The sequence below is a fragment of the Streptomyces sp. NPDC045026 genome, from assembly GCF_056432625.1.
On the sequence record NZ_JBWKIS010000019.1, the window covers coordinates 115,344 to 173,014 of the forward strand.

A 57,671-nucleotide genomic window follows, 5' to 3' on the forward strand; every position below is an offset into this window, starting at 1 on the left:
GTGAGCCCGGTGGGCCCGGTCACCGTCAGCCGCGCCGTGAACACGCCGTTCTCCGTGTACGTGTACTTCGGGTTCGCGTCGGTCGAGTCGGTCGTGCCGTCCCCGTCGAAGTCCCAGGCGTACGTGACCGGTTTGCCGTCCGGCAGGCCCGAGCCCGCGCTGGAGAACGTGACGGCGAGGGGAGCCGAGCCGCTGTCCGGCGCCGCCGCGGTCCGCGCGTCCGGGAGGCGGCTGTCGGCTACGTAGTCGATCCGGTAGATGCCGGCGCCCTCGTTGCTGCCGCCGCGGCCCGTACCGCTGCCGAGCCCGAAGTCGATGACGTACAGCGCCCCGTCGGGACCGAAGTCCGCGTCGAAGGGCTGGTTCCATTTCATGTCGCCGAACACGGAGTTGATGGACTGCAGGTCACCGGCCTCGGCGGGCGCGAATCGCGGATCCGTGAACGTCTGGTCCTTCTCCTGGATCGAGAAGGTCTTGAACCACTGCCTGGTCAGCTCGTAGTTGAACCACTTCCCGTCGAAGTATTCAGGGAACTTGGTCTTGTTGGGGTTCGCAGGGTCGTAGGCGTAGACGGGACCGCTCATCGGGCCACCGCCCCCGGTACCGAGCTCCGGGAACTGCTCCGACGCGGAGTACGCGTACCAGACCGTCGCCGCCTGCGCGGGCGGCAGGTCGCGCAGGCCGGTGTTGTTCGGCGAGTCGTTCACGAGGTGGCCGCAGTCGAACTTCGCCCCGGACTTCCCCGTCCCGAAGTCGTAGTCGTTGAACGGCGTGTTGTCGCCGATGCAGTACGGCCAGCCGTAGTTCCCCGCCTTGGTGATGCGGTTGAACTCCACGGTGCCCTCGGGCCCGCGGTCGGCCACCGCGTCGCGCGCGTCGGGACCGTAGTCACCCATGAGCAGCGCCCCACTGACCGGATCGGTCGTGATCCGGAACGGGTTGCGCATGCCCATCGCGTAGATCTCCGGGCGCGTCCTGTCGGTGCCGGGCGCGAACAGGTTCCCCTCGGGAACACCGTACGTCCCGTCGGCCTTCGGAGTGATCCGCAGCACCTTGCCGCGCAGGTCGTTCGTGTTGCCCGCGGTGCCCTGCGCGTCCCAGGCGCGACGGCCCTCGCGCTCGTCGATCGGGTTGAACCCGTCCGACGCGAAGGGGTCGGTGTTGTCGCCCGTCGCGATGTAGAGGTCACCCTTGTTGTCGAAGGCGATGGAGCCCGCCATATGCGAGTTGGCGCGCCCCTCGCCCCGCCAGGTCGGCAGAGTGAGCAGACGCTTCTCAGACGCGGGGTCGACCTTGCCGCCCGACTCGGTGAACCGCGACAGATTGATCCGCTTCTCGGTCTTGTCGGAGTTCAGCAGATAGATCCAGTGGTTGTCCCGGAACTTCGGATCGAGCGCGAGCCCCAGCAGACCGTCCGACTGGCTCGTCATCTCGGGTGTGTAGGCGAGGTCGAGCGCCGTGGTGACCTTCAGCGTCGCCTGATCGATGATCTTCAGCTTGCCGGTCCGCTGGATGAAGAACACGCGCCGGTCCGGCGCGACGGCCAGCTCGAAGGGGTCCGCGAGGTCGGCTGTGGCGAGCGGGGTGCGCTGGAAGCTGCCGGTCCTGGTCGCCGAGCAGTCACCCGGCTTGTCGCCGGCCGCCCACTGGATGCCGCCGAGTATGTGCTGGAGGAAACCGGCTTCCTCGAACGCCGACTTGGCGTGGCCGCCCGCGGTGAACCAGGAGCGGCCGCCGTCGTAGTTCTGGCACCACGACCACGGATGGTCGACGCCCTCGTCGAGGCCGGTGACCCCGTCGCGCACCTTGATCTGCGCGAGCGTGTGCACCTTCCCGGTGGGGTTGGTGCGCCAGTTGTACCACTCCTCCGTCCGCTCCCAGAGCTCCGGAAGCCCCTTCGTGGACGGGTGCGCGTGGTCAAGGACCTTGATCCGGCCCGTCTGTACGGCGGGATGCTGGTCGAAGATGGCTCCGACGAGCCCCTCGTACCAGCCCCAGTCCCGCTCGCTGGCCGACGCGGCGTGCAGTCCGACCCAGCCGCCGCCCCCGCGGACGTACTTCTGCAGGGCCGCGCGCTGGGCGGCGTCGAGCAGATCGCCCTTCTCCGGCGTCGAGTTGGTGTTGTTGAAGACGATCGCCTTGAAGCGGGCGAGGTTCTCGTCGGTGAACGCGGCGGCGTCGTCGGTCGCCTCGACCTCGAAGCCGTTCTCACTGCCGAGCTTCTTGATCGCGTCGATGCCCGCCGGGATCGAGTCGTGGGCGAAGTTCGTCACCTTGGAGAAGACGAGTACGCGGTACGAGGCGGCGGCCTCTGCGCGCGGCGGAGCCGCCAGGCCGAGACCGACGACGAGGGCGACCAGCGCGAGGAGGACGGTCCAGGGGGAGCATGGGCGGTGGCGTCGCGTATAAGGGCTGCGTGAGCCGCGTGAGCTGCGTGAGCCGCGAGGGCTGTGTGAGCTGTGTGGGCTGTGTGAGCTGTGTGGGTTTCGCGGGTTCCGCGCGGTGGGCGCGGGAGGTCCGTGTCTCCCGGACGGTACGGGTGTGGCGGAACTCGTAGAACTCATGGCGCTCCCTGGGCTGTTGGCCGGTGGCCGACTCGGGCGTGCGGTGAGTGCTGCGGGAATGCCGGAGCGCCTGGAAGCCGAAGCTTAGAAAGCGCTTTCCCGATGGCGTCGTTCAGCGTAGGTTCCGGGTGGAGAGGGGTCAATGGGTCGGAACGGGCCGGGGGATGTGGTGGGGGTGGTGGGGGTTGCGGGTTTCGCGGGGGAGCCGGTGCCGGTTCGCGCGCCAACCGCCGGACCGGCAGGCGGGTAGGCGGGCAGGCCGGCGGACCGGCGGACCGGCAGGCGGTTAGGCGGGCGGACCGGCATGCGGGCAGGCCGCGCATGTGCTCCGACCGGCGCGCCGGGCGCGCTCGAATCGGCGGACCGGTCGCCCGCGCACGCGCTCCGACCGGCGGTTGTCAGTGGCCTTGGCTACGGTTTCCTCCATGCAAGACGCCGACGACGTACGTTCCATCGCACTCGCCCTGCCGGAGGTGACGGAGAAGATCGCCTGGAGCATGCCGACGTTCCGGGTCGCGGGGAAGATGTTCGCCACGATGCCCGAGGAGGAGACCTCCATCGCTGTGCGCTGCCCGAAGGTGGAGCGCGACGAGTTGGTTCTCGCGGAGCCGAAGAAGTTCTGGATCGCCGACCACGAGGCGAGCTTCGCATGGGTGCGGGTGAGGCTCGCCGCGCTCGACGACGGCGAGGAGCTGCGCGACATCCTCACGGACTCCTGGCGCCAGGCCGCCCCCGGCCGACTCCTGGACACCCACCCCGAGTTGGGACCTCCGGAGCCGACGGACTGAAATTCCCGGAGCGATGTCAGTGCTGCGTGGCATGATCCGGCAGGGGTAGGGGACGCGGAGCCGCTGGGGCCGCCGCGCCGCCGGGGAGGGTACGGGCAGGCATGGGCGGAATGTCGACGGAAGGGCCACGGGGGTCGAGGCAAGAGCCACAGGGGTCGAAGGGGGAGGGGCAAGGAACGGGGGGTTCGTCCGGAGGACCGGAGCCTGGTCCCGGTGAACCGGCGCGGGAGCGCGCCGGGATCTGGTCGAGGGACTTCGGGCTGTTCTTCTCGGCGCGTGCTGTGGCCAAGCTGGGGGACACCATGCTGCCGGTGGCGCTCGCCGCGGGCTTGCTCCAGCACGGGTACGGCGCGGGCGCCGTCGGCCTCGCGATGGCCGCCTCCGTCGCCTGTTTCGCGGGACTCGTCATCTTCGGCGGCGTCTTCGCGGACCGGTTCAGCACGCGGCTGTTGATGATCGGCGCCGACGTCACGCGCCTCGTCACGCAGTCCCTCGCCTCAGTCATGTTCTTCTCCGGGCACGTGGTGCTGTGGGAGATCTGCGTCATCGGCGCGGTCAACGGCGCGGCGTCCGCCCTCTTCCAGCCCGGCGTCGCCAGCACCGTCCCGCGCCTCGCCGCCGATGTACAGGCGGCGAACGGCGCGATACGCGTGGCCGAGTCCGTGGCACAGCTCGCGGGCCCGGCCGTCGCCGGCATGCTCGTCGCGTTCGCCTCACCGGGCGTCGTCTTCGCGGCCCACGCGGGCACATACGGGCTGAGCGCCCTGTGCCTGCTCCTGCTCCGGCTGCCTCCGGCGCAGCCCGGCACCGAGGCGATCCGCGGCAGCGGGTTCCGGGCCGATCTCGTCGAAGGCTGGCGGGAGTTCAGGTCCCGCACCTGGCTCTGGGCTGTCATCGCCATCTGGTGCGTACTGATGATCGCCGCCTGGGGCCCGGCCGTCCCGCTCATCGCCACGCAGGTGGTCCAGGAACACGGTCCGCGCGCCTACGGTCTGGTCAACTCGGCGCTCGGCCTCGGCACCGTAATCGGCGGCGTGTTCGCCCTGCGGCTGCGCCCCCGCCGGATGCTGCGCGCCGGCTCAGTAGCCCTGTTCGGATTCAGCCTCTTCCCGGCGACGGTGGGCGCCGGGTTCAGCGTGGAGTGGATGGCGGCGGGTGCGGTGGTCGCGGGCGCGGGCATGTCGTTCTGGGGTGTCATGTGGGCGACCAGCATCCAGACCCAGGTCCCGCGCGACGTCCTCAATCGCATACACGCCTACGACGTCGCGGGCTCCCTCGCGATGACCCCGGTCGGCCAGGCACTAGCGGGACCCGCCGCCGGCGTCTTCGGCACCCGCCACGTACTGCTCGCCGGCGGCGTGACGACCGTACTCGTCGCGGCGGCCCTGCTCTCCGTCCCCGCGATCAGAGGCCTGACGCGGGTGGACAGCACCGTGCCCGGCCGGAGCCCGGGCCTCGGCAAGGCCCCCACGAGCCGCGAGCCCGCCCGCCCAGGAAGGGCTTGATACGGGTCGACGGCACCGGCACCGGCCGGGGCGTGGGCCGGGGCCGGGGCCTGGGCCAAGGCCACCTCTACTGGTCGCGAGGCCGCCCGCCCGGGAAGGGCCTGATACGAGGGTTGGACGGCACCGTGCCCGGCCGGAGCCCGGCCGGAGCCTGGGCGGGCCTCGGCAAGGCCTCCGCTAACCGCGAGCCCGCCCGCCCACGAAGCCGCTGATCCGCTCCCTCAGCGAGGCGGGGTCGAGTCCGTGCGCGGCCACATGCTCCTCGATCCGTCCGTACCGGCGCAGCTCGCGGCGGCCCACACCCAGCCCCAGCACCCGGTGCGGCAGGTCACTGAGCGCGTCGTTCGCCGCCGCCGTCGACGTACCCGCCAGGTACGGCTCGACGATCACCACGTCGGCGACGTCGGCCGAGCCCGCGGCAAGGCGCAGCGCTTCGGAGTCGAAGGGCCGGACCGTCGTCGCGTAGAGCACGGTCACGTCGAGGCCCTCCGTAGCGGAGAGGACCGCGTCGAGCATCGGTCCGACCGCGACCACGACGCCGCGCCGGCCTTCGCGGACGGTCAGGAAACGCTCCCCGTCGACGGGGAGCGCCTCCCTGTTCGACTGCACCGAGAGGCGGATGTACACCCGGTCGTCACCGGCGCCTACCGCGTGCCGCAGGAGCGTCTCCGCCTCGTCCGGGTGCCCCGGCACATGCACCGTCCAACCGTCGAGGGTGTCGAGCAGAGCCACATCGCCCGGCGCCATGTGCGTGACGCCGCCAGATGGCCAGTCGAAGGAGGCGGCGGCGCTCACCAGGACCCCGCCCACGTCCTGATGCCCGAGGTCCAGCTTCACCTGCTCGAAGGGGCGCTCCACCAGGAAACTCGCGAACGTGTGCATGACGGGCCGCAGCCCGGTCAGAGCGAGCCCCGCGCCCGTCCCGATGAGCAGCTGCTCCCTGATACCCACGTTGATCACCCGGTCCGGGTGCCTGTGCTCCGCCTCCACGAAGCGGTCCCTGCCGATCTCCGCGAGGATGACGGCGACCCGGGGGTCCTCGTCGAGCAGCCGGGAGACGACGGGGGCGAATCGATCACGCATGGTTTCCATGACGCGGGTGTCCTTCCAGGGAAGAGGAGACAGAACAGCAAGAGAGACGGAAGAAGGAACAGAAGAAGAGGGGTCGGCTGAAGTGGGGTCGGCAGAAGTGGGGTCGGCGCGACTCAGGCGTTCTTGGGCTCCACGCGGGCGACCACCACGTGCGGCTTTCCCGGGTGCGGCGCGGTGAAGGCCTCGTACAGTGCCGCGTGATCGCGACCATCGACGGCCGTTGCTGACCAGCCGGCCGCCTCGAAGCGGGCGGCGATGCCACCGGGCCTGGCGTGGCTGGCCGAGGAATTGTCGACGACGACGGTGTGCAACCGGTCGAGGGCGGCGGGTCCGGCGTAGGCGATGGCTTCGTGGTTACTGCCCTCGTCCAGTTCGGCGTCCCCGATCAGCGTCCAGACCGCCGGTGCCGTGAGGCCCTGCGCACGGAGTCCGAGCGCGGTTCCGACGGCGATCGGTAGCCCGTGTCCCAGGGACCCGCTGCCGATCTCCACGCCGGGGATGAGCACCCGGTCCGGATGGTGCCCCAGCGGGGAGTCGTACGACCCGAAGCCGGGCAGCCATCCCTCCGGCACGAAGCCCTTCGCCGCGAGTACCGCGTAGTACGCCATGGGGCCGTGGCCCTTCGACAGCAGGAACCGGTCACGTTCCGGATCCCGCACGCCGTCGGGCGTCACCCGCAGCACCCGGTCGTAGAGCACCCACAGGACATCGAGGGTGGAGGTCGCCGCGGGGCCGTGCTTCTCGTCGCCGGTCATGCGTCCCATGAGGGCCGGAAGGTCTGCGTAGCTGTAGGAGCCCGCCGCTGTACGTGTCGCTGTCGTTGTCATGACACGAGCGTGCAACCTCAAGTTCGCTTGAGGTCAAGGGTGATCTGTCGAGCGCCGGCCGTCGGGAAAGGAGTGCGCGACCACGGCTCCGAGTGCGGTATGGTTTCCGTGCACGTTCGGCCAGGGGAAAGCCCAGGTCAGACGAGCACCGGGACGTGGCGCAGCTTGGTAGCGCACTTGACTGGGGGTCAAGGGGTCGCAGGTTCAAATCCTGTCGTCCCGACAGTTCGAACGTATCGAACGTCGCAGGTGAAGGGCCGTTTTCATAACGGCCCTTTTTCTGTTTCCGGATCCGCTCCCTGGGAGCGGTGGGAGGGAGCGCGCTCGCTCCCAGTCCCCTTAACGGATTGCTCCCACTCGGGCCGCTGGCCACATATTCGATTCCTTGCCCGCACGTTCACACCCGTGTCCGTTTTGTGACTGCTGGCTCCCCGTCGTTCGGGGGGTCTTATGGGTATGGGCTAGCGCTCTTCGAGCAGGTCACACTCGCTCCCGGTGGGAGCGGGGCTGGGAGCGGCGTCCCCATAGCGGAAACCGACGGTATGGGGCCATGCGAAATCTTGGCCCCATGTCCGATTTCAGGGACCCCATATGCCAGATTTCTGTCCCGGCCGTTGTGCGCGGCATCGAGACGTTGAACGCGGTTGGGAGATTGCTGCGACGGTGGGAGCGGGTGCGCGGATTGGGCTCGGACGTGTGGGGAAACGTTTCCGGCCGGGTGCGCTTGTCGCGTCGGTTGGGGTGTCGAGAGGGTAGACGCCGTCCTCGAAGTGCCGGAAGCCGATGCTCTGCCACAGGGCAGCGATCTTCCTCTTGGCCTCGGCGGCGTAGGCGTCGGTGACGGCATCTCGACCGCTTCCTGGAATTCCACGCTGTATGAGTCGTTCCCGTCGAAGACGGTCTCGGCGACATGAAGCCGGTCGGACGACCAGTCGTCGGCGGCCATGAGGGGGCTGAAGCCGGTGTCCTTGCGCGGAACAGCGTCAGTTCTCCGATGCGGGAGCCGTCCTCGTCGCCTTCGCCCGGCTTGTGGACGGACAGCGTCCATTGTTTCAGGGCGTCCGTACTCTCATCGGACTGGGCGAGGCGCCGGTGCGTACACCAGGTTGAGCAGCCCGGGGTTGCTGGGCAGGTCGACAGCAGGACGGCGGCGGTCGGTCATGACTGCCCCAACGACTTGGGGGAGGTGCCCCGGCGCTCGTACGGCGGCGGTGCCGCGACGGCAAAGGGGCAGCACGATGAGGACTGAGTCAGTGATTTCCAACCTGTTCGCCGCGAGCGTGGTGCTCGGCTGGTCATGCACCTTCAGTGTCAAGCCGCTCCGCGGACTGGAGCAGGTACTCGGGCAGTTTTGAACTGGCCGCCAACACCTCGATGCCGATGAGGCGGCCCTGCTCGTCGAAGTCGAGGTTGATCATGCCGTCGACGTCCACTGGATCGCAGGGATACATGCGCGCGGATATCACGCGGGCCTGCGGTTCGGTGAGGTAGACGTACGCTGCGTTGACGGTCTTGTCGTAGGTGACTCTGACGTCTGTCACGGTGAGCGATCTCCCTTGCTGTCGTGGATGGTGGCGCTGTCTCAGGCTGCCGTGGCGAGGTGCAAGGCCAGGACGGCCTTGACGATGTCGGTGATGCGGATGGTGCTGCAACGGAGTTTGCGCAGGAGCCGCCAACTCTTCAGGGTGGCGTTGGCCTGCTCTCCGACGGCTCGGATCCGGGCGTGGGAGGAGTTCACCGCCCGCTTCCCGGCTGGGAGCGTGCTCCAGCGGCCCCGGTAAGGCACCCGGATCGTCCCCCGAGCTCCCTGATATCCCTTGTCGGCCCACGTCCGGATGCCGGCTTGGGTGAGAGCTTCGATGATGCCGTGAGTGCGTGCGGCTTTGATGTCGTGGACGGCACCCGGCAGGGCAGGTGAGGCCCAGAGCAGGCGTCCGAACGCGTCGGCGATGACCTGGACGTTCATGCCGTGGCGCTTGTGCTTTCCAGAGTAGTAGGGGCGGTCGGCGGCAATGCGGTCGATGTGCAGCAGGGTGCCGTCCAGGATCACGAATGCCTTGTTGGCGGCGACGGTCATGGCCTGCTGGAGGGTGGGGGCAAGGGCGGCCAGGACCTCAACCGCCTCGACTATGTACCGGCAGACGGTGGCCAGCCCGATCCCGAAGCCGTCCGCGAGCTGGGCGTACGTGTGCCCGCAGCGCAGATGGGCCAGCGCGAGCAGAGCCTGTCGGTCCGCGGTCAAGCGGCGCCAGCGCGTGCCGCGCTCACGCCGCCGGGCTTTCAGCAGGTCGGACAGGTAGCGCAGGGTCGAGTTGGACAGATCGATCCCCGATGGGTAGACAAGCACGTGAAGCTCCGGGCGGACAGGTTGATCTTGGTCGACAATCCGTTTACCAGGAGCTTCACCTTTTCCTCAACGCGGCCTTCAGCCAACCGACGTGCTACGCAACCAGGTTGGAAAAGCCTCAGTGAATTGACCTTGGATCGCGGGACAGAGAGGGGGCCGACACCTCATTCTGGGCATGTCGCGTCCTGCGATCTTCGGCGACCTGTGCCGCCTGAAACCCCGGGAGTTGGTGCGCGTGTCCTTCCCCGTACCTCTGGACGACTGAATCGATGTCCTTGACGGTGTCGTCGATCACCTGCCGCACGTCGGTTATGACGAGCGCACCGTCATCCGCCTGGACGTCGTGGACAACGGTGACAGGCAGATCACCGCACACGGCAAGGCCCTGTTCGGGACACGACCTGGTGAGAGTCTTCGGCTGTTCGGGGCCTGGGACGTCCATCCGCGCCATAGGCGGCAGTTCAGAGTGGAACGTTGCGAGCGGACCATGCCAGCCGATGAGCGGGCCATCCGGATCTATCTCGCCTCCGGAATGATCCGGGGGATCGGGCCGGTACTCGCCTCCACGATCGTCGATGCCTTCGGGGTGGAAACCCTGAAGGCATTGATGCCGACCCTGGTGCGCTTGTGTGCGTGTATGGGATCGGCGAGATCCGGATGAGGCGGATCACGGCGGCGCATAGAGGTAGATCGTAGGACTCCTGGGACACAGCGCCAATGGCTCCGACATCATCGGGGCATGCAGCAACTCGAGGCGCAGGAAGTGTCCCTACACAAGGTTTTCAGCAGCGACTACGACTTCAGGATCCCGGACTACCAGCGGCCGTACGCCTGGGACGTCGAGCAGGCAGACCAACTACTCACGGATTTGGAGGAGTCGTTGGACAGGGGGACGGACGAGCCGTATTTCCTCGGATCCATCGTCCTCGTCAAGGCCAAGGGCAACGCGCCCGCCGAGGTCATCGACGGCCAGCAGCGCCTCACCACCCTGACTATTCTGCTCGCCCTCCTTCGGGACCTGACGAAGGACCACGACCTGCGCAGCGATCTTGACAAGCTGGTCACGGAGCCAGGCAACAAGGTCCGCCGGCTCGATCCCAAGCCCAGGCTCACTCTGCGAATCCGCGACGCCGGCTTCTTCCAGCAGTACGTCCAGACAAAGGGAGCCACCGATGCACTGCGTGTCCTGAAGGAGGAGATACTACCGACGGACGCACAGAAGGCCGTTCTGCGCAACGCGAAGGCGTTGCACGCGATACTCGCCGACTGGTCGGAGGAGCGACGGCTGGATCTCGTTCAGATGCTTGGTGAGCGCACCTTCCTGGTCGTCGTCAGCACCCCCGATCTGGACAGCGCGCACCGCATCTTCAGCGTGATGAACTCCCGGGGCATGGACCTCTCGCCCACGGACATCTTCAAGTCGCACATCATCGGTGCTCTGGACGAGAAGACCTCGGAGGAGTGCGCCCGCAAGTGGGAAGATGCTGAGGAGGCCCTGGGGCGAGACGACTTCGCCGACCTTTTCCTTCACCTGCGCATGGTGTTTGCCATGAAGCGGGCAGAGCGGGAACTACTTAAAGAGTTTCCCGAGCAGGTGCTCAGCCACTACCTGCCCAGCAAGGCCGAGTCGTTCGTCAATGACGTCGTCGTGCCGTACGCGGACGCCTACGTGCAGATCCGCGACGCCAGCTACTCGGCGGCCTCTGGAGCGGAGCAGGTAAATGCCTGGTTCAAACGCCTCCAGCAGATCGACAACAACGACTGGCGGCCCGCGGCCCTGTGGGCGCTGCGTAACCACGGTGACGACCCTGCCTGGCTCGACAGATTCTTCGGCGCCCTGGAGCGGCTGGCGGCCAGCATGTTTGTCCGCCGCGTCTATACCACTCCCCGCGTCATGCGTTATGCGGACCTCCTGCGCGAACTTGACGCCGGCATGGGCTTGGACGCGATGTCCTTCGCCCTGACGGACCCGGAGAAGGCCGAGACGCTCGCGCGCCTGGATGGCGACATCTACCTCGTCACCAAGACCCGCAAGTACGTCCTGCTGCGCCTGGACGAGACGCTGGCCGGAAAGCCCGGAGTCTCGTACGACCACTCCCTGATTACCGTCGAGCACGTGCTACCGCAGAACCCGAAGCAGCAGTCGCAGTGGCTGCGGCACTTCACCGATGAGCAGCGCGGAGAGTGGACGCACCGACTGGGCAACCTCGTCCTGCTCAACCGGACGAAGAATGCCTACGCCCAGAACTACGACTTCATAGAGAAGAAGGCCAAGTACTTCACCGGCAGGCACGGCGTCTCCACGTTCGCCCTGACCAGTCAGGTGTTGCAGCACCAGGATTGGGCGCCGGAACTGCTGCAGAAGCGGCAGCAGCGGCTCGTGGGACTGCTGGCCGACGAGTGGGATTTGTAAGGACTCAGGGACAGCAGCCCGCAGGGCTCATGTGCCTGCCGGCTGGTCGCTCACCCAGGAAGCTCGGCTCAAAGGCTGCGGTCACCGATGCGGCGCCGATCCAAACTCGGCCTGAGCAGCATGGTTCCGGCCGGTACCCCTTCTCAAGGAAGCGGGTCAGGAAGCCGAACCGTCGAGGCCGAGGCGGATCACGGCGAGTGCCTCGGCGATCTCGACGGTCATCTCGTCGTCGGGGCCGAACACCATGCACATGTCCTGGTGGAGCGGTTCGAGGACCTGCCGGGCTTCGACGGCCCGGCCCTGGGCGAGCAGCAGCATCCCGATGTTGTGCCGTAGCTCCACGGCTTCCTCGCTGACGTCGCTGTCGACGGTCCGTACGACGTTCAGCACGCCCTGGAGCGCGTCGAGCGCGTCGGTGACCTGGCCGAGTTCGGCGCGGCACCGGGCCGCCTGGGCGCGGCAGGCGCGGGCCTGCTCGCCGGTGGGTCCGGCGATGCGGGCGTATGCGTCGGCGAGGGCGTCGAACTCGGGCAGGGCGGCCCGGTAGTCGCCGCCAAGGAGGCGGATCGCTGCTCGCTGGCGGCGCAGCGCCAGGACCGGCTTGTTCTCGGAGCCGAGGGCGAGGGCCGCGGGTTCGATGACCTCGCCGAGCACCTCGGCGGCCTGCGCGAACCGCTCCTGCTCCAGCAGTGCGTCGGAGTGGGTGTACGCCTTCTTGATGTCGTCGCGCAGCTGGGCGGGGACGGGCACCGGCTGGGCCCCCGGGAGGACGGCTGTCGGCGTCGAACCGCCGGGTGCAGGGGCCTGGGCGCGGGCGCGGGGCGCGAGAGGGTGACGGAACACGCCCGTCGGGTCGGGTGCGCCGGCCGGCCCGGCATTGGCCGTGCCGGGTTCTCCGCCTGGCGGCGGGAGGAACGGCAGCAGCCGCGCATACACCTGCTGCGTGTCGGCGGGCCGCGCCTCGGGCGCCTTGCGCAGCAGGTGCAGGACCAGCTCCTCCAGTGCCTCGGGAATGTCGGGCCGCAACTGTCGCAGCGGGGTGGGGGCGGCGTTGACGTGCTGGTACATCAGCAGGTACTCGTTCTCCGCCTCGAACGTGAGGCGCCCGCTGAGGAGTTCGTGCAGCACACAGCCCAGCGCGTACAGGTCGGTCTGCGGGGTGATGCGTCCGCCGCGGACCTGCTCGGGCGACATGTACTGGTGGGTGCCGATGGGGCTGCCGGTGGCGGTCAGTTTGGTGACGTCGGTGCGCAGGATCGCCGCGATGCCGAAGTCGAGGACCTTCACGGTGCCGTCACGTGCGACGAGGATGTTGCCCGGCTTGAGGTCCCGGTGGATGACCGGCACGTCGTGCGCGTACGACAGCACGGTCGCGACCTGCGTGGCGACGGCGGCCGCCCAGCTGACCGGCAGCGGCCGGCCGGGGTCGATGTAGGTGGACAGCGGTACGCCGTCGACGAGCTCCATCACCAGGAACAGCCGCTCGTACGACGCGTCGAGCACCGCGTCGTACACCTGCGGCACGCCGGGATGCTGGATGCGCGCGGTGATGCGGGCCTCGCGACGGAAACGCCTGGCGAACTCCTCGGCCAGCTGCGGGGAGGTGACCGACGCCTGCCGGATGAGCTTCACGGCGACGGGCCGGTCGAGCACGGCGTCGTAGCCGCGCCACACGTCGCCCATGCCGCCGTGGCTGAGCTCCTCCAGGAGTTCGTAACGGTCGGAGATCGCCTCCTGCGGCACCTTGCCCCCGGTGTGCGTGATGAACAGTCACGGTCAGGGGTCAAGTGTGACCGTTGCGTCGATCTGCCGTCCAGCGGTCTCGGTGCGATACGTGGTACGGGGGTCAGCGGTGAACGACGGGCGGGAGGGTGCTGCGACCGGTCGGCCTCCCGCCGGCAGGACGTACTCCGCCCAGACCGTCTTGCCGGGGCCGTCGGGGCGCGGGTGCCAGTCCCAGCGGTCGGCGAGATGCTCCACCAGGAGCAGGCCGCGGCCGGTGTCGCGGAGGTCCGTGGGCGTCGCTATGACCGGTACGCCTTCGGTGCGGGTGTCGGTGACCTCGATCCGCACGGTCGTGGCGTCGGCGGCCAATGCGAGGTGGAAGTCGCGGCCGGGGACCCGGCCGTGCCGGACGGCGTTGGCGGAGAGCTCGGCGACGATCAGCGTCAGCGCGTGGTGCGTGTCGCAGTCGTAGGGGATGCCCCACGCGTCGAGCCGCTGCCCGGCGAGACGCCGGGCGAGCCGCGCGCCGCGCGGGGTGGAGCTGAACCGCATCGCGAAGTGGCCTGTGGGGCTGCTGGGCCGGGGGACGCGGTCGGAGGAAGAGGTCTCACCTGTCATGCCCCCAACGCTCCCGTCGGTGGCGTAGCGTGACCAGTGGTGACGCACCGTCGCGTTCCGGTTGTACGCGGCGGAGCGGGAGGTGTACGAGGCGCGCCGCGTGACCGGCTCGGGGCGGGCGCGTTGGGCCGGGGAACCGGGTCGGGGAGGCGGTGGAGCCGATGGAGTCGGTGGAACAGGGCGAGGGCGAGCGTGAGGACGGCGGGCCGAGGCCGGAGGACGAGCCGGGATCGGGCGTGGTGACCGCGTTCGGGCGTCAGTTGAAGCTGCTGCGGGTACGGGCGGGCCTGGAACGGCCGGAGTTCGGGAAGCTCACGGGTTACGCGGGCCAGTCGATCGCCTCCTTCGAACAGGGGCGGCGGATCCCCTCGCCCAGGTTCATCGACCGCGCGGACGAGGTGCTGGACGCGGGGGGCGTGCTCAAGGCGCTGAAGGAGGAGGTGGGGCGGGCACAGTATCCGGCGTTCTTCCGGGACATGGCGCGGTTGGAGGCGGAGGCGGTCGAGTTGTGTTCCTACGACTCCCACGTGGTCAAGGGGCTGTTGCAGACGGAGGAGTACACGCGGGCATTGCTTGCCATGCGACGCCCACTGCTGGACGAGGAGACGATCGAACTGCGGGTGGCAGCGCGGCTCGCTCGGCAGATGATCTTCGAGCGTTGGCCTGCACCACTGCTCAGCTTCGTGATCGAAGAGTCCGTGTTGCGTAAGCCCCTCGGCGGGAACGCAGTGCTGAGAGGGCAGCTCGAACAGATGCTGCTCATCGGCCAGAAGCGCAATGTGGAGATCCAGGTCATGCCGCTCGACCGTGAGGACAACGCAGGAGTGGACGGCCCTTTCACGGTTCTTACGCGAAAGGGCGGCGAGCAGTTCACGTACATGGAGGTCCAAGGGCGCAGCAGCCTCCTGACGGACCGAGAAGAGGTACGTCTCGCCGCCGCGCGCTATGGGATCATCCGGTCCCAGGCTCTCACTCCGCGAGAGTCCCTGGGATTCATCGAGAAGTTGCTGGGAGAGCTATGAACATCGCAGAGAGCTCGGATGCCGCTCTGGCACTCGTCTGGTTCAAAAGTAGCTACAGCGGCGCTGAGGGGGGCGACTGCGTAGAGATCGCAGCCGCCGTCGACGGCATACACATCCGGGACTCGAAGGTCCGACCCGGACCGGTTCTGGCGGTCACCCCACAGGCGTGGGCCGGGCTCGTCCGGCTGGCCGCCGACCAGACCATCTGAGCCGTACCTTCGCAACCCGTGGGTGCCCCTCGCACAGGCGGCGGGCCCCCACGTCCTGCACGGATTCTGAGACAGAAAGTCGCCCCCGCTCCTTCAGAGCACAAAGTGCGACTGGAGTACCGGTCTGGCAACTGAGTCGGCGGTACCGGATCCGATGCAGCGTTGCTACTTCACATCTTTGGCCAGGACGGCGACGGCGACCCTGCCCACCACCGTCGTCAGGAGGTAGTTGGTTGAGCTACTGAAAGCGACACCTACACCTGCTGGGATCGCCTTGGCCATCGCTTTCTGGGTGAAGGTGATGGACACCCGCTTGAACAACTGCTTGATCGTGACCAGAGCGGGCCCCTTCAGGTACTGGTAGACCAACTTCTCGGCGATCTTCAGGACCGCTGCCTTGCCGCCCTTCGACGCCATCTGTTCTACCGAACCAGCCAACGCCAGCACGAAGGCGAGGTGCTTCTTGTCCTCATCGCTCAGCTCGGTCTCGTACACCTCAACCAGGCACATGCACATGTCGATCTGGAGCTTGAGTGCTGCGGCGATATCGGTGACACCGCCGCCCAGGACTGCGACCGCCGTCCCGACCCCGGGAATCACACTAGGGGCTGCGGTGACCGCCCCGGTGACTGCCGAAAGTTTGGAGTACCGGCCAATTATCTTGGCCGCGATCCGGCGCTTGTCCTCCAGGCTCTCGGGCTCCCGCTTGAACTTCGCCTCGAAAGTCGCACGGTAACCGTCTACGAGCCTGGTGGCCGCCTCCGGTGTGATGGCGATCGTCTCGACGGCCTTCTGGAGTCTGGACTCTTCGAGCTCGCCTGCCGCGTGGTTCATTATTACCCCCCAGATCCGTTGCACCTCATGAAGAGGACAACTTGCACTGCGCACGGTTTTGTACGCAGAAGTCCAATGACATGTGCAGCCGATCCCCGAGCCTGACTTTCACGAGGTCTCGCGGTGGGCCAGGCGAGGAAGAGCCGCGGCCGATCCATCGCCGTATTGCCAAGGAGCGTTGCGCCGCTCCACCCGGTTGCCCCGGCCGGCACGTCCAGCCGGGGCGTACGCGTCAGACGTCGTCGTCCAGGCCCTCCTCGCGGCGGATCATCCGCCACGCGGCCTTGCGGGCACTGCGGTCAAGGCTGGACTTGAAGCCCTTGTCGGGGCCGAAGTACTGGCGGCCCATGCCCGCGATGGTGTCGATGTGGTCGGCCATCTTGTCCGCGAAGACGTTGTCGAAGACGAGGCCGAAGTTGTCCTCGTCGTTGACGACGGCCGCCGCCCGCACCTTCGGGTCGGCCTTTGCCTCCTCGAACGGGCGGATGACGTCCTGCTCGGTGAACTCGGTGCCGAAGCGTTCGTTGAACTTGTCGATCAACTGCGAGAGCAGCGACTTCTCCGCTTCCTTCGCGCCGCCCGAGCCGTCGCCGAAGCCCTGCATCGTCGTCGGCCCCTCGGCGGTGAGGGAGACGTCGTACTCGCCGGTCTTCTCCACCCGCATGTGGCTCAGGTCGATCTCGCCTATGTCCACGCCGCCGTCCGCGCGGCGGGGCAGCCGGTTGAGGAGGTAGCGGCCGTAGAGGTGCAACCGCTCCAGCTCGGCGTCCCGGTAGGGGACGATCTGCGCGAGGAAGCCGTACTTCCTGACGTAGTCGTTGAGGTCGGCGCGGAAGCCCTCCGCCCTCTCCTGGTCGTCCTCGTCGTCGCTTTCGAGCAAGGGCGTGAAGCGGGCGACGGCGGGCGAGAGCAGCCGGTACAGCTCGGCGTGCAGCTTCTCCCACTTGGACTGCGAGCCTGCGGCCTTTTCCTTGGCGGCGAAGTACGCGGTGGCGAACTCGTCCATCTCCTGGCCGGACAGGATCGCGGCCCGCATGACCTTGCTCTGCGCGGTGTAGAGCAGGTTGGGGTCGGAGGGGAGGGTGTTCGCCTCCTCGAAGTACGGGCGGAAGGACTCCTGGATGTCCTCGGCGTCGTTGACGAAGTCCAGCACCGCCAGGTCGGCCTGAGTCTTGCGCTCGGCGGTCCGGTTCAGCCGGGACAGCGTCTGCACGGCGGAGATGCCGGTCAGCGACTTGTTGACGTACATCGTCGTCAGCAGCGGCTGGTCGAAGCCGGTCTGGTACTTCTCCGCGACGACCAGGATCTTGTACTCCCGCTGGCCAGCACCGCCGGCCCGGGCGGCCTTGTCGTCGGCGCGCGTGTAGCCGAACGCCTTCGGCAGCGCGCTTTCCGACAGCCCGCCGTTCTCCTTCGGCTCGGTGGTCTCCTCGCCGTCGATGGTGAGCGAGCCGGAGAAGGCGACGAGGACACCCAGGTCGGGGTACTTGGTGTCGTAGTCCCGGTCCTTGATGTAGCTCTTGATCGCGCGAGCCATCTGCACGGCGGACTGCCGCGAGGCGGTCACCACCATCGACTTGGCTCGCCCGCCGAGACGGCCCCGGCTGTGGGTGACGAAGTGTTCCACGATCACCTGGGCGTGCTGGGCGACCGTCGAGTCATGGGTCAGCGCGTACCGGGCGAGTAGGCCGTTCGCCTTCGACGGGTCGACCTCCCGCTCGTCGGGGTTCTGGTTCACCAGCTTCCAGTACGTGTTGTACGTGACGTAGTTGCGCAGCGGGTCGAGGATGAAGCCCTCCTCGATCGCCTGCCGCATGGAGTACGTGTGGAAGGGCCGGTAGGTCGCCTTGCCGTCGATGTCCTGGAGCGTGCCGAAGAGTTCGAGGGTCTTGGCCTTCGGCGTGGCGGTGAACGCGAAGTAGGAGAGGTTCGCGGCACGGGAACGCTGCTCGGCTCGCTTCTTGAGCTGCTCGTCCAGGGTGGTCGCGGACGGGGCCTTGACCGTGGTCGCGCCCGCGTCGTCCGAGTCGGAGTCCAGGCCGAGGTCGCGCAGAGCGGACCGTACGGCGGTGGCTGCGTCGCCGGACTGCGAGGAGTGCGCCTCGTCCACGATGATCGCGAAACGGCTGCCCCGGATCTCGGTGGGGTTGCGCTGGAGGTAGTCCAGCAGCGCCGGGAAGGAGTGCAGGGTGACGGTGACGATCTTCCCGGTGTCGCGGGAGAGGGCCTTGGCGAGCTGCTCGCCCTTCGCCCCGTGCTTCTCGTCGATCTTCACGACGAGGCCCGCGGTCTGCTCGAAATTGCCAACCGTTTCTCGGAGCTGCGCGTCCAGGTTGCGGCGGTCGGTGATGACGATGACCTTGTCGAAGACCGGCACGCCCGGCTTCAGCCCCTTAGCCACGGCTTCGGCGTCGAGCTCCGACGGGTCGGTGGAGGTGTGTAGGTCGCTGAGGCGGTGGGCGAGCCAGCCGATGGTGTTCGACTTGCCCGAGCCGGCGGAGGCCATGACCAGGTAGTCGTGGCCCGCGCCGTGGGCGGCGGCGTGCGCGGTGAGCTTCTTGACCGCGTCCCACTGCTGGAACCGGGGGAAGACCATCGTCTTGGTGGTGCCGCCGCCAGGCGTCTTGCTCTTGTGCAGGTGCACGAACCGCTGGAGGAGGTCCAGCCAGTTGTCCGGCTGCCAGACCTGCTCCCAAAGGTAGGAGGTCGCGTACGTGCCGTACGTCGTCGGGTCCGGGTTGCCCGCGCCGCCGGGCTGACCGGGGCCGTTGGAGCCGGTGTTGAACGGGAGGAAGCGGGTGTTCTTGCCCTTGAGCTGAGTAGCGACGAAGACCAGATCCGGGTCGACGGCGAAGTTCGCGACGACCCGACGCGTGAAGATCAGCTCGGTGGGGTCCCGGTCGATGCGGTACTGCTCCTTGGCCTGCTCGACGCCCTGCTGGGTCAGCGGGTTCTTCAACTCGGCCGTGGCGATGGGGATTCCGTTGAGGAGGAGGGTGAGGTCGAGTTCGTTGCCCCAGTCGGCCTGCTTGGTCGCGTAGCGGAGTTCGCGGACAACGGTCAGACGGTTGGCCCGGTAGCCGTCGAGTACGGAGTCGTGGGCGACGAGGTTCGGCTTGAAGTAGGCGACGCGGAGGAGGACACCCCGGTCCTTGACGCCGTTGCGGAGCACGTCGAGGAGGCCGTCGGTGGCGATGGCCTGGTCGAGGCGGCCGGCGAACCCACGCTGCGCCTCGTTCGGGTCGCCGCCGTAGACGGTGAGCAGCTCGTTCCACTCGTCGGGCTGGGTCGCCCCGATGAAGGTGAACAACTCGTTCGTGTCCAGGCCGAGATCGGCCCGGTAATCCTGCGGGCTCGCCTCACGCCAGCCGCGCTCGACCATGGCGGCGACGATGGCATCACCGAAGGCGGACTCCGTGTGGATGGGGCTCATGGCTACGCGCTCACTCCGTCCGTTACGTTGCGTCCGCTGGCGGTGGAGACGTCGAACTGGCCGGTTACGGCGGCGGTGATCAAGGCTTGGCGGCGTTCGGCGAGCAGGTCGAGTTGCCGAGTGAGGAGATTCGCAGTGAGAGCCCTTCCGTTTCGGGCCTTATTCCACTGCTTGACGATTACGCGCTGTTTGTCGAGGTTTAGCACAGGAACCGGGAAGTCCAAGACCTTGGAGCTACTCGTGGTGGCGATTCCGACCTGGGCTGAAGTGAAGCGGAAATACCGACGGCCGTGAGATGCCGCCAACAGCACTGCCAGATACTCGGGGATCAGTCTGCTTCGGTCGACTCGGATGGCGAACACGTGGTTCTGGTGGACCATGTTGGGAATCTCGCCATTCCATACGGCGCCGCGTCCCAAGTTATCCGGGTTTCCGTTAGCCTCGGTCATTACCACATCACCAGGAAGCAGAGTTGACCGACGGGCCATTTCGGAGGGAAGGGTAATCGTCTTTACCTCTGAGAGATCCACGCGCTCGCCCTGAACGTTAGCCACACGGAGATACGGGTACTCGGAGTCGCTGGAGGTTCGTTCTCGTGCTCCATGCACCGTGACGCCAGACTGGACGCGGGCCACATATCCAAGCCTGCCGGTTTTAACCGTTGCGGGTAGCCAGGGCCACAACTCATCGCGCTCATCTCCTGTACTGATGCCCGGCGTAGTGAGTTCGGAGATCGTGGTGTTGTAGCGCTCATCAATCTTGTCGATCTGGCGGCGCCTAAGATGTGTCAGACGGTCGATGCGGGCGGTCTCGGTGTCGAGGAAGTCGGCGATGCGGCGCTGCTCCTTGACGGGAGGAAGAGACACTTCCACCTTCGCCAGATCTTCCCAGTAAAGACGCCATTGCGCTGGGCGAATTCCCTTTGATCGCGACTTAAATTCGCCAATCAGAAAATGAGACCTGAGCAAATGATGAAGGTACCGGGAGTGGACCCTAGGACTCACCTCGCAGACCAGATAATCTGGGCTAACGATTCCTCCGTATGCGGAGACACCGAGCGATCCTTGCCACGCCTTCATCTTGTTGACTACGAGGTCGCCAGCCTGTACGAGTTGGTAGCGAGAGAGGTCCAAGGGAGTCTTGTTGTGGTTGTCGGTGCGTGATTCTTTCGGAATGACTCCGTAATCGCGATAGACGGACAAGACATCGGCCGATGGAAAGCCCGTCCGCTCTACAGGACGAAGTAGATACCGGAGCGGTGTCACTGAGTACTCGCCCACTAGTCCGTCACCTCACCGAGCAGCGTCTGAATCTCCGCCTCCAGCGACTTCAACTCCGCGTCGATCTCCGCGAGCGGCCTCGGCGGCTTGTACACGTAGAAGTGCCGCGTGAACGGGATCTCGTAGCCGATCTTCGTCTTCGTGTGGTCGATCCACGCATCCGGCACGTGCGGCAGCACCTCACGCTTCAGGTACTCCTCGACGTCCTCCCCCAGCGGCACGTTCTCAAAGTCCCGCAGGTTCGCGTCCGGCTCCGCCGCGCCCTTGACCTTCTGGACCTCGCCCTCCGGGTCCCGTACGCCGATCGTCTCCCGTACCGCCTTCGCGAACGGCGCTCCAGACGGCCAGGTCAGGCCGGCCGCGACCACCGCGTCCTTGAGCGCGATGAACGCCTCGGACTTCGTCGTCCAGGACGAGCCGAGCAGCGTACGTACCGCCGCGACGAACTCCTCGCTCCGCTCCAGCCTGGCCACCGGCTTGGCCTCCGCCAGCGCCACCACTGTCTCCTCCGTGACCTCGAAGCGCAGCTTCAGCGGCCGTTCGACGGTGATGCGCTGGTAGCCGAAGTCCTCGTTGGCGAAGACCTTGACCTTGCCGTAAAGCGGGTGTTTGGGGTCATTCGCGACCTGGACGGCCTCCGCGTACAGGCGGGTGATGTCGGCGATGTGGTCGGGGCGGCCGTTCGTTCCGTCGCCGAGTTCCTTGCGCTTGTCGCCGAGCGACTTGCGCATCTTCTGCCACTGGTCGCGCGCGTCGAGCAGGACGACCTTGCCCTTGTGGTCGGCGTCCTTGCGGTTGGTGAGGATCCAGAAGTACGTGGAGATACCGGTGTTGTAGAAGAGCTGGTCCGGGAGGGCGACGATCGCCTCCAGCCAGTCGTTCTCCAGGATCCAGCGGCGGATGTTGGACTCGCCGGACTCGGCCGCTCCCGTGAACAGCGGGGAGCCGTTGAAGACGATGGCGATGCGGGAGCCGCCCCCGCCGTTCACGTCCACCGGCTTCATCTTCGAGATCATGTGCTGGAGGAAGAGCAGCGAGCCGTCGTTGATGCGCGGCAGGCCCGCGCCGAAGCGGCCGGCGTCGCCGAGCGACTTGTGCTCGTACTCGACCTCGTCCTTGACCTTCTTCCACTCCACGCCGAACGGCGGGTTGGCGAGGATGTAGTCGAACGAGCGGCGGGCGTGGCCGTCGTCGGAGAAGGAGTTGCCGAAGGCGATGTTGCCCGGGTCCTGGCCCTTGATCATGAGGTCGGAACGGCAGATGGCCCAGGACTCGGGGTTGAGCTCCTGCCCGTACACCTCGACCGTGGCGTCCGGGTTGAGAGCCTTGATGCGGTCGTCGGCGGCGCTGAGCATGCCGCCGGTGCCGCAGGCCGGGTCCATGACCGTGCGGACGACACCGGGCAGGCTGAGGGCGTCCGCGTCGGGCGCCACCAGCAGGTTGACCATCAGCTTGATGACCTCGCGCGGGGTGAAGTGCTCACCCGCGGTCTCGTTCGACTGCTCGGCGAAGCGGCGGATCAGCTCCTCGAAGATGTAGCCCATGTTGTGGTTGGGCACCACATCCGGGTGCAGGTCGAGGTCGGTGAACTTGCCGATGACCTGGTAAAGCAGGTTCGCGCTGTCGAGCTTCCTGACCTGCTGGTTGAACTCGTACTTGTCGAGGACCTCGCGGGCGTTGTCAGAGAAGGCGCCGACGTAGATCTGGAGGTTCTTCGCCGCGTTCTGCGGGTCGTCCGCGATCTTCCGCAGCGTCAGGTCGCTCTTGTTGTAGAAGGAGTGGCCCGAGGCGCGGCGCAGGAAGTGGCCGGTGTCGATCTCCTGGCCCGCGAACTTGGCGACGGTCTCGACGACCTTCTCGCGCGTCGGCTCCAGGACGCACTCCAGGCGGCGCAGCACGGTGAGCGGCAGGATGACCTTGCCGTAGTCGGACTGCTTGTAGTCGCCGCGCAGGAGATCGGCGACGGACCAGGCGTGGTTCGCCAGCTCCGTGTGCTTGCTGCTGTTCAAGAGGTCCCGGCTTCCTTCCGAAGAGCACCGTCCGCGCGTGGGACGGTGGGGATCCAGTGTGGTCATGTGCGGTGGGACGCGTGGGGCGTTTCAGGCGGAACCGCTGTCCGGGATGTCCGGTGGCAGGAGTACGCCGGCGGTGAGGCCGGTGGTCAGGGTGGCTGCGGTGTCGGCGGCGAGGTCGGCAGTTCGGCGGACGGCCGCGCGCAGCTCGTACACGCGGCGGAAGGCCTCCCCGTAGCGCCGCTGCTCCTCCAGGGGCAGCAGCGGTACGCGCAGGCGGCCCGGTGTGACGTGCACGAGGGTGCTGCCGGTGGACGCGGAGGCGATGTTGTCCTCGGCGCCGAGGAACCCGGCCAGGAACCACGGGTCGAGGCGGGCCGGGTCGGGGCGCAGGAGGTGGATGTGCGGACCGAGCAGGGCTCCGGCGTCCTGGTCGTCCGCGACCCGGGTCATCGTGGCCGCGTCGCCGCCGCCCGCGACGGCGCGTACCAGGACGTCCCCGGCGGCGACGGGTTGCGCGGCGTCCGCGTGGATGCCAACGGCCCCGCTGGACGGGGGGTTTCCGGCGGAGATGTCCTGGACGGTGATGACCGGCCGGTCCAAGGTGGGGGCGGCGGGGCCCTTGGAGCCTCGTGTGCCGGGCGTCGCCGCCCGCACCACGGTCAGTGCCCCGCCGCGTGCCAGGTCGGAGACGGTCGCCGTACGCCACTCGCGGGCTGACGGCCCCGGCTGCCACCCGCCGGACGCGGAGGCGGCCGCCAGGACGGCGACCTGCTCGGCCAGCCGGCCGTGCAGTTCGGTGACGCGCCCGGCTAGGGCGGTCGGGTCGATGTCGGCCGCGGTCGCCCGCACATGGCGGGCTGGGGTGACGTCGACGACGTCATCGAGGAGGTCGACGAGCGGCACTGCGCGGGCGACGCCGGGCTCGTCGGCGTAGGTGTCGGGGGCGGTGGTGAACGCGGCCCACTGGCCGAGGACCCGGTCGGTCAGCCCCGCCCAATCGAAGGAGGAGACAGAGGCGGAAGAGGCAGGGGCAGAGGAGGCGGCGGAAGGGGCGGAGCCGGATCGGCGGGGGCGTGAGCCGCCGCGGGTTCCGGCGCCGGCCGTGGCCGTATCGGTGGTGGACGGCGCGCCCGTGGCGCTGCCCCGCTGCTCGCCCTCCCCGTCGACGAACAGCACCGTCGTACGGTCCGTGCCGCCCGGCTCGGGGCGTTGGAACACCCAGACCTGCAGGCCGATGTGGAGCGGATACGCGGCACGCGCCGGAAGTGAGACGACGGCGCGCAGGGCCCCGCTGCGGATGAGTTCCCCGCGGATGCGGCGGCCGGAGGAGCGGAAGGCGAGAGCGGGCGGCAGCAGCATGACCGCGTGGCCGCCGGGCTCCAGGTGCGCGAGAGCGTGCTGCACCCAGGCCAGTTCGGATTCGAAGCGCGGCGGAAGTCCGTACGCCCACCTCGGGTCGTAGGCCAGCTCGTCATGACCCCAATCGCGGTCGCCGAACGGCGGGTTGCACAGGACGGCATCCACCGTGACGTCGGGGAAGGCGTCGGCGCGCAGGCTGTCGCCGACGCGGATCGCCGTCTCGGCCTCGGGCGCGGCAAGCAGGAGCCGGACTGCGCTGCGCTGGACTTGGACGGGGAGCGAGTCCTCCCCGAACAGCTCCTGTGCGCCCTGCCGGGCGGCGGCGGCGAGGAGCGTGCCGCTGCCGCAGGCAGGGTCGAGGATGCGGGCCGTGCCGGCGGGCAGGAGCCGTGCCATGAGCAGGGCCAGGCCTTCGGGGGTCTGGTAAACGCCGCTGGCGGCACCCTCGTCCAGCTCGCGCTCAGCAAGGACATCGACGGCGGCCTGCGCCCCCGCCTCACGGACGCAACCCAGCAGCGCGCGGACCGCGCCCGCATCGTTCGGTCCGTAGCGGACCGGCTCGGCCTCGGGCACGGCTGCGGGGAGCTGTGCTGCGGCCTTCTCCGCGCGGGCGATCAGCTGGTCGTCGGGCACGGCGGCGAGTTCGGACAGCTCCTCGGGCGTGCGGCGGGACGCGGCAGCCACCAGCGGGAACAGTCGCGCGGCCACACCCGAGCCGGGGCCCAGTAGCCGTAGCGCCGTACGCAGCTCCTCGGCCGGCGAGGCGGTGGAGGTGTGCCCGCGTCCCCGCAGCCATGCCTGGACGGCCGGCAGGTCGTAGAGCGGGCTGGTTTCCGTGCCTCCGCTGGGGGCCGGGAAGTCGTCGTGGCGGCGGCGCCAGTTGCTGACAGTGGCGCGCGTGACCCCTGCGATGCGGGAGATCTCGGCGGCTGTCACGTGCGCTGAGGGCGCCAGTTGGGCTGGTGGCTGCTGGGGCATGGCGTGGGGTTCCGCACCTCTCGGGCCAGTCGGATAGTGGACGGTTAACACATTACAGCGGTCGTCAAGTCCGACAAGCTGTTTGACGATGCTTTCAGTCTCGTGCTTATCTAGTTCTGCTTCCGAGTGGAAGCGGTGGCCCGAGGCGCTCTGCTGAGTCCGCGCCGCGCATCCGATCTCTTCAGATCCCTGCCGATCCCAGCGGGCGTCACGCGCCGCCCGCCCTCTCTCCCGCTGCCCCCGAGGGCTACCTGCTCGGAAAGGAAGTCAGCCATGACCATCACTGTCGACTCCTCGCGCCTCTCCCTGGTGCGTGAGGAGTCCACTTACCTGGCGATCCGCACCAGCCAGGGCGGCCGGACCGTCTACACGACGCGCATTCCGCTCGCCGACCTCTCGGTCATCCTCACCATCCCGGACCCGGCCAAGCCGGACCCGGACAACCGCAAGGTGGACATCACCCACGCCAAGGGCTTCGGCCAGTACCTCGCCGACAACCCCAGGTGGGTGGCTCCGGCCCTCCTCATCCGCGACACCGGCGGCTGCCGCTTCGAGCCGATCAGCGAAGACGGCTCGGTCGGCTACCTCACCGTCCCGTGGTCCATCGGCGGCATCGGACGCCTGATCACGATCGACGGCCAGCACCGCATCCTCGGGGTCCACCTGGAGAAGAAGCGCATCACGGACGAGGTCTCCCGCATCGACCGGGAGATCCACCGCGCCAACGAGGCCAAGAAGGCGAAGCTGGAGCAGGACCGCGAGGCGCTGATCGGCCGAATGCAGCGACTCAAGGACGAGTTCGTTGGCATTGACATCTACGTGGAGCCCGACGGCGTCAGCGGCCAGCAGATGTTCGTCGACGTCGCGGACAACGCCAAGGGAATCTCCGGTGCCGTCCGGGCCCGCTTCGACACCTCGCGCATCGCCAACCGCACGCTCAGCGACATCGTCGTCCACCCCCTGTTCCTGGGCAAGGTCGACATCGAGCGGGACCGGATGACCCTGACCAACCGCAACCTGATGGGCGCCAAGCACGTAGCCGACATCACACGGGCCGTCATCGCCGGTCCCGGTGGCCGTGTCAGCAAGAAGGTCGAGTCGCTGACCGACAACGAGGTCATCGAGAGCGTCCGCGGCTTCTTGGATGTCATCTCCATTGCGTTCACCGCGCTCGCGGAGATCACCGAGGAGGACGTGGACAACTACGATCCCTCGCTCTCCGAGAAGAAGAAGAACGAACCGCCGGCGCCCCCCACCAAGGCCATGAGGCTGCGCGAGTCCTCGCTTCTGGGCTCGGTGGGCATGCTCCGCGTCCTGGGCGGCGTCTACCGCAACCTGAAGGAGGACGGAGCCGAGGACGGTGACATCCAGGAGTTCTTCAAGCGGCTCGACCGGCACATGACCGCCCCCGTCACCGAGGACAGCATCTGGCGCACCACGGACGCGAACGAGGACTTCGAGCCGAACGCCTCCGCCCCGATCATGCGTCAGCAGAACGTCGTGCACCTGACCAAGGTGATCACGGACTGGTACAAGAAGGCCCCGGCTGCTATCTGACCCACCAGCAACACCGGAGCCCCTCCGCAATCTGGCGGATTCCAGGGGTCATTGCAACACGGTGATGGCGCCTGACCCACACGACCAAGCTCGGCGGGCGTCACGCGCCGCTCGCCCTCTTTCCCGCTGTCCCGTCGCGAAGACAAGGAGGCAACAACTGTCATGGGTCGTCGTTCTCCCCTCGCCCACGCACCGCGCCCCGCCACGTCCGCTTGCCGCCAGGTGTGCGTGAACGAAAAGGTCAAGGCCGTCGCCGGGCCGATCGTGCTGGCCACGGACGCCTCGGTCGGCCCGGACCGGGTGGCCTCCGGCTACCTCGCCACCACCGGCCACACCGGTCTGCGCGCCCACCTCTACCCGAAGCACCTCGTACGACCCCGCTCCCGCGTGGTCGCGACCGAACTGCGCGCCGTGTACTGGGGCCTCAAGACGGTCCTCCACGCGCACCCCGGCCAGCCCATCGAGGTCCGCCTGGACAACTTGCAGGCGCTGCGGCACCTGCACAGCTGGCAGCAGGACGGGACGGACATGCCCGAGGGCTACGACACCCACCTGCGCTCCCAGGGCCGCCAGCCCAGCCTGGTCAAGCTGCAGTTGCTTGCCGAGTACACCCCTCACTTGACCTTCGTCCACGAGAAGGCCCACGCCGGTCACCCCCTCAACGAGGCCGCCGACTCCCTCGCCAAGCTCGGCCTGCGGTGCGTGCGCGGCACCGTCCTGCGCACCGAACTCCCGCGCCTGGTCACGCTGTGGGCTACAGGCGCCCTCGCCGCCTGGGCCGCCTGACGCACATTCCAGGTTCACAAGTCACACGCACCCGCAAGGTGCATCTACATCCCCTGGGGGGACCATGAGCCAGCAGCAGTACCCGCAGCAGCCCCAGCCCGGTTGGGGCGGCCCGCAGCAGCAGGGCTACGGCACTCCGCCGTTCCAGCCGCAGCCGCCGAAGAAGTCGAAGGCAGGGAAGATCGTCGGCTTCGGCTGCCTCGGCGCCGTTGCCCTCTTCGTTCTGATCGGCATCGCCGCCGCGGCCGGCGGCGGAAACGGCGACTCCACCGACACCGGCGCCAAGGACAAGGCCGTCGCCGCCGGCCGCACGCCGGAGTCCGACAAGGCCGAGGCGACGCCCGCGCAGAAGACGAAGACGCAGGCGGAGCAGTTCAAGGCCTGCGTCGCCAAGTCCGGTACGGCCACGGAGAAGAAGGCCGTCCAGCACGTAACGAAGGTGACCGGCGCGGACAAGCGGAACGACATCCTGGACTCGGCTGAGGTCTACACCGACTTCAGTGGCGGGCTTATGAGCGACAGCCAGGGGGACGCGAAGCTCATCGCGTCTGCGTTCACGTCCTGCTACGAGTCCAAGAACGGGCTTGTCAGCGTCTACGGCCAGGATGGCGACCTCATCGCCAACGCCAACTACTGATCTCTTCGGCCAAAGCCCGCCGACCCGTGACGGTGGGCCTTGGTTCGTTCAACCGTGCACGCCCCGTACCGACTTCACACATCCTGGGGGACACGATGCGCCGCATCATCAATACCGTGCTACTCGCCGCTGCCCTGCTCGCTTCGCTTGCTGCCTGTGGCAGTACCAGCGACGACAAGACGCCTGCCAAGCCGAAGGCGTCGCCGAGTGTCAGCAAGGAAGTCAAGTTCCTCGACGCCGTGCACCTTGCGTCGTGGCGCAGCTGGGCCGAGCGACAGCCATCCGACGGTGACCTCATCGACTTTCCACAGGAGTGGTGCGACGGTCTGGGCGCGGGGCACAGCGTGAAGTGGATGTTCGGCGAGGGCGGTCTGTACCCGTACGGGCCGGACTGGGGCACGCAGAAGCAAGAGGCGAACGGACTGCTGTTGATGGGCGTGAAGGCGTACTGCCCGGAGCTGCGGGAGCAGGTCGTGAGTGAGCTACGGGACAGCGGCGCATACTGACCCGCGCCGAGGAGGCCGCCCCGCGCACAGCCGCGAGCGGGGCCCGTCGTGTCCGGGCGAATTGCAGCCCCCAAGGTCCGGCACCGTCTGAAATCCGTACCTTCCCGCTCAGGGAGGTGACGGTGGCGCGGCGGCAGCTCATTTTTCAGCGGCAAGTGGACTGACACCAGGGCCGGCTGACTGGCTGACCGAGCGGGTCAGTACGCCTTCGAGTGCGGCGGCGAGGCGATGCTCCGCCGCCTCCGCGCCGCCCCCGACCATGACCCGCTGCGAGGTTTTCACCCTCCGATTCCTTACCTGAAGGACAACCGTGAACCGAGCCAACGTCATTGCCGCCTGCGGGTTGACCGCCCTGTCCGTCACCGCGGCCACGGTGGACCACGTCAGTACCCACTCTGCGCTCGCCACCGCCCGCCGCCAGGCGGCTGCTGCCGACCACCGCGCCCATCAGGCTGAGTCTCGCCCGCCCAAGGTCGTCACCCATGCGGTCACCAAGGCTGTGGACAAGCCTGTCTTCGGCCGCTCAACACTTCTCGGCGCCTACGCGTCTGGCGTGATATCGGGGGGCGTGTACGTCGACGACGGCAGCATGACCTATACCGCGAGCGACAGCACCTGCTCGCAGGAGTACGCCCAGATCTCCCAGGAGCCCACCGGCGGCACCATCCACCGCGACGTCTTCATGAAAGCCTGCCTGACCAACGTCGACGCCACCGCCAAGACTGACCCCGCGCCCTGACCGGCGGCGCTCGGCGCTGACCGGCAGGTCACGTGGGCGGGTCGAGCGCGGCACCCCTCAACGAAGCCGCCGACCCCTTCGCCGAGCTCGGCCTGCACTTCGTGCGTGACACCGTCCCGCGCACCGAACTCGCGCGCCTGGTCACGCTGTAGGCCGCCGGCGCCCTCACCGACTACCGACGCCCCCAGGCCGCCCTTCTCTCCACTGCCGGCCGGGGATCCGGTGAACCTGCCCCGCCTTCGGCCCGGCCCTCGCGCTCTTCCATGTTTTCCCGCGCCCACCCCGGAGCACCTCATGACCGAGAAGGAACAGCCCCAGCACACCGCACACCATTCCACCCAGCCGCCCCAGACCGTCCCGTCCATGCCCGTAGCCGAACTGGTGGAGGCCCGCCTCGCGGAGGCGGTCCTCAGCGAGCCGGTGAAGGCGCTCCTCAAGGACGCTCTGGGCGAGGGGGAGGCCGAAGGACCGTCCTCCGTCGGCCGGATCCACCTGGCCTCCGTCGCCGTCACCGGATTCCGCGGCATCGGCCCCCGCACCTGGCTGAACCTCAGCTCCCGACCGGGCGTGAACCTCGTGGTGGGCCGCAACGGGTCCGGCAAGTCCAGCATCGCCGAGGGCATCGAGACCGCGTTCACCGGCACGAACATGCGCTGGCACGGGCTGCACGCGTCGCGCAGCAGCAACTGGCGCAACCTCCACCTTGAGGACGGTGCCAGGCCGGAGATCGAGGTCAAGCTCGCCATCGAGGGCGACACCGGCCGCAGCACGCTCACCCGCACGTGGGAGAGCGAGGACTTCGGCGGCTCCCAGGCAGAGTTCAAGCGGCCCGGACACGGACGAGTCCCTCTCGACCAGGTGGCCTGGAAGCAGGCCATGGAGGACTACCGGCCCTTTCTGTCGTACGTCGATCTCGACCGCATGATCAGCGGCAAGCCCTCCGAGATGTACGACGCCATCGCCACGATCCTCGGCCTGCGGCATCTCAGCGCAGCGGACAGCCGGCTTCGGGCGGAGGAGAAGGTACTCGACGACGCGGCGAAGGCGGCGAAGGCGGAAATCCCGGAACTCGTGGACGCCCTGTACGCGCTGGAGGACGACGAGCGCGCGGTGCACGCCCTCCTGGCCATCGACACCCCGGGCAGCCCGGACTTCGACACCGTCGAGGCACTGGTGGCGGGACTGCCCGCCGACACCGGCGAGGGCCTTCTCGCCGAGCTGCGGGTCGCGGCCGCCGTGCAGGGCCCCGACATGGAGCAGGTCTCCGCCGCGGTGGTCGGGCTGAGCAAGGCCCTCGCCGATGCCGAGGACGTCCGCGGCACGAGCGCCGAGGACGCTCACCAGCGCGCCGACCTCCTCGGCAGGGCTCTGGCCCACAGCGACCGCCACCCCGACGACGAGTCCTGCCCGGTCTGCGGAACGGATCGCGTCCTGGACGGGGAGTGGGCCGCGCGTGCCGCCGCGCAGATCGCCGTACTGCGCCAGGAAGCCAAGGCCGCCGACGACGCGCGCGCCGCACTGCGGTCGGCGGTGCGCGCCCTACAGGACCTTGTGCACAGGCCCCAGCGGATCCCGGCCGCGTTGACCGACCCGTGGGACGCCTGGACCGCCTGCCGTACGGTCAGCGATCCGCACGAGCTCGTCAGGCGCGCCCACGAGGCGGCTGGGACGCTGACTGACGCTTGCGCCGCGGTGAGAGAGAACGCCACGAGGGAGCTGGAGAAGCGGGACGAACGCTGGCGCCGGCTCATCAACCGCCTGGCCGGCTGGGCGGAGCGGGCTCGTGCCGCGAAGGAGAGCGATCCCCGGCTGAGAGACATCCGGCGGGCCCGTGCCTGGATCAAGGCGCTGAGCAGCGAGCTGCGGGAGCGGCGCATGGAAGGCTTCGCCGAACAGTCGCAGCGCATCTGGGAGAAGCTTCGCCAGGAGAGCAACATCGACCTCAACGGTGTGAGCCTGCACGGCAGCGAGAAGGCCAACGTACGCAAGCTCGTCATGGATGTCTCCGTCGACGGCCAGGACGCCTCGGCGCTGGGCGTCATGAGCCAGGGCGAGCTGCACTCCCTCGCACTGTCCCTGTTCCTGCCCCGCGCCGTTACGGCCGACAGCCCGTTCGGTTTCATAGTCATCGACGACCCGGTGCAGTCCATGGACCCCGCCAAGGTCAACGGACTCGCTCAGGTCCTGCACGAACTCGGCAAACACCGGCAGGTCGTCGTGTTCACCCACGACACCCGGCTCCAGCGGGCGTTCACGAGCCAGGAGCTGCCGGTGACGGTGTTCCAGGTCGAGCGGAGCAAGGCCTCGAGGGTGAGGGTCGAGCGAGTGACCGACCCGGTCGCACAGGCGATCGCCGACGCGATGGCCATCGTCCGCACCCCGGATCTGCCACCGGCTGCCCGGACCCATGTGCTGCCCAGCCTGTGCCGCATTGCTCTGGAGAACGCCTTCCTGGAAGCCGCGTGGACCAAGCACCACCTCTCCGGCGGGCCTGAGCAGGAACTGCACGCCGCCGTCGACGACGCCGAGAAGTTCACGAAGGTCGCGGCGCTCGCCCTGTTCGGCGACATCACACGGATCCGCGACGTCGACGAGGAAGTGAAAAACCGCTACGGAGCGCAGGCGGCATACCTCATCAAGCAGTGTCAGAGAGGAGCCCACGCGGGAGGGGCGCAGATCACCGACCCGCGCCGTTTCGTCCAGGGCGTCGAGGCTCTGGCGCAGAAGGTGCGCAAGCCGGAGGGGAACGCCCGATGAGTGCCTCCGCTGCATCCTCACCCTCTGTATCCGCAGCACCCGCTTCCCCTGCCTCCGTCGAAGACCTCCTGCTGACGGCCGACCGGTTGCTCGCCGGCGACCTCGGCGGTGCCACAGCCGCAGGCCGTCACCGCGGAGCCTCACTGGCCCTGAGGACTGTTCTGGAGATCTGCGTGGACCGGGTGCTCGACGCAGCGGTACCGGGACTCGCCCGCGCCACCATGCGGGCCAAGATGCTCTGCTTGCGCTGCTACACCCCTGGGGAGACTGCCCGGCGGACCCGCGCCGTCTGGTCGCACCTGTGCCTGGGGTGCCACTACCACCAGTACGAGATGGGCCCCACCGACGAGCAGGTCCGCGCCTGGCGCACGGAGGTCGGCGAGCTCGTCCGGAAGCTGGATGTTCCCTGACTGTTTGGTCATCGAGGTCACCTTTGGCCCGCCGTCCACCGGTCAGATTCCACCCGGCCTTGAGACCAACGCCACGCAGTCCAGAACAGCAGCGGTACGCCGCCTGCCAATCGGGGCCAACTCCACCCTCTGTCGATGGTGTCGGCGATCGCGTTACGTGCTTTGGCAGAAGGTGGGGGCGGAATTGTCTCGTTGGGCGGGTCCCAGGTCTGCGGCTCCGGAGTGGGATGACGTTGCGCGGAAGGCCGTTTGCCCATGGCCTCCTCACTCGTGTTGGCAGGGAAGCCTCTTCTCCATCCTCCAGTGTCCTGACGTGGGGAGAGTCGTCCTGTGCCGTCCCTCCAGACGCCGTTGCGAAGCACCGCTATGCTTCACACATTTCGTCTAACGCCTTCACGATCTCTTCACCAATGAGGAGCTGCGCTGTATGACCCTCCAAGGCAGGCGGCCTTCCACGGACCGTGCTCGGCTGGAGAGGCTGCTCGCCTCATGGCGGGACTCACTCATCGATCTGAGCTTCCGTAACCGGCTGCTCAACTACCAGCGCCGTGCCTCGTCGGCAGGTATGGATTTGGTCGAGCCCGGGTTGTCCACCGTGCTGGAAGGGCTTTCCCGCGGTTGCGCCTTCTCTGCTGTACGCGGCGAGGGATCCGAGGATGAGAGTGCATCGTCGGGCGAGTTGGCGCCGCCCGCGAGAGTGGTCCCTGCCGGTTCCACCACTGGCGCCAGGCCAATCGACACCCCTGCATCCCGGGCAGGAGTCGGCGGCAACCGCCCCGTTGTAACGCTCACCACGTCCAAGGCCATGCAGGCTGAACAGGACCGGCATCTGCGTCGCCTTGCCCTGGTCGCGCGGGAGAAGTACAACGACTACGGCCTGTGGGTGCTTCATCTCGGTGTGGGCTTTCTCGATTGGACGCCGGCCCCGTCTGCCGAGAAGAGCTTCAGTTCGCCGTTGGTGATGGTGCCAGTCGTGCTGGAGCGGCGACGCGGGGACTCGTACGTACTGAAGGTCAACGCGGATGAGGAGCCGTCTCTCAACCCCGCCCTCGCCATCAAGATGGGCGAGTTGGGCGTGGACTGGCCGCGTGTCGACCAGGTGGAACGCCGCGATATTCCAGCACTGATTGCGCAGGTCCGGCGCGCGGTGGCCGGCATGCGCGGCTGGAAAGTCACCAACCGGATGGTGCTTGACACGTTTAACTCAAGCAAGGAGGTCATGTACCGGGACCTCCTTGACAACGCCGGCCGGGTGCAGGCCAGCGCCCTCGTGCGAGCCATCGGACTCGGCGCGGACTCCGGCATCTCGCCCGGAACCTTTGCATTCGAACCAGTTGACGCCGATCGCATCGACGAGATCCAGCCGCCCGAAAACGCCCCGCTCGTGCTCGACGCGGACTCTTCCCAGCGACAGTGCGTCGCGGCCGCGATCGAAGGTCGCAGTTTCGTGATGGACGGGCCGCCCGGCACCGGCAAGAGCCAGACGATCACCAATATGATCGCGGGCCTGTTGGAGCAGGGCCGTACCGTGCTGTTCGTCAGCGAGAAAGCGGCGGCCCTGGACGTGGTCCGCAACCGTCTGAGCGATGTCGGTCTCGACGACTACGTCTTGGCGTTGCACAGCAACAACACGGGCCGGAAGCAGGTGGCGCAGGAACTCGGCCAGGCATTGCAGGCGCCCCGCCGTACCTCGTCCGGCAGCGCCCAGGCGGACCTCAACCGCGCTCGCCAACTGCGTAAGGAACTCTCCAGATACGCGGCGGCGATGAACGAGTTCCGGCCTGGTCTCGGTGCGAGCCTGCACGACGTCCTGGGACGGATCGCGCTGCTGGACGATTCCCATCCTCTGCCCCCGGCCCCGTCCTTCGACGCGGAGGCGCTCACCGCTGAGGGACTTGACCGGGCGACCGTGGCGGCGCGCCAGGTCAGCAGATCGTGGCGCCCGGCTGCGGAAGGCACGGCGTACTCCTGGTACGGGCTGACAGCCGCCGGTGACCCGCTGCAGACGCTCGACCTCGCCACCGAAACCCTCGGCGAGCTCGACACGAGGCTGCTGCCGCATGCGCCTCTCCTTGCCGAACTCGACTGGCAGGGGGTCCGCGACACAGCCCGACTGACCGCGCTGCTGCACGTCGCGAGCGCGAGGCCGAAGCTGCCGCGGCCGTGGCTGACCGCCGAGCACCACGGCCTGACTACGGCGGTGTCGGACTTCCGGCGCCGCTTGGGCGAGGTCATCGGTGCCGAGCGGGCGGCGGAGCAGATACTTGGCGAGGCATGGGACCGGCTGCCGGCCGAGGCGGATCCCACGCCGAGCGCGGAGGAGACCGCTCTCCAGACTCTGCTGCCCCCGGCCATCGACATCAGTGTGCTCACCGCCGACGCCACCCGTGAGCTCGGCGACCGCCTCGAAGCAGATGCAGCGGCACTCGACGAGGCAGTCACATCGCTTGCGGCGGTTGCCGCGATGTACGGCCTGCCGGCTCCCGGGACCTGCGACGACGCGCTACGTCTGGGGCGCCTCGCCGCTCTGGCAGGACACTCCGACGATGCCAAGCCCCTGGCGGCATGGCTCACCCGGGAGGGAGCGGCTGGTGCGAGGAGCGCCGCGCAGGTCCTGCGTGAAGCTGTGGAGCGGCTGCGCGCGAATCGGAGTAAGGCCGAAGAGGTCTTCACGGACCGGGTGCTGCACGAAGACTCTCTTGACGAAGTCGCGCACCGGTTCGCCAACGTGCACCGGTCCCTCACTGCGAGGCTGACCTCAGCGTGTCGAGCCGACCGCCGGTTGATCAGGTCATTTCTCCCTGACGGTGGTAAATGCACCAAGGCGGTCCTGGCCGCACTTCCGGCGGCGGTGGCTTGGCAGCAGGCGGATCGGACACTCAATGCCGAGGCCGGTCGCCACGCCTCGGTTCTCGGTCCGCACTGGCAGGGAGAGGACACCGACTTCGACGGCCTGGACTCCCTCATCGCATGGGCCGACGACATCCTCGAGCTCGCTCCCCGGGTGATCAATCAGGACGCTTTGGCCCGTGAGGTGGCGTCTGGAGGGCAACCGCGCGCCGCCGCGAGGAACACCGCGGAACAGGCAGCCGCCCGGTTGACCGAGTGGCGGGATTCTCTCGTGCTTCCCCCCGCACCGGGCCCGTCGTACGCATTGGAACCGGGAAGCCTCGGAGCCGCCGCGCAGTGGAGTCGCGCGCATGTCGCGCCTCTGCGAGCGGCCGAGCGACTGATCCGGACCGTGGAGCAGACGGCCGTGGCGGGGGGAGGTGCGGTCACAGCACCTGGCACCTGGACTCTCGCCGCGGCACGCGTCGGTGTCCATGCCGTACGGGCCGCGCGTGCTGCCGCCGTGGAGTTCGAGTCGAAGGCGGAAGACGACCGGGAACTGCTCGGGGACCTCTACACAGGCCGCAGCACCAGCGTGTCCGACCTGACCGCCGCCCTGGATTGGATCACCACTCTGCAGGAGGCGTGCGGGCTTCCGGCAACGGTTCCACTGACTGCTTCCGCCGCCGAGATTCTCTACCACGCGGAAGTCGACACGGATCTCGAAGCCGCTGCGGGCGCGTGGTCACGGGCCGCGGAGACACTGGCGAACCTGTTCCGTCCGGAGCGCGCGGAGCAGCTCCGCGACGTGCTCTCCGGCGGCCAGGACGCGGCGGTGAAGGCGCTCGCCGTCTTGGACGCCGACCGGGGCGGCCCTGACGAGTGGCGTGCCTACGACGTCGGCCGCAGGGCTCTCGACGCCCTGGGCCTGGGGGACCTGGTGGACAGGGCGGTGCGCCGTGGGGTCGCTCCGGTCGACTTCCCGACAGTGGTCGAACGTGCGGCTCTCCGTGCCTGGGCGGACCTCCAGCTGGCCGGTGATCCACGGCTGGCCACCCCCCGGTCCGCGGACCGCGACGACCTGGTGGCAGGCTTCCGGGAACTGGACGCGAGACTGGCCGACCACGCCCGTCAGCGCGTCGTCCAGGCCTGTGACAGCCGCCGCCCGCGCGCCACGGCTACTACGCCAGGTGCGGCGCTGCTCAGACGAGAGGGCGAGAAGAAGAGCCGGCACAAGCCGGTGCGGGAGCTCCTGGAGACAGCCAGGGAGACGGTGCAACGGATCAAACCGTGCTTCATGATGAGTCCGCTCACCGTGAGCCGGTTCCTGCCGCCTGACCTCGTCTTCGACGTGGTGATCTTCGACGAGGCTTCGCAGGTGTTGCCGCAGGACGCCATCAACTGTGTTTACCGTGGGCGGGCACTGATCGTCGCCGGCGACCAGAAGCAGCTCCCGCCCACCGAGTTCTTCGCTTCCGCAGGCGATGACGAGGAGGACGAGGGCGAGGAGTCCCTCGATCAGTTCCGCTCCGTGCTGGATCTGTGCAAGGCGAGCGGGCTGCTGGAGAGTCTGTCGTTGCGCTGGCACTACCGCAGCCGTCATGAGGACCTGATCGCCTTCAGCAACCGGGAGTTCTACGACGAGTCGATGACCACCTTCCCGGGAGCTCATGCCGAGGGTGAGGATGTCGGCGTCGCCTACTACCGCGCCATGAAGGGCATCTACCGTTCCGGGGCAGCCGCCCGGAACAACCCCGGGGAGGCCGAAGCGGTGGCCCGCCGCGTCATCCACCACTTCAGTACGCGCAAGGGCAGATCGCTCGGTGTGGTCGCGCTGTCCCAGTCGCAGGCCGTCGCTATCCAGGACGCTGTGGATGCGGCCCGGCAGACCCGCCCCGACCTCGACGAATGCTTCTCCGAGGACCGGCTGAACGGGTTCTTCGTCAAGAATCTGGAGAGCGTGCAGGGCGATGAGCGGGATGTCATGATCCTTTCCGTCGGCTACGGCCCTGATGCCCAGGGCAAGTTCTCGAAGAACTTCGGCCCGATGAACAAGGCTGATGGCTGGCGTCGTCTGAACGTCGCCGTGACCCGAGCGCGCTACCGCGTGGAGGTCGTGGCCTCGTTCGAACCGGGTGAGGTGGGAGACACCGGCAGCAAGAGTTTCCGGCACTTCGGCCGCTACCTGCGATACGCCCAGAGTGGCCCGTCCGTGCTCTCCCAGGAGGCGGTGGACTCGGACGCCCAGACGGAGAGCCCGTTCGAGGAATCCGTACTGGCGGTGCTCCGCAACTGGGGCTATGACGTCCAGCCTCAGGTCGGCGTTGCGGGGTACCGCATCGACCTGGGTGTCCGGCATCCGAATCGGCCGGGCCTGTACGCGCTGGGCGTGGAGTGCGACGGCGCCATGTACCACTCCTCGAAGGCTGCCCGAGACCGTGACCGTCTGCGCGAAGGAGTGCTGCGGGGACTGGGCTGGGAGCTGCACCGGATCTGGGGCACCGACTGGTACCGCGACCGGTCCGGAGCCGAAACCCGACTCCGTACCGCCGTCGAACGCGCGGTGGCTCTTGTTAGGACTGGCCCCAGTACCCCGCGTGTGATCGCGGGTGGCACGGCGGGACCTGAAGCACCGTCGCTGAAGGCGCCGTCGCCGCGAGCCGAACCGCAGAGCGGGCCCGCGCGGCGGCCTTCTGCGGCTCGGGGTACCGGAACCCGGACCGCCGCCGCTTCCGCTCGCCCCGCGCGGCAGAGCGGAACCGTGCCGACTCCACGACGCGAGGAAGCCGCCTCTGCCACCCGATACCCGGTGACAGCATTGGCCGAGACATCTCGCCGCCGTGTCGAGAACGAACTGACCCAGATCCGCGAGTACCTGCGGCAGCCGGAGCCCCTGGACACCGCCACCGATTACCGGGTGCGCGCCGACAACCGGCGCCATTGGGAGAAGCGGTGTGCACAGCTCAAGGAGCGCGCCACCTTCCTGGAGAACTTCCTCAGGGCAGTGCCCTCCACTCCTCGCGCGACTGGCGGACGGATGGTCGCCCCTGGGCGTCTGGTCGGCCTGACTTTCGGCGAGTCCACAGACATTGAGGAGTACGAGATCACTTCTCAGAGCCCGACGACGAAGGAGGGCCAGGTGCTCAGCCCGTCCTCACCTCTCGCCGCTGCTCTGCTGTGGTGCATGGTCGGCTCCCCGGTCGAGTACGAAGACGGCTCGGGGAAGCGACGGACCGCCCACATCCGACACGTTCGCGACTGAAGGGAACGCCGGGCAGAGCAATAGTCAAGCGCGCCCGGCTGCTCCACCGCCTGGGCAAGCTGGCTGCGGCTGAGCGCGCCGATGGTGATCGGATACTCGAAGAGTCCGGCGTGACGGCCGGCGAGCAGCTGGCCTAGGAAATCCACGCGCAACGTCACCAGAACCCGCACCCGTGCATCGTGCGTGACGCAGGCCCGCAGCGCCTCGAGGAACTCTGCGCCTGCCGAAAAGTCCATCCACGCAGTTCAGGCGGCATGTTGGTATTCGTGGAGGACTCCGCCGAGGCGGTCTTTTCGGCGTACGTCGAGGTGGGAGATCTGTGCAGGGGGGAGCGGTTCGGGGACGGCACGCAGGGGTGTTGCCTGATGCATCGCTTGGTGAGGCCGGTGGAGGTTGTAGTGGAGTTCGAACTGGCGGAGCGCGTGCCGCAGATGTCGTTCGTTCCAGATGAGGGTGTGGTCCAGTAGTTCGTGGCGGCAGGTTTGGACCCAGCGTTCCGTGATCGCGTTCATGCGCGCTATTCGTATGCCGGTTCGCGCGACCTGAATGCCGGCGTCGGCCAGGCTCTGGTCGAAGAGGGCGGGGTACTTTGCGTCCCGGTCTCGGATCAGGTAGGTGAGGGTGGCGTTGGCGTCCGTCAGGTCCATGGCCAGGTTCCGGGCCGTCTGGGTCACCCAGGCTGCGGTGGGGTGGGCAGTGGTGCCGAGGATCCGGATGCGGCGCGTGGCGTGTTCGATGACGGCGAGGATGTACTGGCGCTGTCCGGTCAGGGTGATGGTCTCGATGAAGTCGCAGGCCAGGATGGTGTCGGCCTGAGATCGCAGGAAGTCGGCCCAGGTGGTGGCGGCCCGGTCTGGCGCGGGGTCGATGCCCTCGGAGGTGAGGATTTCCCAGACGGTGGAGGCGGCGACTTGGATGCCGAGGGTGGCGAGTTCGCCGTGTACCCTGCGGTAGCCCCACGACGGGTTCTCCTGGATTAGGCGCAGGATCAGCACGCGGATTGAGCGGACCGTGGGCGGCCGGCCCGGCCTTTTCGGCCGGCACGTGCGGGCATGGCGCCGCTTGATCAGGTCGCGGTGCCAGCGCAGGACGGTGTCTGGCCGGACCAGTAACCGGAGCCGGCGCAGGACCTGACGGGGTAGGGGTACCAGTAGAGCGGCAAGGAATGCCCGGTCTTCCGCAGTGAACTTCACCCGGTCCGCGCCGAGCTGCCGCTCCAAGACGGTGAGTTGGTGGCGCAGCGCCGTGATCTCCGCGTCTTGTCGCGGTCGCTCATCGGCAGTAGCCGCAATGCAGCGAACAGGTTGGTGACGGTCAGGTAGGCGAGGCGCAGCAGCACGAGTGCTTATCCTGCCGCACTGTCGAAGACGCTCCTGAGCTGTATGGATGACATTTTCGGCAGGCGCAGGGTCGAGCGATTAATGCGTGAGGACGGACTGGCGGGCGTGAGCCCGCGGCGGAAGGGCTTCACGCGCCGGGATCCCAAGGCCACCCTGGCCCCGGACCTGGTCAACCGGGACTTCACGGCGCCCGCGCCGAACCGGTTGTGGGTCACCGACCTGACGATGATCTCCACCGGTGAGGGGCCCTTGTGGCTGTCCGCGATCCGCGACGCGTTCTCCCGCCGCGTCGTCGCGTGGGAGACCTCGGCCCGCGCGGACGCCGACCTGGTGCTGACCACGCTCGAGTACGCGCTCGCGTCCCGTGAGGTCGAGCCCGGCAAGCTCATTCACCACGCGGATCACGGCTGTCAATATACGTCCATCAAGCTGACAACTCGGCTGATGAGAGCGAGAGTTGAGGCATCCATGGGTTCGGTCGGGGACTCGTACGATAACGCCCTCGCGGGGAACCTCTGGATGCTCATCAAAACCGAGGGCCTTCGTGGTCGCGCCTTCACCCACCCGGGCCGAGGCCAACCTCGCCCTCTTCGAGTACATCGACGGCTTCTATAACTCCCGCCGCATCCAGGAACGGCTCGGTTTCCTCAGTCGATCGAGTTCGAGAAGAAGTACTACGCCGACCAGGCGACGGCCGAACCAACGAACCTGAACACCCGTCAACCCGCTCTGACCAGCTGATCAGCAACTCCCGAGCAACGGGGGAACCTCAGGTGACGTCGGTGATGTGCAGGGGCCTGGTGCGGTGTTCGAGGAACGCCAGCGCGTACAGCGTGCATGCGACGGCAGTGTCGAGATGGAAGAAGTCGGCGGCGATGATGCCCTGGGCCTGGTTGGTGAGGAACTGCCTCCAGGTCGGGCCGGTACGGCGTGGGGCCGGGCCGATGCCGGCAGCGTGCAGGTTCTCCCAGACCGTAGACGTGGCGATCGGGTGCCCGAGTCGGGTCAGGTCGCCCTGGATCCGCCTGTGCCCCCACTGTGCGTTCTCTCGAGCGAGTTGCAGGATCAGCTTCTTGAGCGCCGCCCTGGTCGGCGGGCGTCCTGTGCGGGTGCGCCGGGCGGTGTAGTCCCACTTCGCCGCGATGAACCTGCGATGCCAGGCCAGCAGCGTGCCAGGCGTGACCGGGAAGATCTCGCGCCAGCGGCGACGGGGTATCAGGTTGGAGAGGGCGGCCGGCCAGAACCGGTCCGCGGGCTCGTAGCGGACCGGGCCGGCGATCTGACGGCGTAGCACCGCATTTCATGGCGGAGGACAAGCAACTCGGCGGCTTTGGTGCTGTCGCGACTCGACAGCATCCCGGGGACGGACAGCAGCTTGCGGGCGACTTTGTACAGTAGTGAGACGATCGCGCTGGCATGGTTCCAGTACAGACCGCGCGATGGACGCGACCTGCAGCGATGACTTTACGAGCCCCACAGGCTGCGAGTTGTAACGGCCGAGCCAACTGCGCATGCCGGAGACAGCACACGCTGTGTCGCATGACATCGACTCCTTGTCACCAGGTGCCTGCCCGTGATCCGCGTTACGGTCAAGGAGGGGCGGATGGAGTGACTGGCTATGGACCGTGCCGTTGTCCTCATTGGGGTACGAAAAGCTGCGAGTTTTTTCCCGACACTCGAAGCCGTCGATCATGGGCTCCGCAGCATGGAATCGTGGGCAAAGAACCAGCAGATCCCCGCTAACCGGGTCGAGGTTCTCACCGACGCCGGTGGCGGCACGGTCGACGCTGCGACTGTCCGCATGGCAGTCCAGTCCTTTGTGGACCAGCTCTCCCTGGAGCAACTCATTGTGTACTTTTGCGGACACGGCGTGAACGTCAACAAGAACGAATACTGGCTGCTATCGGGGGCCCCCGACGATCCGAACGAGGCTATCAATCTCACGCTCAGCGCCATCTATGCATGGGACACCGGGGTACCGCATGTGGTCCTGATATCGGATACCTGCCGAACCGCTCCGCAGGGCACGAGACCCGGCATGAACGGCCAGTCGCTGTTCCAGAACGGAACCTCGCAGACGGACTGGGTAGACCAATTCTTCGCATGCAGGCCGGGGGATGCAGCCTACGAAATCGCCGATCCGTACGAGTCGAAGAGAAGATACCGAGCTGTTTACACAGAGGTTCTCGCCAAGGCGCTGGGTGGCGGCTACTCTGAGCTGCTCGAACGGGTTCAGCACAACAGCAGGGCGTTCCATCTCGTCCGTCCCTACCCGCTGAAGAAGCGACTCCCGGAGTACGTGAGCCGGCGGATCATCCAGCTGGGAGCGTACATGGCCGTTGATCAAAAACCGGAGGGCCGAGTCACTTCCGGCGACTCTGAGAATGCTTGGCTGTCGCGGCTCCCGGCAGCGGATCGTGTCGATCCAGCCGCCACGAGTGACGAAGCCGAGGCCGGGCGTGAGGTCACACCACCAGAGGATCCGGCGTTCGACGCCGCCAGGCTTGCAGCCGAGCGCCTTGCAGTCCCCCCGTCGGATCCAGGAAAAATCAAGACGCCCTCCGCCGTGCAGGTGGACGGCACCTCCGTTAAGGCGGTCTACACGGACGACGCCGGCGCCGAGCAGGTGGCGTCGGATGTTATTCAGGTGCATTTCAACGACGACCGGCGCGCCACCAATTTGCTTGTGCACCTCATGTCCGGTCATTGCGCGGTTGTCCCCGCCCTGCGGGGCCGCGTGGGGACGGTGATCTTTGAGCGGGACCAGCTGGTCGACGTTTCATATGCACCTTTGAGTGAGGGCACCTGGGGGCGTAAGGAAACGCTCGACGAGAACTACTTGGTACGTCGCTCACAGATTGCCGCGGCATCGCGCTATGGCTTGACCTGGTGGGACAGTTACTCTCCGGAGGACTTGGTGGGTCTCTTCGAAGAGTACGGTGAAGCCGACCCGTCACTGGCGATCTATCTCGCTTACGGCTTGGCGGAGCTTGGGCGACGAGACTTGGTCAGCCAACTACTGACGCGCGACAACCAGGCCGCCGGGATCGCGCTCTACGACGTCATGCTCCTTGCGAGGGACTGGGGCCGTTCTGTGGTTCCTTTTATGCCGCTGCTTTCACGCGGTTGGGCACTGCTCGGTCCGCTCACCGGCGGCGAAGTGCCGGACGTGCCCACTCCACAAGCCTCACACTGGACGCTCTTCTCCGAATGGGACCTACCTCAGCTCCAGGAAATCCTCAAACGGTAGGGAGGCGGCGCCATGCGCCAGCTCGTTTTCGTTCACGGACGTTCCCAGCAGTTCGAAGAGGCCACTGCTTTGAAGCAGCAGTGGATACGAGCACTTCACGGCGGACTGAACGATGCAGGCGTAAACACGATGGTTCCCGAGGATCGGATTCGGTTCCCCTACTACGGAAAAACGCTGCACCACATGGCGAACGACCTGCCGGGCAGCGCACCTGACGTCATCATCAAGGGCCACGGTGAATTAGCCGCAGGCGAGGAGGAATTCATCGCTCAAGTGGTTGCAGACGCCGTGCAGCAGCTTGGAATACAGGAGGCAGACATCCGTGCCGCTGCGGACCAACCGAACAGGATCGAAAAGGGGGTCCAGAACTGGCCTTGGGTGATCGCTGCTCTGCGCGTCATCGACCAGGTCCCTCGAATCGCCAGCGTCAGTCTGGCACTCCTCACTCGCGACGTTTACCGCTATCTGCGTTTCCCCGGAATTCAGACACTGATCGAAGACGGGATTCGACAGGCAATCACCCCCGATGAGGAACACGTCATCGTTGCCCACTCGCTAGGCACCGTGATCGCCTACAACCTGCTTAAGCGCAAGGCGCAGGATCTCAACTGGCAGGTGCCCACCTTCATCACCCTGGGCTCACCACTCGCAGTCAGCCCCATCGCCCAAGCCCTACGCCCCACAAGCCGCCCCCACGGCGTCACGGACTGGTTCAACGCCTTTGATCCCCAGGACTGCGTCGCCCTCCATCCGCTCGACCACGACCACTTCCCGGTCACCCCGGAAGTCGAGAACTACGCCCAGATACGAAATGACACTCCCAACCATCATGGGATAGCTGGCTACTTAGAGCATCCTGCGGTAGCACTACGCATCCGTGACGCCTTGCTCCGGTGACACCCCGAAGGTCTGACTGAGTTCACCGTTCGGGTCTGCTGCAGGTTCGGGTGACAAGTTGTCACCCGAACCTGCAGCAGACCCGAACGACGAGTTGTTCCACGAATGGTGAGAAGCCGCCAAATGGCGTCGGACGCCAGCGCTGACCGTGTCGGTGAGTGCGAGGGATGTGCCTACCCAGAGCGGCGTTCATAGCCCTCTGTTACCCAGCTGGCCTGCGGAATCGCGTGGGCCGTGCTGTCTCGTGTTGGTGGTTCCTGGACTTCCTGAAGCTTGAGATGCCAGCCGCTATCAGCCACTGCGCGTGCCTGAACCCGTGGAGGCTCTGCAGGGGATGTAGGGCCCGGATATCGTGCTCAGGTTGCATCTGTTACAGATGGGAACATCATGAAGCACCTCGGCGGGACTGGACGTATGCCGAGGGGCGGGCTCTACGGGGAGGGACAGATCGTGTCGGACGGCACGGGGGATGCGCCGCAGTCGACAGTGGCCGGGATCGGCGCGGCGGCGGGGAGTTTGGCTGCGTCGGTTCTGGGGGCCGGCGGTGCGTCTGTGGCGCAGGCGATGCGGGTCGAGGGAGAGACGCTGACGGCGTTCAAACGCCGCGTCGACACCTTGCTGCGGGACTTGGAGAAGTCGCACGCGGCGCCTTCGAAGATCGCCGGAGGAACGCTCGGGGCAGGCCGACTGGGGGCGTTCGACGAGGCGGACCTCCTGCACTCCTCCTACACGCACGTGCACACTCAGCTGGAGAACCTGTCCAAGATGCTGGCGCTCCAGATCGAGGCGTTGGTCGTCACCGTGGACGCGTCGAAGACCGGCTACGACAACCTGGACGAAGACGTACGCGCACGACTGAACCGCATCCGCACTGATGTCGACGCCTTGGTCGGCGGAGGGTCGGACACCAAGCAGGCTTCGGGCAAGGGCGGTTCGGGCGGCGAAGAGCCCAGTGAGCCGAGCCCCCAGGCGACGGACACGGAAGCGGGTGGACTGTGATGTGGCGGGCGACTGATGCCGTAACTGCTGCAGCAGAGATCACTCTGTTCAAGGAACGCAAAGACGAGGGCGGAGCATGAGCGGCGGCCTGGGATCCCGAATGTGGGGCATGGTCAAGCAGTACCGCTTCGCCGTGCACACCCCTGAGGAACTGTGGGCGATGGTCGAGCCGGCGGACGGCTCGAAGCCTGCGGATCTCGGCGTGCTGCTGACAGCGGCGTCCAAGACGATCAAGAGTATCGGCGACGACCTCAAGACACACAGCACGGCGGTCGAGTGGGACGGAGAGGGCGGCGAGGCGTTCCGCAAGTGGGTCCATCAGGCCGCGCTCGCGACCCTGGGCCTGGGCGACTACAGCGAGTCCGCCGGCAAGTGGATGGCGCATGCGGCGGACACGCTGCACGAGGTCAAGCCGCAGCTGGAGATTCTGAAGAACTCCAGTGCCTCGGCACGCTCGATCCTGGACGCGCACGCGGCCAAGGCGACGGATGTCGGCAACCACGACGGCGATCCGTCGGAGTCCTCCGTGAAGTCGGCCAAGTCGCAGTACGACAACGACCTTACTGCAGCAGCCCAGTTGATGATCAAACTGGCACAGTCGTACACGGCGTCGACGGAGCAGATCGATGCGCTGAAGGCCCCGAAGTTCCCGGAACTTCCCAAACAGTTCGTGCCGGAGAGCCGCGACGATCTCACCCACCGCCCGGGCACGTCTTCCGATGATGCATCGAGCACTGGGACGGCGGCTGTGGCGAGCGGAGTAGGCGTTGCTGCAGTAGGGGCTGCAGCAGTTGGCGAAGCGCGTGGTGCCGCACTGGCCGCAGGAGACCGCCACACAACCACAACTGCCGTTCCGTCAAGAACAGTTCCGGACCTGTCCCCGGGCGGGGCGAACACCGCCCTCGACAGGGTCGGCACGCTCCCGTCTCCCACAGCTCCGACTGCGACACCCTCCACGTCGCCGCCGCCCGCGTTGCCGGGCGGCACCTCAGGCATCGGGCCCCCGGTCCCGGGTACGTCACCGCCGGCGTTCGGAGGCACAGGCCGATCCGGTGCTCCGCAGCGCGGAGTGAGCGGCGGCCGTGTCTCTGCTGCCAACGGTCTCCGCGGACCGTTGGGCACACCGACGGCCCCACGCGCCCCTGGTACCCCCGGCGCGTCGCGGGCGGTTTTGCCGGGGCGTGGAGTTCCCGGGGTGACGGGCACGCCGAGCGGCTCCGCGTCGCCTGTACCAGGACCAGGTGGTGCGAGCCCGGGGCGTCCGTCCAACGGGATTGCAGGTGGGCGTCCGGTTGCACCGCAGACAGGCCGTGCGACGGGTGCGATTCCGCGGGGCACGGTGGTCGGCGGTTCCCCGACTCAGCAAGCACCAGGAGTCCGCGGTGGTGCCCCCGAGGGGGCACGCCCCGGAGCAACACCGAGCCGCGGCGCTGTGCCTGGCACGGGACGTGAGAGCGGCGTGGCCGGTGCACGGATGCCCGCGCACTCCGATGGTGTCGTCGGTGGACAGCCGCAACCCTCGAAGACGCGCCGGAACCCGCCGACCACGACCAGAGCGGCGGGTCCCGTACGCGGAACGGAGAGCCGTACAGCCCAGGTGCAGAGTGATGGACCCGCTGGAGGCTCCTCGCAGACGGCACGTAAGGATGGCGCTCGGCCTGCCCCGGAGGAGCGCTCGCGTGACGAGCGGCATGTGCGTGAGGAAGCAGAGACGGATCAGACCGAGCTACCACAGCCTCCGCTGCGGCTGCCAGGCCTGCCACCGACGACTCGGCGAGACAACGAAGGATGACCATGGGTTCCCGTACCAAGCAGGTACGCAGGCTCCGGCTGGCCTCGGCTCTGTCCGGCGTCGTGCTCGCGGGCGTTGCCGTGACACCCGCGCACGCCGAGACCGTCCGGGACCAGCAGTGGTATCTGGATGCCATGCGCGCCGAGCAGATGTGGAAGACCAGCACCGGTAAGGGCGTCACAGTGGCGGTCATCGACTCGGGCGTCGACCCCGATCTCGCCGACCTGCGTGGACAGGTACTGCCTGGCAAGGACTACTCCCGGCACCCTGGCGACGAGCACTCGGACTACGACGGGCACGGCACCCGCATGGCCGTACTGATCGCGGCCACCGGCGTGAAGGGCGACACGCAGGGCTCGTACGGGCTGGCACCCGGAGCCAAGATCCTGCCGATCCGGGTGCCGGACTTCATCGAGAAGAGCCGCAAAGACGGTAACCCCGACGACTACCCCACCTATATCTCCAAGGCCATCCGGTACGCCGCGGACTCCGATGCCCAGATCATCAACATCTCGCTGGGCAGCGAGGACCACGCAAAGAAGCTGGACGACGCAGTCGCCTACGCGCTGTCGAAGAACAAGCTGGTCTTCGCGTCCGTGGGCAACACCGGTGCCGGAACGAATCGGGTGGAGTACCCGGCAGGGACACCTGGAGTGGTCGGCGTCGGTGCGATCGACAAGAACGTCAAGGCGACCAGGGAATCCCAGCACGGCCCGCAGGTCGACCTGGTCGCACCCGGTGCGGACATGGTCGCCGCCTGCAAGGGAGGCAGCGAACTGTGCGATTCTCACGGTACGAGTGACGCCACCGCGCTCGCTTCGGCCTCCGCGGCGTTGATCTGGTCGAAGCATCCGGCCTGGACGAACAACCAGGTCCTACGGGTCATGCTGAACACGGCGAGCGGAGCCGTGAGCGGGAAGAAGCGAACCGACTCCATTGGGTATGGCGCTGTGCGCCCCAGGATCGCACTCACCGAGCCCGGGGCCCCAGGCCAGGCCGACGAGTACCCGTTGCCCGACTACAAAGACGGGGCCTCGGCGGCGGCACAGGGAGGCGCAACCGCTGAGCCGTCCGCGAGTGCTCCGACGGCCCCCTCCGCGGCGTCTTCTGCTGACGAGTCGAGCGCACTGCCGTGGATCTTGGCAGGAGTGGGCGGGCTTGTGCTGGTCGGAGCTGGTGGCGGGGCCGGCGTCCTACGCAGCCGCAGGCGCCGCCGCGAGGTCTTGACCGCACCGCTGTCGCCGATGCCGCAGCAGGGGTGGACGCAGCCGTCTCCCCCCGGCACGCAGTCGGGGCAAGGGCAGCCGTGGCCGTACCAGGACACCAACCACACGGGCACGCCATGACAGGACGAGGATCGAGCGGGGGCGAGATTCCATGACGGATACGACCGGGGAACAAGACACGCCACACAGCGGGCCGGAAAACATGGTCGGCATGCGGCTGAACCACCTTCCCGACGACGCGCGGCCTGCCGGCGGCGGCCAGAAAGACCTGGCGTCGAGTCCGGCGGAGAAGAAGGCCGCCGCACGGGCCATTGAAGAGCACATCCAGCCGGATACCCGTAAGGCAGGCGACTGGGCGGACATCGACACAGGTGCAGCCGTCAAGGAGTTCCGCGATGGATGGCTCACGTCAGGGGCGTTGAAGAAGGCCCACAAGACCTGGGGCGAGCAGGTTCACAACCTGTTGAACCGCCTCGCATCGGAAAAGACGGCGTTGCGGGGCGCCAACAACACTCTGCAGGGCACCGATGGCGAGGTAGGTGCGCGTACGCGCTCTCTTTCGGCACTGGACGGCTTCTGACGCAGATGGGCAGTAGCCCATTCTTGAACGTCACTTCGACCAGCAGGACGCCACAGCAGGACCACGGGGGAACCATGCCGACCTACCACGACATCATGACCGTCGACCTGTCCACACTCACCACGGCCGCGGACCGTTGGGACGGGATGGCGAAGGAGTTCCATAAACAGGAAGTCGCCTACGACCGCGATGTTCACGGCATATCCATGGGGCAGACCTGGACGGGGCTCAGCGCGGACGCCGCCAACCGGCGGTTCGACATCACGCTGAAGGAATTCCAGAAAGCCCAAACGGAAGCCAAAGCGGTCGCCTCCCTGCTGCGGGACGCACACCACCAGTTCAGCGAGGTGCGCAAGAGACTCAAGTCCGCCCGCGCGGACGCCATCAAGGCCCGCATGGCGGTCTCCGACGAGGGCGTGGTGTCCTTCGACACCACCGATCTCACCGAAGGGGAACGCAACGCCCTCCATCACGACCCTTCGTACCAGGAATCCGTGGGTACTGCTGTGAGGGCGTGGCAAGACCACCTCGACCAGATCGTCAAGGACGCAGAGAAGACTGACCATTCCGTCCAGATGGCACTCAAAGTGGTGGTCATCGACTCCAACTGGAAGGACGGGACACTCGAGGGCTTCAACGGAGACGCCAAGGATCACCTCAAGGACTACAAGGACGCAGGCAAGGGCGGTAGGAAGTCCGGCGGCTGGAAGGGCGACGGGGACTTCAAGCTGGACTGGTGGTCCCCGTCCTTCAGCGCCTCGGCGGATCCCAAGTACGGGAAGGAGGGCTCGGTCAAGGCGGCTTTCGATCTCGTCCACATGACCGGAAAGGGCTCGCTGACCAATGGCGATTGGAAACTCTCCGGGATCGGCGACGCCTACGCCGGTGTTCGCTCCGGCGCGAACTACGGCTTCAGTGACAAGGGCATCTCGGGCAAGGCCGAGGTGTCCGCAGGCGCACGAGCACTGATGGAAGGACGGGCCGAGTACGGGGACTACGGCGGTGTCTATCTGCGCGGCGACGGCTTCGCCGGCGCCGAAGCCGGAATCTCGGGCAAGGTGAACAAGGACGAGGTCGGTGTCAGCGCCAAGGCCTTCTACGGCGCGAAGGCCTCGATCGGCGGCGGCGTCGAGGCGGCCGGGATCGGTATCGGCGGGAACTTCGAGGTCGGCGCCGGCACGGGCGTCGAGGCCAAATTCGGCGTCAAGAAAGACGCGCACGGTGTGTGGAAACTGAGCACTGGCGGTTTCGCAGCCGTAGCCGTGGGTGCAGGAGCAGGAACCGAGATCACCTTCGACCCGAACAAGTTCGGCAAAACCGTCGACAGTGCGGCCGATGCGGTCGGGCTTGGTGGCGCCGTGGACTCAGTGGGCCACGGCCTCAAATCGACCAAGGACACCGTCGCCGGCTGGCTCGACTGACCAGCCCGATGAGAGGAGCAACTGAGTTGCCCAAGCTACTTCCGGTGGCAGTCGAGTTCCAGCTGCCTGACGGCTGGGCCCCGGCCTCACCTGAGACCATCGACACCTTCGGCGTGGCCTTCGCGGCCCTGCATCCCCACCCCGATGCCGGATTTGCCGCCAACATCACCATCGATGGAGAGATTCCACCCGACGACGTATCACTGTCGGACCTTGCCGACGCGTCCGTTGAGCGCCTTGAGCAGGCCGCTGAGTCCGTGCAACTGGTGGACCGCCGCGAGGTCGGTCCCGACGACGCGCCCGCTCTCGTGCAGCGTTTTCTCCTGACAGCCGCCGTTAACGACGAACTCCGCGAGCTCGCCCAGGTCCAGGTGTACCTGCCCCTTGCCGACACCGTTGATCCGCACAAGTATGCGGTGATCAAGCTGGCACTGACCGCCACCACCGAACAGCTTCACGAAGTCCTCGAAGAGTTCCAGGACTTCGTACGCACCGTGCGACCGAGTACCCCGGAAGGAAACTAGCAATGGGCCGCTTTCGCGATTGGCGAACGGGAACCCGATACCCGGACGAGGATGCCGAGCCGTTGGTGCGCTCCCACGTGGAGGCGGCCCTGTTCGCGCTCAATGGCCCGGACAAGCCCTACCGCGTACGCACCGCGCTCGCGGAGGAGAAGGCCGACGTGGTGGCAGAGTGGCACATGCTCGAGCCGGGCTGGGGCAGCGGGATGGGACGCCGACAGGTGGAGCGGACGTTCAAGTTCCGTATGCGTCTGGACGGGGCTACCCACGAGGTACGGGTCTGCGCCGATGTCCGCGAGACGACCCGCGCCGGCGACCCGCCCACCCGCGTTGTGGCACGCAGGCACGGCAGGGGGCCTCGCACCCGAGTGAAGTCTTGGCGCGGAAGCTACAAGAAGGGCCCGGACGGTCGCCGCCAGCGCGTTGACGACTTCCGCTTCGACTCGAACGATCTGAGGGACCCGTTGCAGGAGGTCGTGCTTGCCTCGGGTTGGACGTGGCGAGGAACCCACAAACCGTGACTGTCCCGTACGACATTGAGCGGAAACCGGTTCTCCGTGAACTCTGATCACCGTCGGCTTAACATGCCGTTGTCGACGAATTGGAGGAGCCTGCATGCCCAGGACCACACAGCTGCCCACCTACACGGTCAAGGAGGGCTGTGCGTGCCGACAACTCCTGTCACCCTATGCGACCTGCGCGTATTCGTGGATGAGGCCGCCGGGACGGTCGCGCCGGATGACACGCGATGGGGCATCGGAGGAGGGCGGTTCGGTCGCGCCTACAGCATCGGGGCATCGCTGTCCGAGTGATCGGTGAGGCCGATGTTCGTTGTAGTGGCCGGCGTACTCGGTGACGACGAGGCGCAGGTGCCGCTCCCCGGTGATCAGGATCCGGTCGGTGGCCCCGCGGCGGCATGATCTGACCCAGCGCTCGGCGACGGCGTTCATCCGGGGCACGCCTGGCAGGAAGGGCACCAAGCGGGCGCCGACGGCGGTGAAGACCGCGTCGAAGCCCTCGGCAAAATAGCCTGCATTGTCCCGGATCAGGAATCTGATGCCTACGGCGCGTGAGTCATCCCAGGTCATGAGGAGGTTTCTGGCGCACTGGGTGGCACGGGCAGTTCGATCATGCTTCCCCTCGTGCAGCGTCGCCCGGATGCTACCCGTTCCCAGAAACTACCGATGGTTTCCTGTCAGATGCCCGCCAAACCGTTCCCTGAGAGGGTGTGCGACTCACGCCCGGCGTCCACGCCGCCGGAATATGATGTTGCGGCGCCCGCTGCCGGCCTGTGCAGTATCGCCATGCCCATCTTGATGAACACGGACCACGCCGAGCTACATCGAGGTCGACGGGTCTGCTACCTCGGGCGACGGCTAGTTCAGAGTGTTAGCGCGAACCGGCGGCAGACATGGATGCGCGCGAACTCGCTCCTCAGCTGCTGTTCTTCGTCGAGGCTGGCGTGCAGGAAGGCAGCCATAGGTTTCAGGCCCTGTCGACGACTTCCTATGGCACGGGCCGGTTCCCCGGGCTCGAAGTAGTAGTTCGCGTAGACGTGCAGGTAGTGGTCGCTCTCGGTGAACCCCATGGCTCGATACCAGCGCAGGGTGTCAGGAAGGTCTCGGGTCCAGGCGTCGAGCGTGTCCAGGCCCAGGGCGCGTGCGCGAGCTTGAGCTTCTGTGAGGAGTGCCCGGCCGTGTCCTTGGTGCTGGTGGTCCGGATGGACAGCAACCGTGTCGATGGTGGCTAGGTCGCCGTCGACCGTCACGTCGATGATGCCGAGCACGGTATCGGAGTCTCCCGTAGCTACCAGCTCCAATCCTGGTGCAGGGATCTCTGGTTTTGTCTGCAGAACGTCATCGAAGTAGGGGGGTGTTCAGGAAGGAGAGCACCCGGCAGCGGAGCCATGACGCTTCGTCGGCAGGGTTGTAATCACGGACAATGCGGCTCACGTTCGTGGTCCTCGTTCGTCGGGGTGTTCAACGGGGCGTGGTCACGAACCGGCGAGATCATGGACGTCAGCCTTGCCCTGAGCCCACCGGGCAGCAACCGTATTTCCGTCGTGCAGCCGCGGGAGGTGCGCGTTCCAACTGTTGACCCGTCACGTCATTCAGCGAACGTCGAAGCCTCCGCCGTCCGTGAGAACGACGGCGGACCCTCGAGCCTCGAGGAGGAGAGGTCGGCCGACCTTGGCCGGCTCTTCTGCTCGCCCTTCGACATCTGCTGTCGTGGCGCGAGTCACCGTGGCCCGACCAGCAGTCGGCCAAGGGATCGGTCCGGCTGCTGCACCGGATCGGCCGGGTCTACGCGTGGCCGGCATCTCCGTCCCGGCCTTCGGTATCGGCACAGCAGAGGTGATGGGCGTGATGGGCAGCGCCTGGATCGAACGCTGAAGCAAGCCGCGCCGCTTGGCCCACTACCCGAACCGATCACCGTGTCAGCGTCGATCAGGTACCTGGGGGTCCGCCGACGAGATCGACTCGGAGGAACCCTCCACGAGTACCAACATGCTGCCTGAACAGGTCGGATGATTAATCGGCACTCGCAAGGCCAGCGGATCCCCCCACCACGGTCGGCCAACTTCCGGGCCTTGGGTTTCGATGACTTCATAGCGGTGGAGGTGTCGATTCGGACGGCCCGAGGGGTCGTGATCTGTGGGCTCAAATCACATGGTGTCCAGCTGCGATCTCGCGCGGATCTGACGTCGACGACTCCTGCTACGTGCCGCCCTGAAGTCCAGTCGCCACCAGGGCTAGCACAGCGGCGAGGGTGGCGACGGAGGCTATGAGGCTCGCAACTATCGCAGACGCCCAGTCGGGAACCATCAACCTCAAGAGGGGCTGCTGCGGCGGCCATGGGTGCTCAACATCAACCTCCGTTCGCGACTGACGGATCGAGACAGTTCGCAGCCTGCGATACGTGGCGTACGCGCCGAGGGCAGCCGCGGCGAACAGCATCGACATCCCCATGTTTGTCGCTCGATTCCGAGTGACTTCGGGCAGCACCGACCACAGGCCCAGTTCGCCCCAGAGGAAGATGCAAATCATGGCCAATGCGACCGGGAAGAGCCAGCGCAGCACGGCGAGCCTCAGTGGCCCCTCTCGGGCCCCGGTCTCTCGATGTAGGAAGTAGCTCACATCACGCTCACGCTCAGACACCCAAGACTCGTCAGATGCGTTGAACTCCACGGTCAGGCGGTTGTCCCGGAACCGCAGGACTGCTGACCGGTCGCCGCTTCGAGCCCGCCACAGCAAGTCAGTCCACCTCGTGGAGCAGCGAGGACCGCACAGTTTCCGCACTCTACGATTGAGCGAGTCGAGGTCGGATGCTTGGAAGCTCCGCTCGTGGCGCTCGGTCTCGAACTGCACGTGAGGTGAAGGCATATCTTCCCCCGCCAGGGCAATCAGGTGATCCAACTCGTCCCGCCCTAGTTGCACCTGGTAGACAACGAAGCGTCTGGCATGGTTCATCGTGGACACGTGAATCAACCTAGTCCGTAGGCGACTTCACGAGAGCATGTACGCCCGAGGCCGGTAACCGTCGCGAACCACGAGACCGCGCTGGCCCGGGCGGTAATGCACCGCAGACCGGGTGCAGCCCCGTCGGCAGATGTGAGCATCTGTCCTCGTGGGCGCATCGAAGGTGCACTCCTAAGAGATCATCTCAATTGGTGAGTCTGCGGTAGCAGATGAGGGTGCAGGCGATGCTGGCGAAGGCCAGGAAGTGGATGGCTTGCCGCTCGTAGCGTCGGTGGAGACGTCGGCAGCCGGCGAGCCAGGCCATGGTGCGTTCGATGGTCCACCGGTGGCGCCCCAGCTTCTGTGACGTCTCAACTCCCTTGCGGGCGATGCGGGGTGTGATGTGGCGTAGGCGGAGCCATTGCCGCAGGTGACGGTTGTCGTAGGCCTTGTCGGCGTGAAGCTTGGCGGGGCGTCGGCGGCGTGGACCGCGCCGGGATCTGATCGGTGGGATGCCGCGCACGAGTGGTTCGAGGGCCTGGCTGTCATGAAGGTTGGCGCCGGAGATGCCGACGGAAAGCGGAAGCCCAGACCGCTCAGTGATCAAGTGGATCTTCGAGCCATACTTGCCCCGATCTACAGGATTCGGACCCGTCAGGTCCCCTTTTTCAGGGCGCGCATGTTCACCGAGTCGATCGCGCATCGTGACCAGTCCAGCTCGCCTCGAGCCCCCAGCTCGTCCAGGACCAGACGATGCAGTTTCGCCCAGACCCGTTGTCGGCTCCACTCCATGAACCGGCGGTGAGCCGTGGCCCCCGACGGCCCGAACACCGACGGGACCTGCGACCACGTACAACCGGTCGTGGCCACGAAGACAATCGCCGCCAACACCTCACGGTCCCCATGACGGCGCCGACCACCACCCTGCGGACGCGTCGGCGCCTCTGGCACCACCCGCTGGAACAACTCCCACAACCCGTCAGTGACCAGACGCTCAGTCAGCAACACAGCACCAGGCTACCGGCATCTCCAATTGAGATGATCTCTAAGCTCCCGCTGATTGCAACAGGGGGGCGGGCATGAATTGGCTGGCGTGGACCATCAGCGGCATGGGCGCAGTCTTCCTCGCCTCCGCTGTTTATGGGCAAGCCACTTGCCCCCACGCTCCACAAGACGCCGTCCGTACCCATCGCGCGTACCGTGTGTGGCTGCCACTTGTCCTGGCATGGGTCTTCCTTTGGGGCAAACTCCCCGACGCGCTCCACGCGCCGTGGCCCATCGACGCTGCCAGCGACGTCATCGCCCTAGCGCCAGCCGCCATCGTCTTCCTTGCCACACGCCGAGCTCGCCACAGCGCCAGTCAGGACGGAAGCGCTGGCCCCGCCAAGTAGGCCCAGGCTGGCCCGTAGACCCCACCCGGGATCCGCTCCGCCAGCTCGCCAATCGGCACACCCACGCAGCCTCCGTTACCTCCCGCCGCGACGCCGACCGTGTGGAGTGCCCAACAGCTAGGCGTCTGACTACACTTGATCTGTTCGTTACGACCTGGCGGCGCGGCCCGTCATCACCGCCTGCCCCTGAGTACCCGCGCACCTGTCGGACGCGCCCTGCGGGGAAGGGGATGACGGTGGGGTCGTCGCCGGGAGCGCGAAGGTCCAGGCTTCGGTGGGCCCTTGCGGTGTTGTAGTGCGTCGCGTACTGGTCCAGCACGGTGCGCAGGTGGCGTTCGCCGGAGATCAGCATCCGGTCGGTGCACTCGGCTCGGGCGGTGCGTATCCAGCGTTCCGCGAAGGCGTTCATCTTCGGTTCTTGTGGGGCGGCCTAGAGGACCTGGATGCGTTGCCGGCGAACACCGCGTCGAAGGCCTGGGTGAACTTGGCGTCGCGGTCCCTGATCAGGAAGCGGAACGGGTGGGCGCGGTCCGCGAGTTGGAGGAGGAGGTTGCGGGCCTGCTGGGTGATCCAGTCGCCGGTGGGATGCGTGGTAACGCCGAGGTGGTGGACGGTTCTGGTGCCGACCTCCATCACGAAGAAGGCGCACAGGCTCTTCAGGGTGATCGCGCAGTCAACGTGGAAGAAGTCGGTCGCCAGCAGGGTGTCGGCCTGTGGGTGCAGGAACGCACGCCAGGTGTGCTCGGTCGCGCGGGTCGGCGCGGGTGGGATCTTGTTGCGGCGTAGCGCTCGGCGGATGGTCGCGGCGGCGACGCGGTGGCCCAGGTGGCGCAGTTCTCCCTGGACCGGGACGTATCCCCAGGTCGGGTTGTCGTGGGTCAGGCGGAGGATGAGTGTGGTGCGTTCCTCGGCCGGCGGCGGTCGGCCTGACTTGGCCGGTTGTTGTCGCCATTTGCGGCGTATCAGGCGGCGGTGCCAGGCCAGGAGTGTGCCGGGGGTGATCAGTCGATGGCGGCGGAGCAGGGCGGGCAGGCTTCGGGCCAGGGCGGACAAGATCGCGCGGTCGGCCCACGATAGGCGGGGCATGGGGTGTGGCGGCGCAGCACCGTGACCTCGTGCCGGAGTACGAGTATCTCCATCTCCTTTGACTGGCTGGACCGACCGCAGAGGACAAGCCTGCCGAGTATCCGACAGAAGATCATGTAGAGCAGTCGCAGAGCCACAACCGACGATCACGCCCCGTCCACAGCGTCGGCCAAAACTCCAGGTCAACGCCCGCGTGGAATAAAGACACCCTTCAGGCTGCCCTGCGTGGTCGCAGTACACGTCGGCGCAATATCGATCGCGGACCGCTAGGTACTCAACGAAAGCCCTGGTGGGGCGAGTTCTTGGCCGCGCACACGTCCGCGACGTCTTCGGAAGCCCGCGTCGAAGGGCTCGGTGTACTTCGCGTCCCGGTCTCGGAGCAAGAAACGCAGCGAGTCCGCCCGCATACCCGACTCGACGGCAAGGGTTCTCGCCTGTTTGCACCGTCCAGGGCCCGGTGGGATGGGCAGTCACTCCCGCGATGTGTAGCCGGCGTGTGCCGTGCTCGAGGAACACGAGCGCGTACACCCGGCGCAGATCGACCAGGTCGATATGGACGAAGTCGCAGGCAATGATGCCCTCGGCTTGCGCGGTCAGGAACTCACGCCACGTCGGGCCGCTGCGGCGTGGAGCTGGGTCAATGCCCGCTGCGGTGAGGATCTCCCCGATCGTCGTCGAGTCGACCGGGTGTCCGAGCCGGACGAGTTCCCCTTGGATCCGTCGGCAGCCCCAGCGTGGATTCTCCTTGGTGAGCTGCGGCACCAGAGTCTTCACCGCACTCACGGGCAACGGTCGACCGGGCCTGCTCCGGCGCTTGCTGTAGTCCCACCTGAGGGCGATCAAGCCTGCGGTGCCACGCCAGCAGCGTCGTGGGCGCCACTGGGAACACCTGCGCCCACCGCGCCGGGGGATCAGTGAGGACAGCCCTGCGAACCACAGTCGATCCGCCAGCTCGTAGCGAACCGGCTTCGTGAGCTGCCTTGGCGGCACCGCGTTCTCGTGCCGCAGCACCAGCAATTCCGCATCCTTGGCCACGTCCTGGCGTAGCAGCACCGCCGGGACTGCGAGCAGCTTCCGCGCCACCTGCTACACCAGTGAAACGATCACCCGGACGGCGTCCCGGTAGAGACTCCGAACGGCACAGGGTTTGAGGCGAAACGATCACGTCTCGCCTGGCCCCACGGCCGCCGGGGAACCGGCCGGGCTGGCCCCTTCATG

The 57,671-nt window shown here is 67.2% G+C and carries 41 protein-coding genes, 1 tRNA gene and 4 pseudogenes (1 of these 46 only partly in view); 24 read left to right on the plus strand and 22 right to left on the minus strand.

The features are described from left to right. On the minus strand, positions 1 to 2,360 hold the 5' portion of the coding sequence (locus AC07EJ_RS31610; protein WP_478885576.1) for a ThuA domain-containing protein. Its footprint begins 1,057 nt before the window's first position; 2,360 of the gene's 3,417 nt are visible here — the first part of the coding sequence; its start codon is at positions 2,358 to 2,360; its stop codon lies off the left edge, out of view. 629 nt (positions 2,361 to 2,989) lie between these two features. Between AC07EJ_RS31610 and AC07EJ_RS31615 the strand changes: the two genes are divergently transcribed. Both AC07EJ_RS31615 and AC07EJ_RS31620 read left to right on the plus strand, forming a co-directional pair. Beyond that, the gene (locus AC07EJ_RS31615) at positions 2,990 to 3,352 is read left to right on the plus strand and encodes an MmcQ/YjbR family DNA-binding protein (RefSeq protein WP_389481325.1); all 363 of its coding nucleotides are present in this window, start codon (positions 2,990 to 2,992) and stop codon (positions 3,350 to 3,352) included. Positions 3,353 to 3,462: 110 nt separating this feature from the next. Continuing rightward, complete coding sequence (locus tag AC07EJ_RS31620; RefSeq protein WP_478885577.1) at positions 3,463 to 4,857, plus strand: MFS transporter; 1,395 nt, start codon at positions 3,463 to 3,465, stop codon at positions 4,855 to 4,857. Between the two features lie 177 nt (positions 4,858 to 5,034). Here AC07EJ_RS31620 and AC07EJ_RS31625 read toward each other — a convergent pair whose 3' ends face one another. Both AC07EJ_RS31625 and AC07EJ_RS31630 read right to left on the minus strand, forming a co-directional pair. After that, the gene (locus AC07EJ_RS31625) at positions 5,035 to 5,949 is read right to left on the minus strand and encodes a transketolase family protein (protein WP_389481323.1); all 915 of its coding nucleotides are present in this window, start codon (positions 5,947 to 5,949) and stop codon (positions 5,035 to 5,037) included. A 113-nt stretch (positions 5,950 to 6,062) separates the two neighbouring features. Further along, entirely contained in the window at positions 6,063 to 6,776 is a 714-nt protein-coding gene (locus AC07EJ_RS31630; RefSeq protein WP_389481321.1) for a transketolase, read from the minus strand. A 149-nt stretch (positions 6,777 to 6,925) separates the two neighbouring features. Here AC07EJ_RS31630 and AC07EJ_RS31635 point away from each other — a divergent pair. Beyond that, positions 6,926 to 6,999, plus strand: a tRNA-Pro gene (locus AC07EJ_RS31635). A 1,072-nt stretch (positions 7,000 to 8,071) separates the two neighbouring features. Here the strand turns inward: AC07EJ_RS31635 and AC07EJ_RS31640 are convergent. Together AC07EJ_RS31640 and AC07EJ_RS31645 are read right to left on the minus strand one after the other, a co-directional pair. Next, positions 8,072 to 8,317 (minus strand): DUF2283 domain-containing protein, encoded by a 246-nt coding sequence (locus AC07EJ_RS31640; protein ID WP_453725615.1) that lies wholly within the window; start codon positions 8,315 to 8,317, stop codon positions 8,072 to 8,074. Between the two features lie 41 nt (positions 8,318 to 8,358). Continuing rightward, a complete protein-coding gene (locus AC07EJ_RS31645; protein ID WP_478885542.1) occupies positions 8,359 to 9,123 on the minus strand; it encodes a transposase family protein in 765 nt (254 codons plus the stop codon). 334 nt (positions 9,124 to 9,457) lie between these two features. On the opposite strand from AC07EJ_RS31645, the gene AC07EJ_RS31650 reads away from it, so the two are divergent. Together AC07EJ_RS31650 and AC07EJ_RS31655 are read left to right on the plus strand one after the other, a co-directional pair. Continuing rightward, positions 9,458 to 9,784 (plus strand): YrrC family ATP-dependent DNA helicase, encoded by a 327-nt coding sequence (locus tag AC07EJ_RS31650; RefSeq protein ID WP_478885578.1) that lies wholly within the window; start codon positions 9,458 to 9,460, stop codon positions 9,782 to 9,784. 78 nt (positions 9,785 to 9,862) lie between these two features. After that, on the plus strand, positions 9,863 to 11,536 hold the full coding sequence (locus tag AC07EJ_RS31655; RefSeq protein ID WP_478885543.1) for a DUF262 domain-containing protein: 1,674 nt from the start codon (positions 9,863 to 9,865) through the stop codon (positions 11,534 to 11,536). 156 nt (positions 11,537 to 11,692) lie between these two features. On the opposite strand, the gene AC07EJ_RS31660 is transcribed toward AC07EJ_RS31655, so the two are convergent. After that, positions 11,693 to 13,279, minus strand: coding sequence for a serine/threonine-protein kinase (locus AC07EJ_RS31660; RefSeq protein WP_478885544.1), 1,587 nt, complete (start codon positions 13,277 to 13,279; stop codon positions 11,693 to 11,695). A gap of 33 nt (positions 13,280 to 13,312) precedes the next feature. Beyond that, positions 13,313 to 13,879: an ATP-binding protein gene (locus AC07EJ_RS31665; protein ID WP_478885545.1), complete on the minus strand. Its 567-nt coding sequence runs from the start codon at positions 13,877 to 13,879 to the stop codon at positions 13,313 to 13,315. Positions 13,880 to 14,040: 161 nt separating this feature from the next. Between AC07EJ_RS31665 and AC07EJ_RS31670 the strand changes: the two genes are divergently transcribed. Then, complete coding sequence (locus AC07EJ_RS31670) at positions 14,041 to 14,901, plus strand: helix-turn-helix domain-containing protein (protein ID WP_478885546.1); 861 nt, start codon at positions 14,041 to 14,043, stop codon at positions 14,899 to 14,901. Continuing rightward, positions 14,898 to 15,110 (plus strand): DUF397 domain-containing protein, encoded by a 213-nt coding sequence (locus tag AC07EJ_RS31675; protein WP_478885547.1) that lies wholly within the window; start codon positions 14,898 to 14,900, stop codon positions 15,108 to 15,110. The genes AC07EJ_RS31670 and AC07EJ_RS31675 overlap by 4 nt, the downstream gene beginning before the upstream one ends. A 165-nt stretch (positions 15,111 to 15,275) precedes the next feature. Here the strand turns inward: AC07EJ_RS31675 and AC07EJ_RS31680 are convergent, their stop codons facing one another. From AC07EJ_RS31680 to AC07EJ_RS31700, 5 genes are all read right to left on the minus strand, one after another. After that, positions 15,276 to 15,944, minus strand: a complete 669-nt coding sequence (locus tag AC07EJ_RS31680; RefSeq protein ID WP_478885548.1) for a hypothetical protein — start codon at positions 15,942 to 15,944, stop codon at positions 15,276 to 15,278. 232 nt (positions 15,945 to 16,176) lie between these two features. Further along, positions 16,177 to 19,377: a type I restriction endonuclease subunit R gene (locus AC07EJ_RS31685; protein ID WP_478885549.1), complete on the minus strand. Its 3,201-nt coding sequence runs from the start codon at positions 19,375 to 19,377 to the stop codon at positions 16,177 to 16,179. A gap of 2 nt (positions 19,378 to 19,379) precedes the next feature. Beyond that, the gene (locus AC07EJ_RS31690; protein WP_478885550.1) at positions 19,380 to 20,657 is read right to left on the minus strand and encodes a restriction endonuclease subunit S; all 1,278 of its coding nucleotides are present in this window, start codon (positions 20,655 to 20,657) and stop codon (positions 19,380 to 19,382) included. Continuing rightward, complete coding sequence (locus AC07EJ_RS31695) at positions 20,657 to 22,666, minus strand: type I restriction-modification system subunit M (RefSeq protein WP_478885551.1); 2,010 nt, start codon at positions 22,664 to 22,666, stop codon at positions 20,657 to 20,659. Before AC07EJ_RS31695 ends, AC07EJ_RS31690 begins: the two co-directional genes overlap by 1 nt. A gap of 90 nt (positions 22,667 to 22,756) precedes the next feature. Continuing rightward, positions 22,757 to 24,967: an N-6 DNA methylase gene (locus AC07EJ_RS31700; protein ID WP_478885552.1), complete on the minus strand. Its 2,211-nt coding sequence runs from the start codon at positions 24,965 to 24,967 to the stop codon at positions 22,757 to 22,759. A gap of 315 nt (positions 24,968 to 25,282) precedes the next feature. Between AC07EJ_RS31700 and AC07EJ_RS31705 the strand changes: the two genes are divergently transcribed. The 8 genes from AC07EJ_RS31705 (at position 25,283) to AC07EJ_RS31740 (ending at position 38,492) form a co-directional block, all read left to right on the plus strand. Beyond that, the gene (locus AC07EJ_RS31705; RefSeq protein ID WP_326817514.1) at positions 25,283 to 26,566 is read left to right on the plus strand and encodes a DNA sulfur modification protein DndB; all 1,284 of its coding nucleotides are present in this window, start codon (positions 25,283 to 25,285) and stop codon (positions 26,564 to 26,566) included. A 228-nt stretch (positions 26,567 to 26,794) separates the two neighbouring features. Beyond that, the gene (locus AC07EJ_RS31710) at positions 26,795 to 27,352 is read left to right on the plus strand and encodes a ribonuclease H family protein (RefSeq protein ID WP_478885553.1); all 558 of its coding nucleotides are present in this window, start codon (positions 26,795 to 26,797) and stop codon (positions 27,350 to 27,352) included. 64 nt (positions 27,353 to 27,416) lie between these two features. Continuing rightward, positions 27,417 to 27,989: a hypothetical protein gene (locus tag AC07EJ_RS31715; RefSeq protein WP_478885554.1), complete on the plus strand. Its 573-nt coding sequence runs from the start codon at positions 27,417 to 27,419 to the stop codon at positions 27,987 to 27,989. A 116-nt stretch (positions 27,990 to 28,105) separates the two neighbouring features. Continuing rightward, the gene (locus tag AC07EJ_RS31720; protein WP_478885555.1) at positions 28,106 to 28,495 is read left to right on the plus strand and encodes a hypothetical protein; all 390 of its coding nucleotides are present in this window, start codon (positions 28,106 to 28,108) and stop codon (positions 28,493 to 28,495) included. A gap of 310 nt (positions 28,496 to 28,805) precedes the next feature. Continuing rightward, positions 28,806 to 29,234, plus strand: a complete 429-nt coding sequence (locus AC07EJ_RS31725; protein WP_478885556.1) for a hypothetical protein — start codon at positions 28,806 to 28,808, stop codon at positions 29,232 to 29,234. Positions 29,235 to 29,528: 294 nt separating this feature from the next. Beyond that, positions 29,529 to 31,991, plus strand: a complete 2,463-nt coding sequence (locus AC07EJ_RS31730) for an AAA family ATPase (RefSeq protein ID WP_478885557.1) — start codon at positions 29,529 to 29,531, stop codon at positions 31,989 to 31,991. Next, positions 31,988 to 32,401: a hypothetical protein gene (locus AC07EJ_RS31735; protein ID WP_478885558.1), complete on the plus strand. Its 414-nt coding sequence runs from the start codon at positions 31,988 to 31,990 to the stop codon at positions 32,399 to 32,401. The genes AC07EJ_RS31730 and AC07EJ_RS31735 overlap by 4 nt, the downstream gene beginning before the upstream one ends. A gap of 427 nt (positions 32,402 to 32,828) precedes the next feature. Then, complete coding sequence (locus AC07EJ_RS31740; RefSeq protein ID WP_478885559.1) at positions 32,829 to 38,492, plus strand: DUF4011 domain-containing protein; 5,664 nt, start codon at positions 32,829 to 32,831, stop codon at positions 38,490 to 38,492. 56 nt (positions 38,493 to 38,548) lie between these two features. On the opposite strand, the pseudogene AC07EJ_RS31745 reads toward AC07EJ_RS31740, so the two are convergent. Both AC07EJ_RS31745 and AC07EJ_RS31750 read right to left on the minus strand, forming a co-directional pair. Then, a pseudogene (locus AC07EJ_RS31745) lies at positions 38,549 to 38,728 on the minus strand (hypothetical protein); the annotation flags it as partial. A 9-nt stretch (positions 38,729 to 38,737) separates the two neighbouring features. Further along, a pseudogene (locus tag AC07EJ_RS31750) lies at positions 38,738 to 39,831 on the minus strand (integrase core domain-containing protein). A gap of 43 nt (positions 39,832 to 39,874) precedes the next feature. Between AC07EJ_RS31750 and AC07EJ_RS31755 the strand changes: the two are divergent. Then, on the plus strand, positions 39,875 to 40,447 hold the full coding sequence (locus AC07EJ_RS31755) for an IS3 family transposase (RefSeq protein ID WP_478885560.1): 573 nt from the start codon (positions 39,875 to 39,877) through the stop codon (positions 40,445 to 40,447). A 157-nt stretch (positions 40,448 to 40,604) separates the two neighbouring features. Here AC07EJ_RS31755 and AC07EJ_RS31760 read toward each other — a convergent pair. Then, positions 40,605 to 41,188: pseudogene (locus AC07EJ_RS31760) on the minus strand (transposase family protein); the annotation flags it as partial. 262 nt (positions 41,189 to 41,450) lie between these two features. On the opposite strand from AC07EJ_RS31760, the gene AC07EJ_RS31765 reads away from it, so the two are divergent. From AC07EJ_RS31765 to AC07EJ_RS31800, 8 genes are all read left to right on the plus strand, one after another. Next, entirely contained in the window at positions 41,451 to 43,082 is a 1,632-nt protein-coding gene (locus AC07EJ_RS31765) for a hypothetical protein (protein WP_478885561.1), read from the plus strand. A gap of 12 nt (positions 43,083 to 43,094) precedes the next feature. Then, positions 43,095 to 43,979: a hypothetical protein gene (locus AC07EJ_RS31770; protein ID WP_478885562.1), complete on the plus strand. Its 885-nt coding sequence runs from the start codon at positions 43,095 to 43,097 to the stop codon at positions 43,977 to 43,979. A 450-nt stretch (positions 43,980 to 44,429) separates the two neighbouring features. After that, positions 44,430 to 44,978, plus strand: coding sequence for a hypothetical protein (locus tag AC07EJ_RS31775; RefSeq protein WP_478885563.1), 549 nt, complete (start codon positions 44,430 to 44,432; stop codon positions 44,976 to 44,978). Between the two features lie 1,794 nt (positions 44,979 to 46,772). Further along, entirely contained in the window at positions 46,773 to 48,116 is a 1,344-nt protein-coding gene (mycP, locus tag AC07EJ_RS31780) for a type VII secretion-associated serine protease mycosin (protein WP_478885564.1), read from the plus strand. Between the two features lie 31 nt (positions 48,117 to 48,147). After that, positions 48,148 to 48,576 carry a hypothetical protein gene (locus AC07EJ_RS31785; protein WP_478885565.1) on the plus strand — a complete coding sequence of 143 codons (429 nt, stop codon included), beginning with the start codon at positions 48,148 to 48,150 and terminating at the stop codon, positions 48,574 to 48,576. A gap of 146 nt (positions 48,577 to 48,722) precedes the next feature. Continuing rightward, positions 48,723 to 49,997, plus strand: a complete 1,275-nt coding sequence (locus AC07EJ_RS31790; RefSeq protein ID WP_478885566.1) for a hypothetical protein — start codon at positions 48,723 to 48,725, stop codon at positions 49,995 to 49,997. 44 nt (positions 49,998 to 50,041) lie between these two features. Further along, the gene (locus AC07EJ_RS31795; RefSeq protein ID WP_478885567.1) at positions 50,042 to 50,521 is read left to right on the plus strand and encodes a hypothetical protein; all 480 of its coding nucleotides are present in this window, start codon (positions 50,042 to 50,044) and stop codon (positions 50,519 to 50,521) included. Positions 50,522 to 50,586: 65 nt separating this feature from the next. Continuing rightward, positions 50,587 to 51,039 (plus strand): hypothetical protein, encoded by a 453-nt coding sequence (locus tag AC07EJ_RS31800; RefSeq protein ID WP_478885579.1) that lies wholly within the window; start codon positions 50,587 to 50,589, stop codon positions 51,037 to 51,039. Between the two features lie 165 nt (positions 51,040 to 51,204). Here the strand turns inward: AC07EJ_RS31800 and AC07EJ_RS31805 are convergent, their stop codons facing one another. From AC07EJ_RS31805 to AC07EJ_RS31835, 7 genes and pseudogenes are all read right to left on the minus strand, one after another. Beyond that, a complete protein-coding gene (locus tag AC07EJ_RS31805; protein ID WP_478885568.1) occupies positions 51,205 to 51,606 on the minus strand; it encodes an integrase core domain-containing protein in 402 nt (133 codons plus the stop codon). Positions 51,607 to 51,899: 293 nt separating this feature from the next. Next, entirely contained in the window at positions 51,900 to 52,304 is a 405-nt protein-coding gene (locus AC07EJ_RS31810) for a GNAT family N-acetyltransferase (RefSeq protein WP_478885569.1), read from the minus strand. A 931-nt stretch (positions 52,305 to 53,235) separates the two neighbouring features. Next, a complete protein-coding gene (locus tag AC07EJ_RS31815; RefSeq protein ID WP_478885570.1) occupies positions 53,236 to 53,997 on the minus strand; it encodes a hypothetical protein in 762 nt (253 codons plus the stop codon). 184 nt (positions 53,998 to 54,181) lie between these two features. Continuing rightward, a protein-coding gene (locus AC07EJ_RS31820; protein WP_478885580.1) for an IS5 family transposase occupies positions 54,182 to 54,978 on the minus strand; the annotation gives its coding sequence in 2 pieces (ribosomal slippage) (positions 54,182 to 54,642 and positions 54,642 to 54,978; 798 coding nt in all). Between the two features lie 294 nt (positions 54,979 to 55,272). Next, positions 55,273 to 55,776 (minus strand): integrase core domain-containing protein, encoded by a 504-nt coding sequence (locus tag AC07EJ_RS31825; RefSeq protein ID WP_478885571.1) that lies wholly within the window; start codon positions 55,774 to 55,776, stop codon positions 55,273 to 55,275. Beyond that, positions 55,773 to 56,453 carry an integrase gene (locus AC07EJ_RS31830; RefSeq protein WP_478885572.1) on the minus strand — a complete coding sequence of 227 codons (681 nt, stop codon included), beginning with the start codon at positions 56,451 to 56,453 and terminating at the stop codon, positions 55,773 to 55,775. Before AC07EJ_RS31830 ends, AC07EJ_RS31825 begins: the two co-directional genes overlap by 4 nt. 332 nt (positions 56,454 to 56,785) lie before the next feature. Further along, positions 56,786 to 57,536 (minus strand): annotated as a pseudogene (locus AC07EJ_RS31835) (transposase family protein); the annotation flags it as partial. Positions 57,537 to 57,671 lie beyond the last annotated feature (135 nt).

Coding starts and splice junctions, on each gene's coding strand:
- AC07EJ_RS31615 (WP_389481325.1), top strand. CDS start 2,990: ATGCAAGACGCCGACGACGTACGTTCCATCGCACTCGCCCTGCCGGAG.
- AC07EJ_RS31620 (WP_478885577.1), top strand. CDS start 3,463: ATGTCGACGGAAGGGCCACGGGGGTCGAGGCAAGAGCCACAGGGGTCG.
- AC07EJ_RS31625 (WP_389481323.1), bottom strand. CDS start 5,949: ATGGAAACCATGCGTGATCGATTCGCCCCCGTCGTCTCCCGGCTGCTC.
- AC07EJ_RS31630 (WP_389481321.1), bottom strand. CDS start 6,776: ATGACAACGACAGCGACACGTACAGCGGCGGGCTCCTACAGCTACGCA.
- AC07EJ_RS31655 (WP_478885543.1), top strand. CDS start 9,863: ATGCAGCAACTCGAGGCGCAGGAAGTGTCCCTACACAAGGTTTTCAGC.
- AC07EJ_RS31665 (WP_478885545.1), bottom strand. CDS start 13,879: ATGACAGGTGAGACCTCTTCCTCCGACCGCGTCCCCCGGCCCAGCAGC.
- AC07EJ_RS31670 (WP_478885546.1), top strand. CDS start 14,041: ATGGAGTCGGTGGAACAGGGCGAGGGCGAGCGTGAGGACGGCGGGCCG.
- AC07EJ_RS31675 (WP_478885547.1), top strand. CDS start 14,898: ATGAACATCGCAGAGAGCTCGGATGCCGCTCTGGCACTCGTCTGGTTC.
- AC07EJ_RS31680 (WP_478885548.1), bottom strand. CDS start 15,944: ATGAACCACGCGGCAGGCGAGCTCGAAGAGTCCAGACTCCAGAAGGCC.
- AC07EJ_RS31685 (WP_478885549.1), bottom strand. CDS start 19,377: ATGAGCCCCATCCACACGGAGTCCGCCTTCGGTGATGCCATCGTCGCC.
- AC07EJ_RS31705 (WP_326817514.1), top strand. CDS start 25,283: ATGACCATCACTGTCGACTCCTCGCGCCTCTCCCTGGTGCGTGAGGAG.
- AC07EJ_RS31715 (WP_478885554.1), top strand. CDS start 27,417: ATGAGCCAGCAGCAGTACCCGCAGCAGCCCCAGCCCGGTTGGGGCGGC.
- AC07EJ_RS31730 (WP_478885557.1), top strand. CDS start 29,529: ATGACCGAGAAGGAACAGCCCCAGCACACCGCACACCATTCCACCCAG.
- AC07EJ_RS31735 (WP_478885558.1), top strand. CDS start 31,988: ATGAGTGCCTCCGCTGCATCCTCACCCTCTGTATCCGCAGCACCCGCT.
- AC07EJ_RS31740 (WP_478885559.1), top strand. CDS start 32,829: ATGACCCTCCAAGGCAGGCGGCCTTCCACGGACCGTGCTCGGCTGGAG.
- AC07EJ_RS31755 (WP_478885560.1), top strand. CDS start 39,875: ATGGATGACATTTTCGGCAGGCGCAGGGTCGAGCGATTAATGCGTGAG.
- AC07EJ_RS31765 (WP_478885561.1), top strand. CDS start 41,451: ATGGACCGTGCCGTTGTCCTCATTGGGGTACGAAAAGCTGCGAGTTTT.
- AC07EJ_RS31770 (WP_478885562.1), top strand. CDS start 43,095: ATGCGCCAGCTCGTTTTCGTTCACGGACGTTCCCAGCAGTTCGAAGAG.
- mycP (WP_478885564.1), top strand. CDS start 46,773: ATGGGTTCCCGTACCAAGCAGGTACGCAGGCTCCGGCTGGCCTCGGCT.
- AC07EJ_RS31785 (WP_478885565.1), top strand. CDS start 48,148: ATGACGGATACGACCGGGGAACAAGACACGCCACACAGCGGGCCGGAA.
- AC07EJ_RS31790 (WP_478885566.1), top strand. CDS start 48,723: ATGGCGAAGGAGTTCCATAAACAGGAAGTCGCCTACGACCGCGATGTT.
- AC07EJ_RS31805 (WP_478885568.1), bottom strand. CDS start 51,606: ATGACCTGGGATGACTCACGCGCCGTAGGCATCAGATTCCTGATCCGG.
- AC07EJ_RS31825 (WP_478885571.1), bottom strand. CDS start 55,776: ATGAACGCCTTCGCGGAACGCTGGATACGCACCGCCCGAGCCGAGTGC.
- AC07EJ_RS31830 (WP_478885572.1), bottom strand. CDS start 56,453: ATGCCCCGCCTATCGTGGGCCGACCGCGCGATCTTGTCCGCCCTGGCC.